This window comes from Roseovarius autotrophicus (genome assembly GCF_018069895.1).
GTDB classification, from domain to species: Bacteria; Pseudomonadota; Alphaproteobacteria; order Rhodobacterales; family Rhodobacteraceae; genus Roseovarius; species Roseovarius autotrophicus.
This window is the reverse complement of record NZ_JAGQDH010000008.1, coordinates 1-56,159: the sequence shown is the minus strand read 5'-3', so window position 1 is coordinate 56,159 and position 56,159 is coordinate 1. Positions and strand designations below refer to the sequence as shown.

The 56,159-nt window shown below is 64.1% G+C and carries 52 protein-coding genes and 2 pseudogenes (1 of these 54 running past the window's edge); 23 read left to right on the top strand and 31 right to left on the bottom strand.

The window, feature by feature from the left end; all coding sequences use genetic code 11:
- Window positions 1-156, top strand: the 3' end of a protein-coding gene (locus KAK09_RS10510; protein WP_210878890.1) for an ArsR/SmtB family transcription factor. Its footprint begins 159 nt before the window's first position; 156 of the gene's 315 nt are visible here — the last part of the coding sequence; the start codon falls outside the window, past its left edge; the stop codon is at window positions 154-156.
- A 39-nt stretch (window positions 157-195) separates the two neighbouring features.
- Complete coding sequence (locus KAK09_RS10505; RefSeq protein ID WP_210878889.1) at window positions 196-1,245, top strand: YeeE/YedE family protein; 1,050 nt, start codon at window positions 196-198, stop codon at window positions 1,243-1,245.
- Between the two features lie 15 nt (window positions 1,246-1,260).
- Here the strand turns inward: KAK09_RS10505 and KAK09_RS10500 are convergent, their stop codons facing one another.
- From KAK09_RS10500 to KAK09_RS10470, 7 genes are all read right to left on the bottom strand, one after another.
- Window positions 1,261-2,547, bottom strand: coding sequence for a branched-chain amino acid ABC transporter permease (locus KAK09_RS10500; RefSeq protein ID WP_210878987.1), 1,287 nt, complete (start codon window positions 2,545-2,547; stop codon window positions 1,261-1,263).
- Between the two features lie 20 nt (window positions 2,548-2,567).
- Window positions 2,568-3,584: a branched-chain amino acid ABC transporter permease gene (locus KAK09_RS10495; RefSeq protein WP_210878888.1), complete on the bottom strand. Its 1,017-nt coding sequence runs from the start codon at window positions 3,582-3,584 to the stop codon at window positions 2,568-2,570.
- Window positions 3,585-3,587: 3 nt separating this feature from the next.
- Window positions 3,588-4,298, bottom strand: a complete 711-nt coding sequence (locus tag KAK09_RS10490) for an ABC transporter ATP-binding protein (RefSeq protein ID WP_210878887.1) — start codon at window positions 4,296-4,298, stop codon at window positions 3,588-3,590.
- On the bottom strand, window positions 4,291-5,082 hold the full coding sequence (locus tag KAK09_RS10485; RefSeq protein ID WP_210878886.1) for an ABC transporter ATP-binding protein: 792 nt from the start codon (window positions 5,080-5,082) through the stop codon (window positions 4,291-4,293). Before KAK09_RS10485 ends, KAK09_RS10490 begins: the two co-directional genes overlap by 8 nt.
- A 128-nt stretch (window positions 5,083-5,210) precedes the next feature.
- Complete coding sequence (locus KAK09_RS10480) at window positions 5,211-6,392, bottom strand: ABC transporter substrate-binding protein (RefSeq protein WP_210878885.1); 1,182 nt, start codon at window positions 6,390-6,392, stop codon at window positions 5,211-5,213.
- A 232-nt stretch (window positions 6,393-6,624) separates the two neighbouring features.
- Window positions 6,625-7,872, bottom strand: coding sequence for a hypothetical protein (locus tag KAK09_RS10475; protein WP_210878884.1), 1,248 nt, complete (start codon window positions 7,870-7,872; stop codon window positions 6,625-6,627).
- 278 nt (window positions 7,873-8,150) lie between these two features.
- A complete protein-coding gene (locus KAK09_RS10470; protein ID WP_210878986.1) occupies window positions 8,151-10,829 on the bottom strand; it encodes a cation-transporting P-type ATPase in 2,679 nt (892 codons plus the stop codon).
- Between the two features lie 246 nt (window positions 10,830-11,075).
- Here KAK09_RS10470 and KAK09_RS10465 point away from each other — a divergent pair, with 246 nt between their 5' ends.
- Together KAK09_RS10465 and KAK09_RS10460 are read left to right on the top strand one after the other, a co-directional pair.
- Window positions 11,076-12,896 carry a PHA/PHB synthase family protein gene (locus KAK09_RS10465; RefSeq protein ID WP_210878883.1) on the top strand — a complete coding sequence of 607 codons (1,821 nt, stop codon included), beginning with the start codon at window positions 11,076-11,078 and terminating at the stop codon, window positions 12,894-12,896.
- Window positions 12,897-13,242: 346 nt separating this feature from the next.
- Window positions 13,243-14,328, top strand: a complete 1,086-nt coding sequence (locus tag KAK09_RS10460) for a Hint domain-containing protein (protein WP_210878882.1) — start codon at window positions 13,243-13,245, stop codon at window positions 14,326-14,328.
- Window positions 14,329-14,408: 80 nt separating this feature from the next.
- Here KAK09_RS10460 and KAK09_RS10455 read toward each other — a convergent pair whose 3' ends face one another.
- Window positions 14,409-14,615, bottom strand: coding sequence for a hypothetical protein (locus tag KAK09_RS10455; RefSeq protein WP_210878881.1), 207 nt, complete (start codon window positions 14,613-14,615; stop codon window positions 14,409-14,411).
- A gap of 101 nt (window positions 14,616-14,716) precedes the next feature.
- Between KAK09_RS10455 and KAK09_RS10450 the strand changes: the two genes are divergently transcribed.
- Both KAK09_RS10450 and KAK09_RS10445 read left to right on the top strand, forming a co-directional pair.
- Window positions 14,717-16,090, top strand: a complete 1,374-nt coding sequence (locus KAK09_RS10450) for an ethylbenzene dehydrogenase-related protein (protein WP_210878880.1) — start codon at window positions 14,717-14,719, stop codon at window positions 16,088-16,090.
- Window positions 16,091-16,092: 2 nt separating this feature from the next.
- Window positions 16,093-16,647, top strand: coding sequence for a DUF2231 domain-containing protein (locus KAK09_RS10445; RefSeq protein ID WP_210878879.1), 555 nt, complete (start codon window positions 16,093-16,095; stop codon window positions 16,645-16,647).
- 166 nt (window positions 16,648-16,813) lie between these two features.
- Here the strand turns inward: KAK09_RS10445 and KAK09_RS10440 are convergent.
- From KAK09_RS10440 to KAK09_RS10375, 14 genes and pseudogenes are all read right to left on the bottom strand, one after another.
- Window positions 16,814-17,017 (bottom strand): annotated as a pseudogene (locus tag KAK09_RS10440) (transposase); the annotation flags it as partial.
- A 51-nt stretch (window positions 17,018-17,068) separates the two neighbouring features.
- The gene (locus KAK09_RS10435; protein ID WP_247651169.1) at window positions 17,069-18,895 is read right to left on the bottom strand and encodes a TRAP transporter permease; all 1,827 of its coding nucleotides are present in this window, start codon (window positions 18,893-18,895) and stop codon (window positions 17,069-17,071) included.
- 144 nt (window positions 18,896-19,039) lie between these two features.
- Window positions 19,040-19,975 (bottom strand): TAXI family TRAP transporter solute-binding subunit, encoded by a 936-nt coding sequence (locus tag KAK09_RS10430; RefSeq protein WP_272491259.1) that lies wholly within the window; start codon window positions 19,973-19,975, stop codon window positions 19,040-19,042.
- Between the two features lie 360 nt (window positions 19,976-20,335).
- A complete protein-coding gene (ftsH, locus tag KAK09_RS10425) occupies window positions 20,336-22,138 on the bottom strand; it encodes an ATP-dependent zinc metalloprotease FtsH (protein WP_210878877.1) in 1,803 nt (600 codons plus the stop codon).
- Window positions 22,139-22,328: 190 nt separating this feature from the next.
- A pseudogene (locus KAK09_RS10420) lies at window positions 22,329-22,448 on the bottom strand (IS3 family transposase); the annotation flags it as partial.
- Window positions 22,449-22,757: 309 nt separating this feature from the next.
- Window positions 22,758-23,555 (bottom strand): carnitinyl-CoA dehydratase, encoded by a 798-nt coding sequence (locus KAK09_RS10415; RefSeq protein ID WP_210878876.1) that lies wholly within the window; start codon window positions 23,553-23,555, stop codon window positions 22,758-22,760.
- Window positions 23,552-25,552, bottom strand: coding sequence for an acetate--CoA ligase family protein (locus KAK09_RS10410; RefSeq protein WP_210878875.1), 2,001 nt, complete (start codon window positions 25,550-25,552; stop codon window positions 23,552-23,554). The genes KAK09_RS10415 and KAK09_RS10410 overlap by 4 nt, the downstream gene beginning before the upstream one ends.
- 265 nt (window positions 25,553-25,817) lie before the next feature.
- The gene (locus tag KAK09_RS10405) at window positions 25,818-26,981 is read right to left on the bottom strand and encodes an acyl-CoA dehydrogenase family protein (protein ID WP_210878874.1); all 1,164 of its coding nucleotides are present in this window, start codon (window positions 26,979-26,981) and stop codon (window positions 25,818-25,820) included.
- Window positions 26,981-28,441 carry a carnitine 3-dehydrogenase gene (locus KAK09_RS10400; protein ID WP_210878873.1) on the bottom strand — a complete coding sequence of 487 codons (1,461 nt, stop codon included), beginning with the start codon at window positions 28,439-28,441 and terminating at the stop codon, window positions 26,981-26,983. The genes KAK09_RS10405 and KAK09_RS10400 overlap by 1 nt, the downstream gene beginning before the upstream one ends.
- Window positions 28,438-29,346 carry a 3-dehydrocarnitine:acetyl-CoA trimethylamine transferase BcoG gene (gene bcoG / locus KAK09_RS10395; protein ID WP_210878872.1) on the bottom strand — a complete coding sequence of 303 codons (909 nt, stop codon included), beginning with the start codon at window positions 29,344-29,346 and terminating at the stop codon, window positions 28,438-28,440. Before bcoG ends, KAK09_RS10400 begins: the two co-directional genes overlap by 4 nt.
- An 87-nt stretch (window positions 29,347-29,433) precedes the next feature.
- Window positions 29,434-30,975: a 5-guanidino-2-oxopentanoate decarboxylase gene (locus KAK09_RS10390; RefSeq protein ID WP_210878871.1), complete on the bottom strand. Its 1,542-nt coding sequence runs from the start codon at window positions 30,973-30,975 to the stop codon at window positions 29,434-29,436.
- Window positions 30,972-32,150: a pyridoxal phosphate-dependent aminotransferase gene (locus KAK09_RS10385; RefSeq protein ID WP_210878870.1), complete on the bottom strand. Its 1,179-nt coding sequence runs from the start codon at window positions 32,148-32,150 to the stop codon at window positions 30,972-30,974. The genes KAK09_RS10390 and KAK09_RS10385 overlap by 4 nt, the downstream gene beginning before the upstream one ends.
- Before the next feature lie 3 nt (window positions 32,151-32,153).
- The gene (locus tag KAK09_RS10380) at window positions 32,154-32,783 is read right to left on the bottom strand and encodes a TetR/AcrR family transcriptional regulator (RefSeq protein ID WP_210878869.1); all 630 of its coding nucleotides are present in this window, start codon (window positions 32,781-32,783) and stop codon (window positions 32,154-32,156) included.
- Entirely contained in the window at window positions 32,783-33,688 is a 906-nt protein-coding gene (locus tag KAK09_RS10375; RefSeq protein ID WP_247651168.1) for a dimethylarginine dimethylaminohydrolase family protein, read from the bottom strand. The genes KAK09_RS10380 and KAK09_RS10375 overlap by 1 nt, the downstream gene beginning before the upstream one ends.
- Before the next feature lie 200 nt (window positions 33,689-33,888).
- Here KAK09_RS10375 and KAK09_RS10370 point away from each other — a divergent pair, with 200 nt between their 5' ends.
- The 3 genes from KAK09_RS10370 to KAK09_RS10360 all read left to right on the top strand — a co-directional run bounded on the left by KAK09_RS10370 (window position 33,889) and on the right by KAK09_RS10360 (window position 36,281).
- A complete protein-coding gene (locus KAK09_RS10370; protein ID WP_210878868.1) occupies window positions 33,889-34,665 on the top strand; it encodes a transporter substrate-binding domain-containing protein in 777 nt (258 codons plus the stop codon).
- A 15-nt stretch (window positions 34,666-34,680) separates the two neighbouring features.
- The gene (locus tag KAK09_RS10365; RefSeq protein ID WP_210878983.1) at window positions 34,681-35,436 is read left to right on the top strand and encodes an ABC transporter permease; all 756 of its coding nucleotides are present in this window, start codon (window positions 34,681-34,683) and stop codon (window positions 35,434-35,436) included.
- Between the two features lie 83 nt (window positions 35,437-35,519).
- Complete coding sequence (locus KAK09_RS10360; RefSeq protein ID WP_210878982.1) at window positions 35,520-36,281, top strand: ABC transporter permease; 762 nt, start codon at window positions 35,520-35,522, stop codon at window positions 36,279-36,281.
- A 192-nt stretch (window positions 36,282-36,473) separates the two neighbouring features.
- On the opposite strand, the gene KAK09_RS10355 is transcribed toward KAK09_RS10360, so the two are convergent.
- The 4 genes from KAK09_RS10355 to rsmI form a co-directional block, all read right to left on the bottom strand.
- On the bottom strand, window positions 36,474-36,872 hold the full coding sequence (locus KAK09_RS10355) for a transposase (protein WP_418895526.1): 399 nt from the start codon (window positions 36,870-36,872) through the stop codon (window positions 36,474-36,476).
- A 142-nt stretch (window positions 36,873-37,014) separates the two neighbouring features.
- A complete protein-coding gene (gene gshB, locus KAK09_RS10350; RefSeq protein ID WP_210878867.1) occupies window positions 37,015-37,950 on the bottom strand; it encodes a glutathione synthase in 936 nt (311 codons plus the stop codon).
- 58 nt (window positions 37,951-38,008) lie between these two features.
- A complete protein-coding gene (locus KAK09_RS10345; protein ID WP_210878866.1) occupies window positions 38,009-38,443 on the bottom strand; it encodes a YraN family protein in 435 nt (144 codons plus the stop codon).
- Window positions 38,444-38,457: 14 nt separating this feature from the next.
- On the bottom strand, window positions 38,458-39,321 hold the full coding sequence (gene rsmI / locus KAK09_RS10340) for a 16S rRNA (cytidine(1402)-2'-O)-methyltransferase (RefSeq protein WP_210878865.1): 864 nt from the start codon (window positions 39,319-39,321) through the stop codon (window positions 38,458-38,460).
- A gap of 80 nt (window positions 39,322-39,401) precedes the next feature.
- On the opposite strand from rsmI, the gene KAK09_RS10335 reads away from it, so the two are divergent.
- From KAK09_RS10335 to KAK09_RS10290, 10 genes are all read left to right on the top strand, one after another.
- Window positions 39,402-40,571, top strand: a complete 1,170-nt coding sequence (locus KAK09_RS10335; RefSeq protein ID WP_210878864.1) for a penicillin-binding protein activator — start codon at window positions 39,402-39,404, stop codon at window positions 40,569-40,571.
- Between the two features lie 16 nt (window positions 40,572-40,587).
- Complete coding sequence (locus tag KAK09_RS10330) at window positions 40,588-43,356, top strand: [protein-PII] uridylyltransferase (RefSeq protein WP_210878863.1); 2,769 nt, start codon at window positions 40,588-40,590, stop codon at window positions 43,354-43,356.
- 162 nt (window positions 43,357-43,518) lie between these two features.
- The gene (clpS, locus tag KAK09_RS10325) at window positions 43,519-43,836 is read left to right on the top strand and encodes an ATP-dependent Clp protease adapter ClpS (RefSeq protein WP_418895528.1); all 318 of its coding nucleotides are present in this window, start codon (window positions 43,519-43,521) and stop codon (window positions 43,834-43,836) included.
- Window position 43,837: 1 nt separating this feature from the next.
- Window positions 43,838-44,830: a class I SAM-dependent methyltransferase gene (locus KAK09_RS10320; RefSeq protein WP_210878861.1), complete on the top strand. Its 993-nt coding sequence runs from the start codon at window positions 43,838-43,840 to the stop codon at window positions 44,828-44,830.
- Window positions 44,831-44,875: 45 nt separating this feature from the next.
- Entirely contained in the window at window positions 44,876-45,676 is an 801-nt protein-coding gene (locus tag KAK09_RS10315; RefSeq protein ID WP_210878860.1) for an SDR family NAD(P)-dependent oxidoreductase, read from the top strand.
- A gap of 10 nt (window positions 45,677-45,686) precedes the next feature.
- On the top strand, window positions 45,687-46,577 hold the full coding sequence (gene hemF, locus KAK09_RS10310) for an oxygen-dependent coproporphyrinogen oxidase (RefSeq protein WP_210878859.1): 891 nt from the start codon (window positions 45,687-45,689) through the stop codon (window positions 46,575-46,577).
- A 226-nt stretch (window positions 46,578-46,803) separates the two neighbouring features.
- Window positions 46,804-48,510: a bifunctional sulfate adenylyltransferase/adenylylsulfate kinase gene (locus tag KAK09_RS10305; RefSeq protein ID WP_210878858.1), complete on the top strand. Its 1,707-nt coding sequence runs from the start codon at window positions 46,804-46,806 to the stop codon at window positions 48,508-48,510.
- 136 nt (window positions 48,511-48,646) lie between these two features.
- On the top strand, window positions 48,647-49,360 hold the full coding sequence (locus KAK09_RS10300) for a polyamine aminopropyltransferase (protein WP_247651167.1): 714 nt from the start codon (window positions 48,647-48,649) through the stop codon (window positions 49,358-49,360).
- A gap of 65 nt (window positions 49,361-49,425) precedes the next feature.
- Window positions 49,426-50,232 carry a CE1 family esterase gene (locus KAK09_RS10295; protein WP_210878857.1) on the top strand — a complete coding sequence of 269 codons (807 nt, stop codon included), beginning with the start codon at window positions 49,426-49,428 and terminating at the stop codon, window positions 50,230-50,232.
- 60 nt (window positions 50,233-50,292) lie between these two features.
- Window positions 50,293-51,144: a DMT family transporter gene (locus KAK09_RS10290; protein WP_210878856.1), complete on the top strand. Its 852-nt coding sequence runs from the start codon at window positions 50,293-50,295 to the stop codon at window positions 51,142-51,144.
- Here KAK09_RS10290 and KAK09_RS10285 read toward each other — a convergent pair.
- The 4 genes from KAK09_RS10285 to KAK09_RS10270 are packed head-to-tail and all read right to left on the bottom strand — an operon-like array spanning window position 51,128 to window position 53,401.
- Complete coding sequence (locus tag KAK09_RS10285; protein ID WP_210878855.1) at window positions 51,128-51,604, bottom strand: NUDIX domain-containing protein; 477 nt, start codon at window positions 51,602-51,604, stop codon at window positions 51,128-51,130. The two genes, KAK09_RS10290 and KAK09_RS10285, sit on opposite strands and share 17 nt — an antisense overlap.
- Window positions 51,573-52,649 carry a 5-(carboxyamino)imidazole ribonucleotide synthase gene (locus KAK09_RS10280; RefSeq protein WP_210878854.1) on the bottom strand — a complete coding sequence of 359 codons (1,077 nt, stop codon included), beginning with the start codon at window positions 52,647-52,649 and terminating at the stop codon, window positions 51,573-51,575. The genes KAK09_RS10285 and KAK09_RS10280 overlap by 32 nt, the downstream gene beginning before the upstream one ends.
- Complete coding sequence (gene purE / locus KAK09_RS10275) at window positions 52,642-53,130, bottom strand: 5-(carboxyamino)imidazole ribonucleotide mutase (RefSeq protein ID WP_210878853.1); 489 nt, start codon at window positions 53,128-53,130, stop codon at window positions 52,642-52,644. Before purE ends, KAK09_RS10280 begins: the two co-directional genes overlap by 8 nt.
- A gap of 46 nt (window positions 53,131-53,176) precedes the next feature.
- Window positions 53,177-53,401, bottom strand: coding sequence for a YdcH family protein (locus KAK09_RS10270; RefSeq protein ID WP_210878852.1), 225 nt, complete (start codon window positions 53,399-53,401; stop codon window positions 53,177-53,179).
- Between the two features lie 163 nt (window positions 53,402-53,564).
- Here KAK09_RS10270 and KAK09_RS10265 point away from each other — a divergent pair, with 163 nt between their 5' ends.
- Both KAK09_RS10265 and KAK09_RS10260 read left to right on the top strand, forming a co-directional pair.
- A complete protein-coding gene (locus KAK09_RS10265; RefSeq protein ID WP_210878851.1) occupies window positions 53,565-53,978 on the top strand; it encodes an Hsp20 family protein in 414 nt (137 codons plus the stop codon).
- 6 nt (window positions 53,979-53,984) lie between these two features.
- On the top strand, window positions 53,985-54,212 hold the full coding sequence (locus KAK09_RS10260; protein ID WP_210878850.1) for a DUF1150 family protein: 228 nt from the start codon (window positions 53,985-53,987) through the stop codon (window positions 54,210-54,212).
- Between the two features lie 22 nt (window positions 54,213-54,234).
- Here the strand turns inward: KAK09_RS10260 and KAK09_RS10255 are convergent, their stop codons facing one another.
- Window positions 54,235-55,050, bottom strand: coding sequence for a cyclase family protein (locus tag KAK09_RS10255; RefSeq protein WP_210878849.1), 816 nt, complete (start codon window positions 55,048-55,050; stop codon window positions 54,235-54,237).
- Window positions 55,051-55,139: 89 nt separating this feature from the next.
- Here KAK09_RS10255 and KAK09_RS10250 point away from each other — a divergent pair, with 89 nt between their 5' ends.
- Complete coding sequence (locus KAK09_RS10250; protein WP_210878848.1) at window positions 55,140-55,406, top strand: hypothetical protein; 267 nt, start codon at window positions 55,140-55,142, stop codon at window positions 55,404-55,406.
- A gap of 13 nt (window positions 55,407-55,419) precedes the next feature.
- Window positions 55,420-56,001 (top strand): DUF1523 family protein, encoded by a 582-nt coding sequence (locus tag KAK09_RS10245; protein ID WP_210878847.1) that lies wholly within the window; start codon window positions 55,420-55,422, stop codon window positions 55,999-56,001.
- Window positions 56,002-56,159: the final 158 nt, after the last annotated feature.

Genomic DNA, 56,159 nt, shown 5'->3' with positions numbered 1-56,159 from the left:
CGGCAAGCGGCGGTCTCGCAACAGCTCTCGCGGCTGCGGCTGGAGGGGCTTGTATCGCCAAGACGGGAAGGCAAGGCCATCTATTACAGTTTGACAGACGAGCGCGCGATGCGGATCCTGACCGTGGTCTACGACATGTTCTGCCGCAAAGCCTGAGAGGGCGCGTCAAGCACGTAGACCAGGGGAGGACGGCCTATGATATCGGAGATTCCCGAACCGCTTCTGATCACGCTCGCAGCCTTTGGCGGCGGGGTTCTTCTGGGGCTGGCCGCGCGCGTAGGGAGGTTCTGCACCCTGGGCGCGATCGAGGACGTGCTTTATCAGGGCAGCGACACGCGATTGCGCATGTGGGGGCTGGCCATCGGCTTTGCCGGGGTAGCGGGATTCGGCATGGCCGCGCTCGGCTTCTTCGAGATCGCAGAGAATGTCTATTGGCTCACGCCATGGTCGCCGCTGGCCAGCGTTCTGGGCGGTCTGCTCTTTGGATATGGCATGTCGATTGCCGGGAATTGCGGACATGGCGCACTGGCGCGGTTCGGCGGCGGCGACCTGCGCGCCTTCGTCATCGTGCTGGTGATGGGAATTTCGGCCTATGTGATGATGTCAGGGCCGCTGGCCGCCCTGCGCGTCACCGTGACCGATGCGACAAGCCTGAACTGGCAGACCCGCAGCTATGCCGAGGTGCTGGCCAGGCTGACCGGCCTGCCGATAATCGGGGCCGGGCTTGCCCTCTCGCTTGCGATCCTGGGGCTGGCACTCGGCTCGCGCCGCTTTCTGGCGGATCGGCGGGCGGTGTTCTGGGGCTGTGCCGTGGGGCTGGCCATCGCCTCGGGCTGGGCTGCCACGTCCTATGTGGCAACCCACGGCTTCATGGCGCAGCCGGTGATCTCGCACACTTTCTCGGCGCCCCTGGGCGATACGATCCTGTACCTGATGACCGCCAGCGGCGGCACCGCCTTCAGCTTTGGCGTGGCCTCGGTTCTTGGCGTTCTGGCCGGGGCCTTTGCGGGCAGCCTCTGGAAGCAGCATTTTCGCTGGGAAGCCTGCGAGGATCCACGCGAATTGCGCCGCCAGATCCTCGGCGGCATCTGCATGGGCTTTGGCGGGGTAATCGCCGTCGGCTGTTCGGTCGGTCAGGGCATGTCGGCCTTTTCGGTGCTGGCGCTGAGCGCGCCGGTCACCTTCGCCGCCATCTTTGCCGGGGCGGCGCTCGGGTTGCGTCAATTGATCACCGGATTTGCCTGAGACAGCCGGGGGCGCTCATTTTTCGGGGATCAGCCCGCGCGGGCTGAAGCGCAGCACCACAAGCAACAGCACCCCCATGGTCAGAAGCCGCATATGCGCGGCCGAATCCAGCAGATGCGCCTTCAGCCAGTGGCCATCCGCCATGCCGGCAGTCACCGCCTGCATCACCGCCAGCCCGAGTGGTTCGACCATCACCCAGAGCCACCAGATCAGCAGCCCGCCCAGAACCGAGCCCCAATTGTTCCCGGATCCGCCCACGACGACCATCACCCAGACCAGAAAGGTAAAGCGAAGCGGTTGATAGCTGCCCGGCGTCAACTGTCCGTCCAGCGTCGTCATCATCGCGCCCGCCACGCCCACGATGGCCGATCCCAGCACAAAGACCTGCAAATGCCGCGCCGTCACATCCTTGCCCATGGCTGCGGCGGCGACCTCGTTGTCGCGGATCGCGCGCATCATCCGCCCCCAGGGCGATTTCAGCGCCAGTTCCAACGCCACCACGATGACCAGGATCACCACCAGGAACAGCCCGGCATAGCCCAGCTTGACAATGATCGATGAGGCCGTTGCCGGATCGAACCCAAGGCCGCTCGCCCAGTCGCCAAAGCCCGGACGCTGCTGCAAGGCGACCTCGTAGGGCACGGGCCAGGGGCGCGGGATGCCGGTCACGTTTTTCACCCCGCGCGCCAGCCAGTCCTCGTTCTTGAGAACCGCGATGACGATCTCGGAAATCCCAAGTGTGGCGATCGCCAGATAATCCGATCGCAACCCGAGCGCCGTCTTGCCGATCAGCCAGGCGGCCCCGGCGGCCAGAACACCCCCGGCCGGCCAGGCCAGCAGCACCGGCAGCCCCATCCCGCCCAGATAGCCGGTTCCGGCCGGGTTCACCGCCTCGACCGCCGCCGTCGCCGGATCAAAGACGGCGCGAAACAGGAAGAACCCCGCCAGCAGCACCCCGGCGACCAAAACCCCGCGCGCGCGCCCTTTCGGCATCCTTGCCCAGATCATCATGGCCGCGATCACCGTCGCCGCCCCTATCAGCAGGCCAAGGATCACCCCCATACCGCCCGCCGCCCATGCCTCGGGCACCGGCGGCATCGAGACCACCACCGCCGCCAGCCCGCCAAGCGCCACAAAGCCCATCACCCCGATGTTGAACAGGCCGGCATAGCCCCATTGCATGTTGACCCCAAGCGCCATGATCGCGCCGATCAGGGCCATGTTCACAATGGCCAGCGTCAGGTTCCAGCCATAGATCATCGCCGTCGCGGCATAGAGAACCGCCACCCCGGCGAACAGCATCAGATTGCGATACGGAATGCTCACAGCGATTTTCCCCTGAAGATGCCGGTTGGCCGGAACAGAAGCACGATCACCAGAATGGCGAAACTGACAGCGAACTTGTAATCCGTCCCCAGAAGCTGCACGAGGCTGTCGGGCGCCCACCTCTCGGGTAGCCACCAGGTCAGCACTCGCTTCCAGGCATAGGTCACGGTTACCTCGGAAAAGGCGATGACAAAGCCACCCGCGATCGCGCCCAACGGATTGCCCAGCCCCCCTACCACCGCGCTGGCAAAGATCGGCAGCAAAAGCTGAAAATAGGTGAAGGCCTTGAAGCTCTTGTCCAGCCCGTAAAGCACCCCTGCCGTGGTCGCCAGCGCGGCGACGAGGATCCAGGTCACGGCCACGACGCGCTCGGGGTTGATGCCGGACAGAAGCGCCAGATCCTCGTTGTCGGAAAAGGCCCGCATGCTCTTGCCGGTCCGCGTGCGGTTGAGAAACCAGAACAGCAGCGCCACCGCTACCGCGGCCACCACCAGCGTGATCGCCTGTGTGGTGCGGATTGCCAGCCCCTCTTGCAGGCCGGTCATCTCGCGGAACTCGCGCACTCCGATGATGAACCGCCCGCCATCGGCGAAATTGATGTCATTGACCCCGATGCCCGGAAAAAACCGTGTCAGCGCGTTCATCACGAACATCACCCCCATCGAGACCATGACCAGCACCACCGGCGCCGCCTTTACCCTGCGATAGAAGCGATAGACCATCCGGTCCGTCGCCAGCACCAGCGCCGCCGTAATCGCGATTCCGGCCGGCAACGCGAGAAGCGCGGTCGGCAAGGAGCCAAAGCTGACCCCGAGGCCGGTCAGCCCCCAGGTCACCAGGATCGTTGCCGCCGTGCCGAAGGCCATGGTGTCGCCATGAGCGAAATTTGAGAACCGCAGGATCCCGTAAACCAGCGTCACCCCCAGGGCACCAAGCGCCAACTGCGCGCCATAAGCAGCGCCGGGGATGAAGACAAAGTTGAGAAAGGTCACCAGACCGTTGAGAAAATCCACCCCTCACCCCCCCAGAAAGCTGCGCCGGACCTCGGGATCCGCCAGCAGCGCCGCCCCGGTATCGGTAAAACGGTTGGCGCCCTGCACCAGCACATAGCCCTTGTCGGCGATCTCCAGCGCCTGGCGCGCGTTCTGTTCGACCATGAGGATGGAAATTCCGCTCCGGGCCACCTCGATGATCCGATCGAAAAGCTCGTCCATCACGATGGGCGAGACACCCGCCGTCGGCTCGTCCAGCATCAGCACCTTCGGTTGCGTCATCAACGCACGCCCCACCGCAACCTGCTGACGCTGCCCGCCCGACAGTTCCCCGGCGGGCTGGCTGCGCTTGTCCTTCAGGATCGGGAACAGCTCATAGACCTGCGCCATGGTGTCCTGGAAATCGTCACGCCGGATGAAGGCGCCCATCTCGAGATTCTCCTCGACCGTCATCGAGGTGAAGATGTTGGAGGTCTGCGGCACGAACCCCATACCCCTGAGCACCCGCGCCTGCGGCGTCAGCCCGGTGATGTCCTCGCCCGCCAGCCGCACCCGCCCCTTGCGCAACCGCAGCATCCCGAAGATGGCCTTCATGGCGGTGGACTTGCCAGCCCCGTTCGGCCCGACGATCACGGCAATCTCGCCCGGTTCGACGGCGATGGTGCAGCCATGCAGGATGTCCGCCCCGCCATAGCCCCCCGTCATCGCCTCGCCGATCAGGAATGGCTCAGCCATGGGTGGCCTCCTTCCTGATCCTGTTCTTCAATCCGGTGCCGAGATAAGCCTCGATCACGCGCTCGTCATTCCGGATCTCGTCCACCGTGCCCTGTGCCAGAACCTTGCCCTCGGCCATGCAGATCACCGGATCGCAAAGCCGGGCGATGAAATCCATGTCATGTTCGATCACGCAGAACGTATAGCCGCGCTCGCGGTTGAGCCGGATGATCGCATCCCCGATCGTATTGAGCAGCGTGCGGTTCACCCCCGCCCCCACCTCGTCGAGAAACACGATCCTGGCATCGACCATCATGGTGCGCCCCAGTTCCACCAGCTTCTTCTGCCCGCCGGAAATCTGGCCAGCCTTCTCATCGGCAATGTGGTTGATGGTGAGAAACTCCAGCACCTCGTCGGCCCGGTCACGCAAGGCCCGTTCCTCCTCGGCGATGCGACCGCGCCCGAACCAGGTGTTCCAGAGCCGCTCTCCGGACTGGCCTGAGGGCACCATCATCAGGTTCTCGCGCACCGTCATCGAGGGAAATTCGTGCGCGATCTGGAAGGTCCGCAGCAGCCCCTTGTGGAACAGCGCGTGCGGTGGCAACCCGGTGATGTCCTCGCCCGCCATCATCACCTTGCCGCTCGTTGGCGGCAAACGCCCCGCGATCACGTTGAACAGCGTGGTCTTTCCGGCGCCATTGGGCCCGATCAACCCGGTGATCGATCCGGCCGCAATCTCCAGCGATGCGCCATCCACAGCGTGAAACCCGCCAAAATGCTTGTGCAGGTCCTGCACAGATATCATCTCACTCTCCCTGTCGGGCCATCCGATCATCGCGACGAGGCCACGGCCGGTTGCTCCTGTCCTTTCAGCACGATGCGGCCCGGGACACACCCCGGGCCGCATCCTCAGCCTGCCGCTGCGGCAGGCAATCAGCGAAACCCGACCGTCTCGAAACTGCCGTTACGGATTTCATACTGGCGATAGCTGCCGGCGGATTCGCCCGGCCCGATCAGTTCCACCGCCGAGGCGCCGACATAGTCGATGTCCACCCCTTGCGCGATCAGTTCGAGCGCCTTGCCCAGCTCTCCGGGCAGAATCAGTTCGCCGGGAGCATTGGCAACCTCCATGACCTTGCCGGCCCAGTCGGTCGCCTTGCTTGTCCCCGCCGACGCCATTGCCAGCAGGATCAGCGCCGCCGCGTCATAGCTTTCGGGCGCAAAGGCCGAGGTGCCGTCAAAACCGGCTGCCGAGGCCAGTTCCTGGAACCGCGTCGCCCCGTCGGAATCCGTGCCCGGCACCGCCCCGAACGATCCGTCCAGTTCCGCGCCGATCGACTGGATCAGGCTGTCGCCATACATCCCGTCCACAAGATAGAAGGTCTCGAAGGCACCGCTGTCGATCGAGGCCTGGATGACCCCCTTGCCGCCCTGATCGACATAACCCGCGACCACCAGCATCTCGCCACCGGCCGAGGCGAGCGCGCCCACCTCCGCCGAATAGTCGGCCTTGCCGTCCTCGTGCGGGGCGTTGATCGTCACCTTGCCGCCCCTGGCCGCAAAGGCCGCCGCAAAACTGTCGGACAGTCCCTTGCCATAGTCGTTGTTGGTATAGGTCACGGCGACCGACCCGATGCCCTTTTCCGCCAGGATATCGGCCATCACCTCGCCCTGGCGCGCATCCGAGGGCGCGGTGCGGAAGAACAGCCCGTCATCCTCGGCGGTTGACAGCGCCGGCGAAGTGGCCGAGGGCGAGATCATCACGATCCCGTTCGGACGCGCCACGTTCTGAAGGATCGCCCCGGTCACGCCAGAGCAGTCGGCGCCCATGATCGCGTCCACCTTCTCGGAGGTGACGAGCCGTTCTGCCGCTGCCACGGCCGCCGCCGCATCGACGCAGGTCGAATCGCCCCGCACGGCCGTGACCGCCCCCAGGGCGAAGTTGCCCGAGGCGTTCACCTCGGCGATCGCCAGTTCCGCACCCGCCCCCATCGCGGGCGTGATTGATTCCAGCGGGCCGGTAAAGCCCAGGATGATTCCGATCTTGACATCCTGTGCCAAAGCCCCGCCTGCCAGAGCGAAAGTGGCAGTCGAGGCGAGCAAGAACTTCTTCATGTTTGTTTCCCCTGTTGAGGACCTGCCGTCATTGGAACCGCCAGGTCCGGTTTTGTTACCGATCAGGTCAGCCTGTCCTGATGGCACAGAATTGACAATCCTCGGGCGTCGCGCAAGATCAACTGGCACCCCGCGAGAAAACTCTCGACATCTTGAGGACGCCGCCACCGGACAAACCGGCACCCGGATCAGACCAGCCCCCTCGATCTCGTGCAAGATCGGGCAGTCAATATCAGACCCATGAGCGGGACCGAAACAACTTTACCCGGCGGACAATAACCGAAATAAAATAAATCGCCGCAAAAACGTAAATCATTCTTGTGCCAGCGCGCAGATTATACTGGAGCAAAATAAGAAGGGGAAAAACAAAGAAGCAGAAGCAGACAATTCGATCAATTAAATCATCCTTTGCCTTTAGATACGATCTTATCAACAGGAATACACTCGAAGTTATGAACACGATCAGAAGATAAATCGGCAGCCCAAGAGATAAAACCGCATAACCGAATCCCGGGTAGGGTATATTCTTTCTAAAGCGCATGAATGCATCATATTCAAATGTGCGATCATACAAGAAAGATGGCACCGGAACAACAGAGTAAAAGAACCAATCGCCTCCTGCCTCTACAGTGGAAAACATCTCTCCGATAAGAATAAAGGAAAGATTAAGAATGTAATTTAAACCCAGAATCAAGTTTTGCAATACATCGAAAAAATGCGTGTTGATATATGCGTCAAAAACGGAAACAAGCCCACCTTGATCGTTCACCCGTAAAATCATTGTGATCGCCAAAGAGTAAAGAGAGAAAATAATAATGAGCATGAACTTGAATGATCCAATTCTGCGCAGAAGAAAAAACCTTGCACTCGCGTAGATAACAAGAAGGATGACTGCTGACCTGCTGCCAAGTGCGGCAAAGGCGATAAATAGTGAAATCAATACGAGGCGCCTGAGTGTTGTCACCTTTATGAACGGCAGCAAAGCCGCAGACAAAAAGAACGAAAGTTCTTCAAATCGCATCCAACCGTGCTCTGCCGATTCCAAAATGAAGCCATCTCTGGACACAAGATCTGAAACATTGCCTGACAGAATGATGAAAAAAACGGGAAGCATGCAGAACATGACTCCAGGCAAACCAAGGGAAAAATTCATTGGCCTCCACCCACTCTCCTCCTCGAGTCGCACAGCTGCGTTGCTCAACGACTGCCTTGGCCTGTAGAAAACCATGAAGGCCAATCCGACGGCGATAAAATGTGCGCTGAAAGCTCCCATGGCATATGCGTAACTAGCGTGGTCGGATACGCGATAGTAAGTAAACGGAACAAATGATCCAAATGAAAAAATAAATACTGAAATTATGAAATACCCGCCAAACACTACCGGAACGAAAGTAATCGCCGCAGGTAAAAAATACCTCTTTACATAAAACCCCGCAAACAGGGCGACCACCAACAGGTAGAACAGAATCCCGAACGCCATTATCTGCCCCACCTTTGGGAGTGTCCCTGAATGCTCATTTGTGGCCGCCCTTTCCGCCCTGTCGATGGCACCGCGTCTGTTGTCCGGGATTCGCACCGCTCGGGGTTACGCCGTCCCTTCTGTCACGAGGCGCGATGTCGAGGCACGGGAATGACGCGGAATCTTTCCAGACAGCCGTATCCGCCCCTCTCTACCACAAAGCCGACGCATGCGAAAAGGGTTGAATCCACTCGGGGCACCACACGTCCTGCGGTCATCACCGGCGATGTTCGGCACCGTTAACCCCGCCGAAACGCAAGGCGCATCTGCTTTTCCGTTTCAATGAGGGCAAAGAACACGATACCCACGCCGATGATCAGCGCCCCATCGAACAACGCGACGTTCCGGGTGCCGAAGATGATCTGAAGCGGCGGGAGATAGGTGATCGCGACCTGCGCCACGACCACGACACAGATGCAGGCCCAGACCACCGGCGTGCCCCGCACCCCGACCCATGTCAGCGAGGTGCCGTGGATGTTGCGGATGAAGAAGAGATAGAAGATCTGCAGCACAACCAGCGTATTCATCGAGATGGTCTGGGCCAGCGAGACCGGATAGCCCTTGTCGATCGCGTAGAAATACATCCCGAAAACCGCCATCAGGATCAGCCCGGAGACGAGCGCGATCTGCCAGACCAGCGTGCCCGACAGCAGCGGCTCTCCGCGGGGGCGTGGGGGGCGGCGCATGGTGCCCGGCTCTGACGGCTCGAAGGCCAGCGCAAGGCCAAGCGTGATCGCGGTGATCAGGTTCACCCACAGGATCTGCACCGCCGTGATCGGCAGCGCCATGCCGGCGAAAAGTGCCACGATGATGGTCATTGCCTCACCGGCATTGGTGGGCAGGGTCCAGCTGATCACCTTCTTGATATTGTCGTAGACGGTGCGCCCCTCGCGCACCGCCGCCGCGATCGAGGCGAAATTGTCGTCGGCCAGCACCAGTTCGGCCGCCTCTTTCGCGGCTTCGCTGCCCTTGAGGCCCATCGCGATTCCGGCATCGGCGCGCTTGAGAGCCGGGGCATCGTTCACCCCGTCGCCGGTCATGGCCACGGTCAGTCCACGCGCCTGAAGCGCCGTGACCAGCCGCAGCTTGTCTGCGGGCGAGGTGCGGGCAAAGATGTCGGTTTCCACGGCCGCCTGGGTCAGGGCGGCATCGTCCATCGCCTCCAGATCGGCCCCGGTCAGCACCCGGTCACTGTTTTTCAGCCCGATCTTCCGGGCGATGGCACGCGCAGTGGCGGCGTGATCGCCGGTGATCATCTTCACGCGGATACCGGCAGCATGGCACTCGGCCACGGCGTCGATGGCTTCGTCGCGGGGCGGGTCGATCAGGCCGATCAGGCCGATCAGCGTAAGTGTTCCCTCAAGATCGCCGGGATCAAGGCTGCCTGCCGCCCCATCCATGTCCCTGACCGCGACCGCGATGACCCGTTGCCCTTCGGCGGCGAGCGTCTCGACCTGCGCATGCCAGTCCGCCGGTTCGAGCGGCCGGGTGCCGCCGTCCCGCGCGCGCTGGTCGCGGCAAAGCGCCAGAATGGCCTCGGGAGCGCCCTTGACATGGGCGATTGCAGCGCCGCCGGGATCGCGGTCGAGCGTTGCCATATACCTGTGCGCGGCGTCAAAGGGGATCGCGTCGATGCGTTGCCAGCCCTCGAACGGGATGTGGCCATTACCGGTGATCTTGCCGGCCAGCGCCTTCAGCGCGCCCTCCATCGGGTCGCCCTCTGCCTGCCAGACATCGTCACGGTCATGCAACACCGCATCGTTGCACAGGCCCGCCACGCGGGCGATCTCGGTCAGCACGGGGTGGTCGTCTGGTTCGCACGCGCTGTCGCTGTTGCACAGGCGCAGCGTCCCATGCGGGGCATAGCCTGAACCGCCTACGCCAAAGCTGTCTCCTGCCACCACCAGCGCGGCCGCCATCATCTCGTTGCGCGTCAGCGTGCCGGTCTTGTCCGAACAGATGACCGAGACAGAGCCGAGCGTTTCTATGGCAGGCAGGCGCCGGATGATCGCGTTGCGCCGCGCCATCGCCGTTACCCCGACGGCAAGGGTGATCGTCAGCACCGCAGGCAGGCCCTCGGGGATCGCCGCGACGGACAGCCCGACAACCGCCATGAACAGATCAGCGAAGGGCATGTGCCCGACAAAATGTCCGTAGGTCAGCACAAGGGCGGCCACGATGAGGATGAAAACGGTCAGCCAGCGCGCGAACCGGTCCATCTGCGCGACAAGCGGCGTCGTCAGTTGTTCGATCCCGCCCAGCATGGTGCTGATCCGCCCGATCTGCGTATCCGCGCCGGTGGTGGTGATCACGCCACGGCCCGTCCCGGTTGCGACCAGCGTGCCGGAAAACAGCATCGACCCCTGATCGCCAAGGCTTGCCTCTGTCGAGACCGGCGCGGTGTCCTTGTCAACGGGCACCGATTCGCCGGTCAGGATCGCCTCTTCAGCCTTGAGACCGCGCGCCTCGATCAGCCGCAGATCGGCAGGCACGCGGTCGCCCGCCTCGACCAGCACGATATCGCCCGGAACCAGATCGGCGGCGTCCAGACTGCGCCGCCGCCCGTCGCGCAACACGGCGACATGCAGCGCCAACATCCCGCGAAGCGCCGCCATCGCCTGTTCGGCCCGCCCTTCCTGCACAAAGCCGATGATGGCGTTGACAAGGACCACCGCAAGGATCACCCCGCTATCCGTCCAGTGGCCAAGGACTGCCGTGACCGCCGCCGCGCCAAGCAGAACGTAGATGAGAATGTTGTGAAAATGTCCGAGGAACCGCAGCACCGGATTGCGCGTCGGCGGCTCTGGCAGGCGATTGGGGCCATGTCTGGCCAGCCGCTGCGCCGCCTCGTCGGAGCTTAGCCCCGCTGCGGTCGCGCCCAGTTCCCGAAGAACGAGCTCGGTGGTCTTGTCATGCATGATCACGCTGGGGTTCCGTCTGACTGTACCCGACCATAGATAACAGTTTCAGGCGGGGATTTGATCCAAATCAGGGGCCGGACGCCGGAAAAAGGCGAGAGTGTCAGGCATATGCAGGCCGACACCCGCGCCGATCCGCCGCCCCCGCGCCTTGCGCAGCTCCGGTTGCACGTCAGCCCTGCCGGAAACCGGAACCGCTCAGGCCCATCACGCTTATCGCCCGAGACAAAGGGAGCCCGTCGCCCCATGACCCGCAAGACCCGCTCGAAAACGCAAGGCCCGCCCGCCCTGCCTGCGGTGGTGCCGCCGGTGCGCCCCCCTGCCCCGACAAAACCCACGGACGCGCCGAGATGCCATCCCCACGCGACCCTCGACCGCAGCGCGATGGCAAGCCTGGCGCGGTTGACCGCCGGCATTTCCCCTCATGCGATGTTGGAGGCATGGAGCGACTGGGCGCTGCATCTGGCGCGCGCGCCGGGGCGGCAGTTGGAATTGATCGAACGGGCACAGGTCAATGGCACGAAGCTGGCGCAATACACGATGGCGCGGCTGGCCGGGTTAGCTGCGGACAAGCCTTTTCGCCCCGGCCCCTACGACACACGCTGGTCGCACGAAGGCTGGGAAAAGGCGCCCTTCGCGCTCTGGCAGCAGGGTTTTCTGGCCACGCAGGACTGGTGGGTGACCGCGACCTCGGAACTGCGCGGGTTGCGCCGACAGAACGCCCAGCGCACCGGCTTCGTGATGCGGCAGCTTCTCGATACGGTGTCGCCTGCGAACTTCCCCGTGTGCAACCCGGAGATCATTGAAAAGACGCGCGCGACCCACGGCCGCAATCTGATCGAAGGGGCCGCGCATTATGCCGATGACGCCCGCCATGTTCTCGCGCAGGAGCACCGGCCCGTGCCCGAGTCCTTCGCGCTTGGCAAGGTGCTGGCCTGCACGCCCGGAACGGTGATCTATCGAAACGAACTCATGGAGTTGATCCAGTATGCCCCCACCACCCCAAAGGTAAAGGCCGAGCCGGTGCTGATCGTCCCGGCCTGGATCATGAAATACTATATCCTTGATCTCTCGCCCGAGAATTCCTTTATCCGCTGGCTGGTCGGTCAGGGCTATACGGTATTCTGCATCTCGTGGCGCAATCCGGGGGCCGAGCACGCGGGGCTGTCGCTCGAGGATTATCGCACCAAAGGCATCATGCAGGCGCTGGAGGTGATCAATACCGTGGTGCCGGGGCAACGGGTCCATGCCAACGGCTATTGCCTCGGCGGCACGCTTCTGGCGATAGCGACGGCGGCGATGGCGCGCGACGGCGATGCGCGGCTGGCCTCGGTCACGCTGATGGCGGCCCAGGTGGATTTCGCCGAGGCGGGGGAACTGCTGCTTTTCCTCGACGAAAGCCAGGTCGCCTTTCTGGAGGATCTGATGTGGTCGCAGGGCTATCTCGACCGCCCACAGATGTCGGGTGCCTTCGCGGCGATCCGGTCCGAGGATCTGATCTGGTCACGCGCGGTGCGCCGTTATTTCCTGGGAGAGCCGGACCTGCCCACCGATATCTCGGTCTGGGTCAACGACACGACCCGGATGCCCGCCCGGATGCATTCCGAATATCTGCGCGGCATCTTTCTGGAGAACCGCATCTCGGCGGGAAGGTTCGCCGTCGAGGGGAGGGTGATCGCGCTCAAGGATATAGACGGACCGATCTTCGTGGTGGGCACCGAAGCCGATCACATCGCGCCGTGGCGCTCGGTCTACAAGACCGCGCTTTTCACCGATTGCGACATGCATTTCCTGCTGACGAAAGGCGGACATAACGGCGGCATCCTGACGGAACCCGGGCACAAGGGGCGCCACTACCGCATCGGTCATCGCCCGAGCGGGGCGCATTACCGCGACCCCGATACATGGCTTGCCGCGCACGAGCCGCGTCAAGGCTCCTGGTGGCCGGAATGGGCCCGCTGGCTCGGTCGCCACAGCGGCGGGCCGGTGCCCGCGCGCGCGCCCGGAAACCATCCGTCATTTCCCGCCCTCGACGATGCGCCGGGGCGCTATATCCACCAGATGTGATGATGGGTGGCCGCTCCGGCACGCCCCGGATACGACCGGTGCCGGATGGACCGAAACGTTGCCGCAGGGTTGCAACACTCCGTGCGCGCAATCCAGGGATGCCGGATTCGTGGAGCCCTGTTGCCTGTGGTCGTGATCTCGAAGCGGCGACATCAAGAGCGAAACCATGTCGTGTGCCGCCCCTTATCCAGCCCATAAAGCTTGGGGGAACTCGGCCTGAGGACGCGGGCCGATCCCCGCAGATTGTCCTTTTTCTTGCCACAATCATCGGGATAAAATAAACAAGGTTTAAATAAAAACGAGACGGTCGAAGCGACCGCTCACGAGGCAAGTTGATCAGGTAAAAATGAGCAGTTACTACGTTCGAACAGATAGCAGCACGGCCAACAACCCGGCGATCAACCTCACCGGGGAACCATCTTTCGAGATCACGTTCGTTGCCGAAACTCAATCCGGCGATCAGGGTGATCTTTGGCTTGGCGGCGCGCCCGACCCGAATACGCAGGTCGCGATCAATGGCCAGACATACAGCTTCACGGTAAACTGGTCTGCGACCCTGCCTACGAATAACAGCAAAGGCGCCAATCAGGTTCCAGCCCAGTTCCGGGGCGAGGATGTCATGCGCATTACCGTGCACGATTACCCCGCTCCCGGCGAAACCACCTCTCTTGTCTTCATGCCCTTTCAACAGGCATCCGCGGCAGACATGGACAGTTTCAGCCTCGGGCGGATCGACGTTGAGAATCTGAACACGGCCCCCGATCCCGTGCCGGTCTGCTATGTGGACGGCACCCGACTTGAAACCGTCAACGGCCCTGTGGCCGTCGAGAACCTTCGGGTCGGAGACCTGTTGATGACCAGGGACGATGGTCCTCAGCCAATCCGGTGGATCGGGTGGACGCGTCACACCTGGCCTGGAACTGCGGAAAAACTGCGCCCGGTGCGTATCCCGGCCCGATCGCTTGACGGGACTCTGCCGCATCGCGACCTGATGGTTTCGCCTCAGCACCGCATGTTGCTTTGCCGCCAAAGCTTTGCGTTCGTGAATGACATCGAAGAATACTTCGCCCCCGCACTCAGCCTTGAGGGCTATTGTGGCATCGGTCGGGACACCTCGTGCCAAACGGTCAGATACTATCATGTGCTCATGGCACGCCATTCCATCCTGACGGCCGAAGGCGTCCAATCCGAGAGTTTCTTTCCCGGCCCAATGGCCATCCGCAACCTGAGTCTGGGACACCGTTTTCAGATAATGGCCTTGTTTCCGGAACTGGCTGCGGACCCGATCAACGGATATGGTCCGCTTTGTCGGCCAACCCTGACCAAACGGCAGGCCATCGAAAGGCTCTGCGCGAACACGGATATGACGGGCCATGTGGCTCTCAGGGTACCGCAAGCGGCAAGGCCCATGCTGATTGCCAACGCGAACTGACCCGCGCAACCTTGCCCCGGCTTGAAAGACTTTGGAGCGACCGGAACCCAAAAGCCTTTCAAGATCAGGACGTGTTGCGTTCAATCGGTCTCACATCCTGCGGCCTTGAAGAGATTGCGGCACTCTTTCTCGGTGAGGATATCGCAGACATGACCGGCACCGCACCAGAGGTCATTCCATGTCCGCGCAGCCGCGCGCCGGATAAGCGACTTGTGCCTTGCGAAGGCCATCTCGATTGATGTGTGGATGGTCCCTGCTCCGGCCGGCGTCGCGATGACGATCTCCATCACTGTTGATCCGGATCAAAGATAGATTAATCAAAGAGGAACATTATGGCTCGTGTTCGCGACGAACGGTTCACGGATCCCGTACAAGGAGGGTAAGAACAATGAACAAGTATCTTTTACCAGGAGCATCCGTGCTCTTTCTTGGTGGGTTTCTAATCAGTTGGGTCACGCATGGCACGGGCGTTGTAGTCAACGATCCAGAGCGCAACATCAGCATTCCCGAGACATTGACCGTGCCCTTGCAGGTGCAGGCCGCTTACAACAACGACACGATGTTCTTTCGGTATCGCTGGCCTTCGGACAGGGCCGGCATCTTTCATGATGTTCTGGTCTATCAGGACGGTGAATGGAAGCGCCGCGGCAACGCCGTGCCGGGTTCGAACCCCGACGGTCTGCATGAAGATCGTGTAGCGATGATGCTCGATGACGGGTCGGTGCCGGAATTCGGTCGCTACGGCGGCTATATCACGGTCGGCGCCGGTCTGGAGGGGCTGACCAATGAGGCCCCGGAGGAAGTCACCAAATACCTGCCCGCAACGCGCAACAGGCTGGGCGCATGGGACGATGTTGCGCCCGAGGATGTGCAGGCACGGTTGCGTGCGGCAGGGTATTTCCTCGATCTGTGGCACTGGCGCGGCGGGCGGTCGAATCCGCTAGGCTATTCCGATGACCAGAACGTCGGCATCGAGCGCGCCGGCGACGGCGGACGCTCCAGCTATGGAACCAACTGGAACAAGGACCTGTCGCAACCCAACGTGATGTTCAATCCCGAAGTGGTAGGCTTTGCCGCGCTGCGCTGGGATGACATCATGGCCGGAAATGTCACGCAGGATCAGGTCTATGCGCTGACCCCTGACGTCACGGTTCCGTTCGACCCCGATCATGCCTGGCAGAATGGCGATGTCATTCCGCGCCGGACCCTGCGCCAACCCGAGGGTTCGCGCGCTGACATTTCCGCGCCCGGAAAGGGGCGCTGGGCCGATGGCTACTGGGACGTGACCCTGGCGCGCGCGCTCGACACCGGGGCACCGGAGGATGACAAGATCCTGCGCGATCTGGGCATGTACGACGTGGGGTTTGCGATCCACCGCGATGCGACCGGCGGACGCTGGCACTATGTCTCGCTGCCGCAGAGCCTGGGTTTGGGCCGTGACGCCGACATCACAGCCGAACGCTTTACCGGCAACCGGCCGCAATGGGGGAATAACTGGAGCGAAGTCACGTTGTTCTACCCTGGGCAGGTCACATGGCCCTTGCTGAACTCCAAGGCCCACGCAGGCGCGGAAGGTATCGCCGAGGGGGTGCCCGTTCGCTACCGCCACAGCCCGGAACAGTTGACCAATTATGGCATCGAGATCGAATTCAATGATGAGATCCGGCGTCAATGGCTGCTGACGCTTCTGGCCGGTGTTGTCTTCATCGCAGGGTTCGGTGTCGCGCTGAACCGCTCTGCCACTTCAAACAAAGGAGCCTGAAAATGGCCGCCTATCACGTTGTTCTCGTTCACTTTCCCATCGCGTTGTGGCTGTCGTCGGCACTGTTGATCTTTCTGCGGGTCGTCAATGACGGTCCGTTGGGTCGCGGCGCGGATCGCGCCTTGCCGTTGTTTCTGTTACTTGGTGTTCTGTTCGGTATTATCGCTTATGTGGTCGGGCTGCTGGTCTGGGACTGGGAGGCGCTGTCCTCAAGCCCCATGGGACGCAACCACATGCTGACGGCAACATGGTCGCTGGCCTACTTTGCCCTGCTGGCGATCACCCGCCAGGTGCAGGGTGAAGCACTTTGGCACGGCACAACGCGTTTCGTGATGCTCATCCTGTCTGGCATCGGCGTCATACTCGTGGGTATCACGGGCACCCTCGGCGGGCACCTGGTCGGTATCTACACCGACGTCGGAAATGTGCTGCGCATGCTCGGGTGGGAAATCTATTCCACCTATTATGTTCCCAATCTCACCGTCGCCTTGCTGATCGTCCTGGCGGTTGTCATGGCAGGGCTTGGCCTGATGGCGGGACGCAAGCAATCGGCTTGATCCGGGCAACGGGGCCGCTTTGGAAGGTGGCCCCGTTATCATGACAAGGCTGAAGGCAATCTGGCACGGAAATCAGTTTGCCTTCAGTCCAGGCGCAAGCGGCCGCTGACCGCCGCGCTGGCAAAGTTCGACGCCTCTCTGTAAGGCGCTGATTTCGGCCGAACAGGCGCATATCATACGCGCCGTCAGCACTCGCCGATCCGATGTCCTGATCGGACGGGGTTTGGTCGAACAGCTCTGGCAGCATGGGCGCGTCACCGATGTTGCTGCTGGTGACCTCGACCGCGCGGACCTCCAATGTTTTCCCGTCGATACCAATGTGTATCTCGCGCCAAATGCGCTGCTACGAACCGCCATGTTTGCGGGCGTGCCCGGTCCTCCCTCGATTTGTGTGGCGATTTTGAAGTTGGTTAAAGATCGTTCAGAACACGAGAATAAGCGCCAAACCCGCTGGCAAGGCAGGCACTCGCAAGGCTTCGAGCAGAGGCTGGCGCGCGGCGCCGATCACCGCGAAGCTGATCAGCCACAAGCCCAGCGCAATCTGGGCCATGGTCATCAATGCCGCGATCGGATCTCCCGCCAGGTTCAGGATCTCGGGATTGGCCACAAAGCCCAGCGGGATGACGAACAGCCCAACCCCGAGGCGCATCGCATTGCCCGCAACCGGCAACCATGGCGTCTTCGCAATGGCCGCCGCAATGAATACGTTGCCGCAAACCGGCGGGGTAATCGTGCAAAGCAGGGCATACCAGAACACGAACAGATGCGCTTGCAGGTCAGGCAAACCCATTCCCATAAGCGCTGGCGCGGCGACGGCAGCGCAGATCACATAGGCCGCCGTCGTGGGCAGTTCCATGCCAAGCACAAGTGCGGCCAGGGCTGTCAGAAGCAAGGCAATCCACAACCGCCCGTCCGAGGCCGAGAGGATCAGCGAAGTCAGCTTGATCCCGAGCCCGGTCATGTTGAACACCCCCACGACGATCCCCGCACAAACGATGACCGCCGCGATGATCGCAACCTGTTGCGCCGCCGTGACCACTGCAAGCAATGTGCGACGATACCACCCCCGCAACGACAGTGACCCATTCGCCTCGAAGATCAGGGTGATCCAGGTCACGATGGTGGCAAACACCGCCGCATAGGCAAGGGTGTAGCTGGTGAACACAAGTGTCCCGACCAGGATCGAGAAGGGCAGCAGGAAGAACGGCATGGACCGTGCGACAACCGCCCAACCGGGCAGCGCATCCCTTGGCAAGGCGGTCAGATTGGTGCGCAGCGCATAGACATGGACGCCGAACCACGCCGCCATGAAGAACAGGATCGCGGGCAAGAGGGCTGCGACCATGATCTCGGTGTAGGGGACGCGCACCAGTTCTGCCATCACGAAGATGCCTGCCCCCATCACGGGCGGCAGGATTTGTCCTCCGGTCGAGGCCACGGCCTCGGTCGCGGCGGCCAGTTGCGGCGGATAGCCAAGGCGTTTCATGGTCGGGATTGTGATCATTCCGGTCGACGCCGTATTGGCCGCCGCCACACCGGAAATCGAGCCATAGAAGGCCGATGACAGGATCGCCACCTTGGCCGCCCCCGCGCGGGCGCGGCCCGCAATCTGGGTGGCGAAGGCCATGAACCCCGTTCCCGCCTGTCCCGCCGAAATGAACCCGCCCAAAATCACGAACATGGCGATGGTATCGACCGAAGTTCCGGTCAGCGTGCCCCATAGCCCGCCCTCGGTTATGGTGAGCGTGCCGAGCAAGTAGTCCGCCGGCATACCCGCATGGCCGAACTTTCCGGGAATAAATGCGCCGAAAAACGCATAGGCCAGCACGATTGACGCCACAGCGGGCAAAACGATCTTGATTGCCCGACGCGCCATTTCCAGAACCACCACAATCAGCGCGCTAGCCAGGACGATCTGGACCGGGCCACTGAGCGCCCCATATTGCTGAACAAGATCGCGCCGGTTGAGCATGATCAGGGCGCTGACCGTCAAGCCGACAGCAAGGAACGCCCAGCCCGACCAGTATGCGGCCCGCCCCTGCTGCGCTGCCGCGCCCAGAACGAATATCCAGGGCAATGCCAAGGCGAGATGTGCCGGCCGGGTGATCAGGTTTGGAATAAGTCCGGCAAAGGCGTTCCACATGTGAAACCCGACCAACAACACCGCCAACCCGATCGCAATGACACCGAAACGGTGGCCCTCCATCTCGACCGTTAGCCAAGTATCAAAAAACGACGGACGCTTCATCGAGTCTCCGATGTCGGGTATCGAGGCGGAAGCGACACAGCTCGACCTCGCGCATGCGCATTACAGGGAAAGGGCGCGCGCTGACGTCGTTTGGCGCGCGCCCGGATCGTGCATGTCACTCTGCTACAGCCATGGAGTACAGGCTCAGGGCATTTCCACGCCATGTTGGGCGTAAAACGCCACAATGCCTTCGTGCAGAGGTGCGCCCAGTTGCGGCACCAGATCGGGTGTTACGCCCGCCCACCATGGGTTCGTGTCAGCCATGTCCGCGCGCTGCGTCCAGAAGGCTGATACAATGCTCAGCGCAGTGTCATCGTCCATATTGGTTGCATAGGCTCCGACGGGGACAGCCATGGTCGCGATTTCATCGTCCACCCCCGCATAGGTATTGGCTGCAACAGTCACCGCGCCAGCCCCGGGGTTGGCCGCTATGATCGCCGCTCGCTCGTCTTCGGTGAAGGACAGGATACGCACGGGGAGCGTGGCGGCCAGTTCCTGCACCTGCGGCGTCGGATGAGCCGAACAGGTCGCGTAGCCGTCAACCTGGTTGTTGCGCAAGGCCGCGGGTGCGCCTGACAGTTCCATTTCGGGTGCAGTCACGCTGTCAGCAATGCCCAGCGTCTCGAAGATCGAGGCCACCTGGCGTTGACAAAACGTTCCCGTGCCGCCCGAGATAAAGCTGCGTCCGGACAGATCAGCGACGCTGTGAATATCGCTGTCACCGCGGACCACCAGATGAATGGTGATGAAAGGCATCGGGAAAAGCGTACGAATACTATCGAAATTCCCCTGCTCGAACGGGGCTTTCCCAGCTTGTGCATCGGCAATCAGGTTCGGAGGTGTGGTGAACAGAAACGCGCCAGGCCGCCGACCTGCTTCGGCGACGTTCTGGACAGAACCCTGGCTTTCCTCGACAGTTGGCTGGATTGCGCCATCGGATTGCGCGCTGAGCATTTCACCCAGTTGCACCATCATGACGTAATAAGAGCTGGTCGAAGAGGCTGATTTCAGCGTCACGCGTGTTTCAGCGCCTGCCACAGACGCCAGCGTCAGGCTCAGGCCCATTGTGGCCGCCGTCATATACATCGACTTCGCAAATCTTGTATTGATCACTTCGGTCTCCCCCCTTTGTCTTTTATGGTGCAAACGCTTCAATCAGAAGCGCAGAAGAACAGCTTGACCTGCATTTGACAAGTCCAGCCAATGCGCTTGCGTGCATTGTGGACGGCCCGGCTTCCAAGTTGGCCGCGCTACTGCCTGCATAATTGAGGATCCGCGCTGGTTTCGTGCTCTGGTATGATCAAGCGCGAAGGACTCGGGCACGGGCCGGTGCTCCTGCGCAAGAACATGGCAGGCAGTCGTGGCATCCCTCCGGGGCAGTTGGAGCGGTGTGACGGCGGGACGGTTGGCGCGTGGATTGTCGGGGCATGCGGCGGTCGCCTAGGCTGGTTTGAGGGGGGCGAAATCCGCTGGCGTGATCGTCTCGCGTTCCAGCAAAAGCCGCGCCCCGGATTCGAGATCATCGTGGTTGTCGCGCAAAAGGCCCACCGCCCGGTCATAGGCCGCGCCAATCAGATCACGCACCGCCAGATCGACCTCGCGCGCGGTGGCCTCGGAATGGTCGCGCGGCGAGAAACTGACCTTGTCCTCGCCCAGAAAGCCGCCGCGATCCTGTTCCAGCACCGCTTGCCCCAGCGTCTTGTGCATCCCGAAGCGGGTGACGATCTGGCGCGCGATATCGGTGGCGCGCACCAGATCATCCGCCGCGCCGGTGGACCATTCGTCAAAGCGGATCTCTTCCGCCGCGCGCCCCGCCAGAAGCATCACCATTCGGTTCTCAAGCTCTGACCGGGTGATCAGGAACCGGTCCTCGGTCGGGCGGGTCAGCGTATATCCCAAGGCCCCGATGGTGCGCGGGATGATCGACACCTTGTGCACCGGATCGGCCCCCGGCAGGCGCGCGGCGGCGAGCGCATGGCCCATCTCGTGCCAGGCCACGGTTTCGCGTTCATGCGCGTTGAGCAGATGCCCCTTGCGCTCCATCCCTGCCACGACGCGTTCCAGCGCCGAGGTAATATCCTCCATCGCCACCCGTTCGGCCCCGCGCCTTGTGGCGTGGATCGCGGCCTCGTTCACCAGATTGGCCAGTTCCGCCCCGGTGAACCCCGGCGTGAGACCGGCCGCGGCATCAATATCCAGGCTTGGGTCAACCTCAACCTTGCGCAGATGCACGCGCAGGATCGCGGCCCGCCCGGTCTTGTCGGGACGGTCCACCACCACCTGCCGGTCAAACCGCCCCGCCCGCATCAGGGCCGGGTCCAGAATCTCGGGCCGGTTGGTCGCGGCCAGAAGCACGACCCGCTCGCGCGGATCGAACCCGTCGAGTTCCGCCAGAAGCTGGTTGAGCGTCTGTTCCTTTTCGTCATGCCCGCCGCCAAAGCCGCCAATGCTGCGGCGGCGGCCCAGCGCGTCCAGCTCGTCGATGAAAATGATGCAGGGCGCGGCCTTGCGCGCCTGATCGAACAGATCGCGCACCCGCGCCGCGCCCACGCCCACGAACATCTCGACAAACTCGCTGCCCGAAATGGAAAAGAACGGCACACCGGCCTCGCCCGCGATGGCGCGGGCAAACAATGTCTTGCCGGTGCCGGGCGGGCCGGTCAGCAGGATGCCCTTGGGGATGCGCGCGCCAAGACGGCCATATTTTTCAGGCTCCTTCAGGAAATCGACGATTTCCTTGAGTTCCGCCTTGGCCTCGTCCACGCCCGCCACATCGTCGAAGGTGACGCCTGTGTTGCGCTCGACATAGACCTTGGCACGAGATTTGCCGACATTCATCATGCCGCCCATGCCCTGTTTCTCGATCATCCCGCGCAACAGAAAACTCCAGAGCGCAAAGATCAGCAGGATCGGCACGACCCACGACAAGATCGTATTGAGAAATGTATTCTGCACCGTGCCGTCAAATTCCGCGCCCGATTGCTCCAGCCGTTCGGTCAGGTCCGGGGGCACGATGTTGGTGACAAAATGGGTGTTGCCGTCAATCGCGTCGCGATAGCGCCCCTCGACCTGCTCGGCGCGCACGGTGACCGAAGCGATGCGATTCGACTCGAGATATTCCAGAAAGGTGCTGTAGGGGATGCGTTCGGTGACCGAGGCTTGCGACACCCACGATTGCACCATCAACAACACCATGAAGGCGGCGGCGAAATACCAGAAGTGGATCTGCTGCTTCTTGTCCACGATGTCTCCATCCAATCTTTGCGTGTTCCGCGGCAGGGACTGAACAGCCTGCTTGGGCGACGTTATGACACCGGCGACCGCGATTTGCGCCTTGGCGGCGCTGGCCACTTGCGATCTTGCTCAATTCTGCCGCGCGGCCCCTGATTTCAATCGTGCTCTCCCCCTTTTTAACGGGGTGCGTGCGTAGAACTTACGCGACCATTCTCGGTTTCATGGCGGGGGTGACGCCGCCGATACCCATGTTGGGGCGGTCGTTGTTGTAAGTCCAGCGCCATTGCGTGGCTGGGTCCTGAGTCTTCTCGATACCCTCAGATCACATTCGGTGGCCGCAGCGTAAGGCAACCGATCCGGGGGAACGATTGTGACGATGGCGGCACAGCCAGCGCATCGGGTTTGTCGCGCTCCAGCCGCTTTCGGAGGTTGATCCGCAAGTTCGGCTTCAGCGCGCAACGCCTCCGAAAGAACAGCGGAGGCACCATGGCGCAGGATCGAAGCACTCCTCGACCGCTTTGCCCCGCAGGAATGCGCAAACTATCTTGTCAACGCAGGATACGCTTCAATCTGATCTCATCATGCTCTAGTGACGGCGTTTTGATAACAGGCATGTGCGATGGTCGCGTCAGCGTCCTTTCCAGACCGGATCACGCTTTTCAGCGAAGGCGCGCGCGCCCTCAAGCAGGTCTTCGCTGGAATACAGCCTGTCCACGGTCTCGAACTGGCGCTTGGTGATGCGGTTCAGCGCATCCTGAAAGCGCATGTCCTCGGCCTCGCGCACCACCTCCTTGATCGCGGCATGGACAAGCGGCGGGCCGCTGGCCAGAAGGCGCGCCAGATCCCAGGTTCTGGGCAGCAGGTCCTCTGATGTGGTCACTTCCTTCAACAGGCCCCATTGCAGCGCCTCGGCGGTATCGAACCAGCGCCCGGTCAACAGCAGGTCCATTGCCACATGATAGGGAATGCGCTTTGGCAGCTTCAGGGTAGCGGCATCGGCCACCGTGCCGGAACGGATTTCCGGCAGCGCAAAACTGGCATTGTCCGAGGCAAGGATCAGATCGCAGCTCAGCGCCAGTTCCAGCCCGCCGCCACAGCAGATGCCGTTGACAGCCGCAATAACGGGTTTGTTCAGATGCGGCAGTTCCTGCAGCCCGCCAAAACCACCAACCCCGTAATCGCCGTCAACGGCGTCGCCTTCGGCCGCAGCCTTCAGGTCCCAGCCAGGGCAGAAGAACTTTCCCCCCTCAGCGCGCAGGATCGCCACACGCAGGCTGTCGTCATCGCGGAAATCGCGGAAGACATCGCCCATGATCCGGCTGGTGGCCAGATCGATGGCATTGGCCTTTGGCCGGTCTAGCGTGACTTCCAGAATGGCACCCTCGGCCCGCGTCCGCACCGGCCCGTCGCTGCGCATTTGCATCATGTGTTTTCCCTCCAAATCACCGCATCCACGGCAATGGCGCCGCTGTCCCGCACCATCAGCGGGTTGATCTCTATCTCTTCCAGCCGCGAATCAGCCTCCAGCAGGGCCTGCAAGGCCAGTGCCACGGCCACGACAGCCGCGGTGTCGGCCCGCCTGCGCCCGCGGTAGCCGTCCAGCAGTGGCCACAACCGCAAGCCGCGCAGCGCCTGCGTGACATCCGCTGCCGTCACCGGCAAGACCAGTGTTGCCGTATCACCAAGCAACTCTGCCGCTACGCCACCGAAGCCCAGTATAAGCGTGGCACCATAGATCGGGTCGCGCCGCGCGCCGATCAGCATTTCGCTCAAGGCGTCGGTCACCATCTCCTCGGCCAGATAGCCGGTCGCACCTCGCATCCCGGCCTGCCCGTCGAGCGAGGACAGGTTCAGACGCACCGCCCCAGCCTCGGTCTTGTGAGCAAAGCCCAGCCCCTTCAGCGCCAGGGGGGGCGTCAGCCCTGCAGCATGTGCGCGCAATTCGGCCAAACTGTCAGCGCGCACCCCGCGGGGCACAGCGACGCCTGCCTCGGCCAGCATGGCCTTGGCAACCGCCTCGTCCAGCAGCGACAACCGGCCATGGCGCGTAACGGGTGCCCAGTTTTTCCAGCCCTCGCGCCGGGGCGGAAGCTGCGCCGCCCGGATCGCGGCCAACGCGGTCTCCACCCCCATAAGGGGCGCAATCCCCTGATCCATCAGAGTGATCGCGCGGCCCTCGTCAAAATTCTCGGGCAGCGAGGCGACGGGAAAAGCGGGCTTGCCCGTGGCCTGCGCGGCAGTGGCGATGGCCTGCAGCGCAGGCTCGAAGCTTGACGGGTCACAACGGTCCGGGCGCGGCGGGTCGATCAGAAAGATGCCGGCATCATGGTCGGCCAGCATGGTGGTAAAGACCTCTGCCATGCGCGGCCCGTCACCCCAGATGAAGGTGTGATAATCCAGCGGGTTCGAGATGGTGACCAGCGGGCCCAAGCTGGCCGCAAGCTGCACACGGCGTGGCTCGGAAAGGGGCGGAAACTGCAGCCCTGCCGCATCCCCCAGATCCGCCACAAGCCCGGCCTCGCCGCCCGAGCAGGACAGTGAACACAGCCGCCGGCCCAGCCCCTGCCCGTGAAGATGCAGGATCTTCAGCGTCTCGATCAGCTCGGCGGGCGTGCTCACCTCGGCTACACCGATCCGGTGCAAAAAGGCCGAGGAGGTAACCGCCGGCCCGGTCATGGCGGCAGTGTGCGAGGCGGCAGCCGTGCGCGCTGCTTCGGTCTTGCCGGACTTGATCGCCACGATGCCTTTGCCGGCCGCCTGCGCCGCCTGCGCGACGGCAGCAAAGGCCGCAGCATTGCCCAAACCCTCCAGATAAAGGCCCAGAGCGGTCACGCGCTCATCCGCCAGTACCGCTCCGGCCAGTTCCGCCAGGCCGATCTGCGCGGCATTGCCCAGACAGGCGACATAGGCGATCGGCAGGCCGCGCGCCTGCATGGTCAGGTTGATCGCGATGTTCGAGGACTGGCTGATCAGCGCCACCCCGTGCGTGACGCGCCGTCCGCCGTGCTGATCCGGCCAGAGCAGCGCCCCGTCCAGGTAGTTGATCAGACCATAGCAGTTCGGCCCCAGCAAAGGCATGGCCCCGGCCGCACTCAGGAGTCGGTCCTGAAGATGCCCCTCCCCCGCCTCGCGCCAGCCTGAGGCAAAACACACCGCGCCACCCGCGCCCATCTCGGCAAGCTGCGTGACAATCTCCAGCGTTGCATGGCGATTGACACCGATGAAGGTTGCGTCCGGTGCACCGGGCAGGTCGGCAAGGCTGCGATGGCAGGGAACGCCGGCAATCTGGCGCCGCACCGGGTGAACAGGCCAGACTGGCCCATCGAACCCCATGCTTCGCGATTGCGCGACGACATTCTCGGCCCAGCCAGAACCAAGAACAGCGATGCTGCGCGGACGAAGAAGGCGGGACAGATCGTTCATTCGCCGCCCCGTCGGGCAAAGAAGGGGGGCGTTGCCCCCCTCTGCTTCGCATTCACCCCCCAGGATACTTGAGGACAGAAAATGGGAACACCCGATTCCGGAAGGAACCGGGTGCCATTTCCTGCCACGGTCATCGGCGTCCCCGCCTGTACCGTGAGTTCAGAGTGACAAGACAGGGTTGAGAGTCCGTTAACGTGCCGCATTTTCTGTCCTCAAGTATCCTGGGGGGCTCCAGCGGGGCAGACGCCCCCCTGTCGCCTTCTTTTCAGCCTCCAAGCGGTCTCAGCAATTCACGACTGATGATGTGGCGCTGAATCTCGCTGGTGCCTTCCCATATCCTTTCCAGCCGCGCATCGCGCCAGATCCGTTCAAGTGGCAGTTCTTCCATCAGTCCCATACCGCCGTGGATCTGGATCGCTTCATCCGCTACCATGGCGAGAACCTCGCTGGCCTTTAGTTTGGCCATCGCCATGTCGGCATCCGTCACACTGCCCTGATCGACTTTCCAGCCCGCTTCCCATGTCAGCAACTCTGCGGCTTTCAGTTCCAGCGCCATATCGGCCAACTTGAAACTGACGCCCTGGAACTTGCCGATCTGCTGGCCGAACTGTCGGCGGTCGACCGCATGGCCAAGGGCGAGACGCAGCGCCCGGTTTGCACGGCCCAGGCAGGTCGCGGCCACCTGCAGCCGGGTGGCACCCAGCCATTTATTGGCCACGTCGAAGCCCTTGTGAAGCTCGCCAAGAATGTTCTCCACCGGCACGCGGCAGTCGTCGAATTCAAGGATCGCGTTGGTATAGCCACGATGGCTGACGTTGCGATAGCCCTCTCTGACGCTAAAGCCTTTCGTGCCCTTGTCGACAAAGAAGGCGGTGATCCGTTTCTTTGGTCCGCGCGGCGTGTCCTCGGTGCCGGTGGCCATGAAGGCGATGGTGAAGCCCGCGATATCGGCGTGGCTGATGAAATGCTTGGTACCGTTCAGCACCCAGTCACTACCGTCCGGGCGGGCGGTTGCCTGCATCCCGCGCAAGTCCGATCCGGCGCCGGGTTCGGTCATGGCAAGGCAGTCCCAGGTCTCGCCACGTATGCAGGGGTAGAGGTATTTCTCGCGCTGCGACGCGGTGCCGGCCAGCAGGATGTTCGAGGGCCGCGCCACGCAAGTCCAGTGCAGCGCATAGTTCGCACGCCCCAGCTCGCGCTCATAGAGCAGCCAACTCAGCGTATCGAGGCCCGCGCCGCCGACATCCTCGGGCATGTTCGCGGCGTAGAGCCCGGCCTTGATCGCCTTGGCCTGGACCTCGCGGATGATCTCCATTGGCAGGTGGCCGGTTCGTTCGACCAATGCTTCATGCGGGTAGAGTTCTGCTTCAACGAAGGCGCGCGTGGTATCAGAAATCATGCGCTGTTCGTCGGTGAGGGCAAAATGCATCAGTTTTTCCTTTGTCCGACATGGCGGCCTGCCTGGGCCGGGCGCGGCAGCGCGGCATGGGCATCGCGGATCGGCAGCAGCCGGTCCAGCACCGCAGGCGCGGCCGGGCAGGTCTGGCCCGCTGTCATGTCCACATGCAGCAGCATCTGTTCGACCATGGCGACGGGCGTATCCTGGCGCGCGATGGTGATGACGATATGCATGTGTTTTTCATCTGCGCCCAACACCTGCACCGTCCCGGTCAGGTGATCGCCAAGCTTTGCTGCGCCCAGATGCGTGATATGGCTTTCGGCGGTGTAATAGCTGTGCCCGCCGGCGACATAGTCCATATCGGCCCCGATGAGCCGCAGCAGCGCGTCCGAGGTTTCGGACGCCGCGAACAGATAGCGGCTTTCGGTCATGTGCCCATTGTGATCGATCCACCCCGGCAGGACCTGCATCTGCGTCAGCACCAATGGCGCCGCGGCGTCGGGTATCAGGGCGGGGGCGGGAATCGCGGTTCTGCGTCTCGCGTCATGGTCGCGCAAGACCTTTCCGGCGCCCCAATCACGATCTTTCAGGACGCGCAGGAAGCCGATCAAGTTGCCGTCGCGAATGCGTTCCAGATCGGCTATCGTGTGATGGCCCGATTGCACGTCGGACTGACTTGCGATCAGATCGACCAGTTCGTCGTTGAATTCGGGCACATCCATCAGTTTCGTCCAGGGCGAGGTCAGGCAGGGGCCGAACTGGGCCATGAAGTGCTTCATCCCCGCCTCGCCTCCGGCGATGCGGTAGGTTTCGAACAGGCCCATCTGCGCCCAGCGCAGGCCAAAGCCCATTCGGATCGCCTCGTCGATTTCGCCGGTCGTGGCGATGCCGTCTCTGACCAGCCACAGCGCCTCTCGCCAGACGGCTTCCAGGAACCGGTCGGCGATATGCGCATCAATCTCGCGGCGCAGATGCAGCGGGAACATGCCCAGGTCGCGCAGCAGGTTCTTGACACGCGTGATCAGCGCCTTGTCATGGGTCGGGCCGGGCACGATTTCGACCAGTGGCAGCAGGTAGACCGGGTTGAACGGATGCGCGACGAAGATCGCCGATGGGTGGCGCGCGCCCTTCTGCAGTTCGGAAGGCTTGAAGCCCGATGTGGACGAGCCCAGCGGCACATCCGGGGTCGCGCGCTGGATCTCGGCATAGACACGGTGTTTCATTTCCAGCCGTTCGGGCACGGATTCCTGGATGTAATCGGCCCCCGTGACCGCCTCGGCCAATGTGTCGGCGAAGCGCAGCCGCCCCTCGGTCGGCATGGGCAGGTCGGACAGCGCGGGCAGGCTGGCGCGGGCGTTCTGCAGGATCGCGTCCAGCTTGCGCGGGGCCTCCGGGTCAGGATCGAATACCGCGACATCCCAGCCGTTGAGCAGGAACCGCGCCGCCCAGCCGCCCCCGATGACACCGCCGCCGATGATGGCCGCCTTCATAGCGGTGCCCTTTTCTCCAGTTTCAGCCGCTCGCGCAATGCGTCCGGGCCGATCACCCGCGCGCCCATCGCCTCGACGATGGTTACCGCGCGCTCGACCAGTTGCGCGTTGGTAGCCAGAACGCCCTTTTCAAGATACAGGTTGTCCTCCAGCCCCACGCGCACATTGCCGCCGGCCAGAACCGAGGCCGCGACATAGGGCATCTCGTTGCGCCCCAGCGCAAAGGCCGACCAGTGCCAGCCCGCCGGCACGTTGTTGACCATCGCCATGAAGGTATTCAGGTCATCCGGCGCGCCCCAGGGCACCCCCATGCACAGTTGCACCAGCACCGGGTCGGCGATGATCCCTTCGGCCACCAGTTGTTTCGCGAACCACAGATGCCCGGTATCAAAGGCTTCGATCTCGATGCGCGTGCCGCTTGCCGCCATCCGCTGCGCCATATCGCGCAGCATGCCCGGCGTATTGACCATGATATAATCAGCCTCGGCAAAGTTCATCGTGCCGCAATCGAGGGTGCACAGCTCTGGCCGACAGTCTACCACATGTTGCACGCGCTCGGCGGCACCGATCATGTCTGTGCCGGCAATCGGGGGCAGCGGACTGTCGGTGCCGCCCAGCGTCAGATCGCCGCCCATGCCTGCGGTCAGGTTCAGCACCACATCGACCTCGGCATCGCGGATGCGCTCTGTCACCTCGCGGTAAAGCGCGGGGTCGCGCGCCGGCGCCCCGGTTTCGGGGTCGCGCACATGGCAATGCACCACCGCCGCGCCCGCCTTTGCCGCGTCGATGGCCGAGGCGGCAATCTGCTCCGGCGAGCGCGGCACATGGGGCGATTTGTGCTGCGTACCGCCCGAACCGGTCACGGCACAGGTGATGAACACCTCGCGGTTCATGCTCAATGGCATCCTTTTCTCCCCTCTTTCAGGCGATCGGTCGATTCCTGACCGCCGTTTGGTCTCGTGGCGCTGGCCTATACGGGCCGGTTGCACTGTTTACTGCACAGGGGGCAGCGTCACTTCAATCAGACGCGGCCCCGACCCGGTGATCTGCAGGGCCTGCGGGGTCACCCGTTCAAAAGGCAGGTCGCAGGCGCTGGCAAGATCAGCGAAATCGGGAGGGCGCGGCGTGCAGCCCAGCACCTGCGCGCCTGCCGAACGCATCGCCGTGGCGATCTCGCCAAAGCCCGCATTGTTGAACACGATGAAGGTGATATCCAGCCCTTCCTCGGCGGCGGTCAGCAACTCTCCGGGCGAGAACATCAGCCCGCCATCACCGATCAGGCACAGGATGCGCGCTTCGGGCGCCGCCAGTGCTGCCCCCACGGCGGCGCCGGGTGCATAGCCCAGCGCGCCGTATCCGGTGGCGGCGTTGAACCAGCCGCCGGGGCGGTCGTGATCGTAGAACAGGTTGCCGGCATAGATGACCTGCGTGGAATCGCCCACCATGATGGCGCCGGGACAGCCTTCGCGCAGCCGCTCCAGCAGGACAACTTCAGCTTCATACCCAGCGGGTAGTGCGGCCCTTGCCGCGTCGCGCGTATGCGCGGCGCGGGCGGGGCCATCCGCTGCGGGCATGGCACGAGTCAGCCGGGGCAGGATGGTTGCGACATCAGCCTGCACTGTCAGCGCGGCGGGGTGCCGGGCCAGTTGGTCGGGGTCTATATCGACGCGGATCATGCCGTCGGTCGCGGGAAACTTGCCATCCTCGACCATATCGCAGTCGGTGCGGCCCAGTTCCGAGCCCAGCACCAGCAACCGGTCGGCGTTGCGGATCAGATCCCGCACCGCGCCGAGGCTGGGCGAGGCCGGCACGCCAAGCGGGTGTCCGTGCATCAGGCCGCGTGCATTTGTGGTCAGGATGACCGGCGCGCCCAGCCGCTCGGCCAATGCCTTCAGCGCGCTGCCCGCACCGCGACACCCGCCACCGGCAAGGATGACGGGTGTCTGTGCCTGTGCCAGCAGGCGGTTGGCCTGAGTCAGGTCTGGCGACGGGGCGGTGGCGGCGACGAAGGGCGCGAGCTGACCGGGCAACGGGGCCGCCATCAGATCAAGCGGGATCTGCAGATGCACCGGCCCCGGGCGCCCCGTGGTCAGCGCCTGTGCGATCTGCGCCAGCGTGGCAGGCAGGTCTTCGGCCTGGTCCAGGTGGAAAGAGGGGCACAGCTTGGCGACCAGCGCCTGCTGATCGGGGAGTTCGTGCAAATGCCCGCACCCCTTGCCCAGCGCATCGCGCTGGTTGACGCCCGAGATGACCAGCATAGGCACGGAATCGGCGCGCGCCTGTGCCATCGGCGTCAGGATGTTGGTCAGCCCCGGTCCGGTGATCACCAGTGCCACGCCAAAACGGCCAGAAGCGCGCGCATAGCCATCGGCCATGAAGCCTGCGCCGGCTTCGTGGCGCGGGGTGACATGGCGAATCCCGGCACCGGGCAGCGCGCGATACAGCTCGATCGTGTGCACGCCGGGGATGCCGAAGATCACCTCGGTTCCCATCAATGTCAGCCAGTCCACCAGACCCTGCGCAACCGTGCTCATGGCCGGCATCCTTCGGCAAAGCGGGCGAGGCGGGCGCAGGCCTCGCGGGTTGTGTCATCGCTGGCGGTCAGCGCCAACCGCAACCATCCTTCCAGCGCCGTGCCGAAGGACGCGCCGGGCATGACCGCGACCCCGGTGGCGTGCAGGAGGTCCAGTGCAAAAGCCTGCGAATCGCGGCTCAGCGCGCGAATGTTGACAAGTGCGAACATCCCCGCTTGAGGCCGGTGCACACGCAGCCCTGCCACGCCGTCCAGCGCCTCGTGAACAATGCGCGCGCGCCGCGCCATACGAGCGGCCATGGCCTGCGCAGACGTGGGCGGGCTGGCCAGTGCTTCGGCCATCATGTCGGCAATGAAGGGCTGCGAGCCGAACAGCATGGTCTCGGACAGGGGCAAGGAGCGCGCGCAGAACTCGGCCGATCCGCACAGCCAGCCCGCGCGGAAGCCCGTGGCCGCATGTGATTTCGAGATCGAGGAGGCGACGACCACCCGCGCCTCGTGCGCCGGGTCGGCCAGCGCCGAGGTGAAAACCGCGCCATCATGGGTCAGGTTGCCATAGACCTCGTCCGAGATCACCCACAGGTCATGCCTGGCGGCAGTGGCGAGCAGGGCATCCAGATCTGCCAGGCTCAGGATCGCGCCGGTGGGGTTGTGCGGAGTGTTGAGCAGGATTGCGCGCGTGGCAGGCGTGATCCGCGCCGCGACATCAACCGCCTGCAGGCGAAATCCGTGTTCGGGACGCAGCGCCACCGGCACCGGCCGCGCACCGGCAGCGCGGATCAGCCCCTCGTAGGTTGCATACATCGGATCGCCAAGGATCACCTCGCAACCTGGGTCGCACAGCGCCATCAACGCCACATAAAGTGCCGTCTGTGTTCCCGGCAGACACAGGAACCGGTCGGCGCCGATCTGGCGCCCGGTTGCTTCGGAATAGCGCGCGCTCAGCGCCGCCAGGGCCTCCGGCTCGCCACGCCCGTTGGAATAGCCGGTCCGCCCCGCCTGCATCGCGCTGGTAGCAGCCCGGATCAGATGGTCAGGGGTGGCGGTGTCAGGCTCGCCGATAGTCAGGTCGATGACCGGCTGCCCGGCCCGCTTGCGCGCTGTCGCCGCCACAAAGAGCGTCCATTTATCCGACCCCAGACCGGCCAGACGCTCGGTGACTTCCGCATAGCGCATCGCTTACTCTTTCAGTTCAAGGCCAAGGAGGGATTCAAAGGCGTCGATCGCAATCGCGCGGGCTTCTTCCGGTGGCAACTGTTCCGGCAGGGCCGAGGCTTCCAGCCATAGCCCGTCCAGCAAAGCATTACCGGCAATCGCCAGCCGCCGGGTGGTGGCCGGATCGGCTGGCCTGCCGGTGGTTTGCAAGGCATCGGCGATCAGCGCCTCCAGCTGGTCGCGAAAGGCACGATAGGTGCGCTCATGCACCTCGCGCATCGCCGGGTCGCGGGCAACCAGCTGCATCGATGCTGCCCATAGTGCCATGGCGCGCGGATCAACCACCGGGGGCGAAACCGCATTGGCCACGAAGCCCTCGAGCCGCGCCCGCGGATCGGCCGGAAGCGCACCCAGAGACGCCGCGCTCGCCTCGGTCAGGCCGGTCATCAGATGGTCATGAGCGGCGGCTATCAGATCTTCCTTGGTGGCGAAATAATGCCGGATCAGCCCCTGCGTGACACCAGCACGCAGCGCGATGGCGCGCACGGTGGCAGCCTGCGGCCCCCCCTCGGCGATGCAGGCCAGCGCCGCCTCGATCAGCGCCGCGCGCCGTGTCTCTTCGCCCTTGCGGCGGAAGGGACGCCGGGCGTTCATCACGCGCACGCCGCGCGCAGCAGGGGGCGGGTAAGGCAGGTCGGCCCACCTTCGCAGGCGATGCACAGCGCGTCGCCTTCAAAGACCTGCACCCGGCATCCGGCCTTTTCGAGTGCGGCGCGCGTTTGGGGAAAGCCGTCGATCATCACAACATCAAAGGGCTTCAGCATCAGCACATTCAGGCTCAGGCCCTGTGAGGCATGAAACTCTGCCTCTGGCGCGTGAATCAGCGTCCAGCCTGCATCGCGCAGATCCTGCCACAGGGCAAAGGGCATCAGCGGCGCATGGATCAGCGCCGCGTTCGGCGCGACGGGTGAGACCAGAGACATCAGGTGCAGGCAGGCTTCAGGCCCGCTCCACCAGGGCAGGTCATAGGCGCGCACCGTGATGCCATGCGGGCGCAGGATGTCGTCCAGCGCCGCAATTCCGGCCTGATTTGTGCGTGCGCCGCGCCCGACGGCCAGCGTCTGCGGGTCGATCCAGAAAGCGTCTCCCGCCTCGGCGCGCGCATCGCCGGTCAACCGTCCGATCACCGGCACGCCTAGGCGCTGGTAGGTAGTCTCGTGCAGCGTGGGTTCGGCTCGGCGCAGCGATTTTCCCATGTTCAGGATCACGGCGCCGGCGTGGGTTACAAAAGACGGGTCCTGCACGAAGACGGCGTCGGACAAGCTGTCATCGGCGCTGTCCAGCCAGATCACCTCGCAGCCCGAGGCCGCAACGATATCGGCCAGCGCCGCGTGCTGCGCCTGCGCGCGCGCCGGGTCGAAGCCCGGACCGTAATGCCATTGCGCGGGGTCGGCCGCAGCCATTGCCGGGCCGGGTGCCCGCATGATCACGCGTGCAAGCGGGTGCGCCCGGTCCTCGCTGCCGAATGCCGCTGTCTTGCGCATGGGTTCCTGGCTCATGGGTTTTCCGATTGCCGAAATTATACACTTGCATAATTACGCGGGCTGGGGCCTAATGCAATAGCAATTCGACAGGGCGGCACGGTCAGCCGCCCTTGCCGTGGCCCGCACGGGCCTCACCATGCCGGGCGCATCTGACCCGGCGTGACGCAGACAAGAAGCGCGCCACAAAAGGGCGTGCGACAACAGAGGAGAGACCCATGAACAGAATTGTTTCTCTGGCAGGTGCCGCGGCGCTTGCGGCGATGGCCACCACCGCCATGGCCGATCAGGTACGCATCGGCATCGCGGCCGAGCCCTATCCGCCCTTCGCCTCGCCCGATGCGGCCGGCAACTGGGCCGGCTGGGAGATCGAGATCATCGACGCGATCTGCACGGCCGCCGAGCTTGACTGCGTGCTGACCCCCACGGCCTGGGACGGGATCATCCCGGCGCTGCTGTCGGGGCGGATTGATGCGATCATGGCGTCCATGTCGATTACCGAAGAGCGGATGCAGACGATCGACTTCACCAACCCTTATTACCAGACCCCGGCGGTGATTGTCGGTGGTCAGGGTGTTGATGTCGAACCGACGCCAGAGGGGCTGGCCGGGCTGGCGCTGGGCGTGCAGGTGGCGACCACGCACCAGGCCTATGCGCAGGCATATTTCGAGGGCGCGACCGAACTGCGGCTGTACCAGACCCAGGACGAGGCCAACCAGGACCTCGCCGCCGGGCGCATCGACGCAATGCAGGCCGACAGCGTGGCAATGGATGCCTTCCTGGCGTCCGATCTCGGCAACTGCTGCACCCTGCTGGGGTCGGTCGCAATGGACGAGAGCATCCTGGGCCGCGGCGTCGGTGCCGGGGTCCGGCCGGGAGAGGATGCGCTGCGCGAATCGCTCAACGCCGGTATCGCCACCATCATCGCCGATGGCACACATGCCGAGATCACCGCGCGCTACTTCGACTCGCCCATCTACACCTACAACCAGTAAGCCGCGCCGCGCGTGCTGGACTGGCTTTACACGCTCGTACCGGGGCTTGAAACCACGGCGGGGCTTCTGTCCCTCCACCCGCCGGGTTGGGGGGGCAACCTGTTGCGGGGTGCCTTGGCATCGCTGCAAATCGCGGCGGGGGCCTTCGGCATGGGGCTGGTGCTTGGCACCTTCGGCGCGCTGGGCAAGCTAAACGGCGGGCCGGTCACGCGCGATCTGTTGTCGGTCTACACGACCGTTGTGCGCGCGGTGCCGGAACTGATCCTGATCCTGATCATCTATTACGCGGGCACCGACCTGCTGAACCAGGCACTGCGCGCGATGGGGCAGCGCCCGGTCGAGGTTTCCGGCGTGGCGGCGGGCATCTTCGTGCTGGGCACCGTGCAGGGCGCCTATGCGACCGAGGTGCTGCGCGGTGCCATCCAGGCCGTGGACAAGGGCCAGATCGAAGCGGGGCGCGCCTATGGCATGGGACCGATCACGCTGTTTCGCCGTGTCACGTTCCCTTCCATGCTGCCACTGGCGTTGCCGGGGCTGTCCAACCTGTGGCTGATCGCCACCAAGGACACCGCACTGCTGGCCATTGTCGGATTTTCCGAACTGACGCTGGAAACAAGACAGGCGGCGGGATCGACACGGGCCTTCTTTACCTTCTTTCTGGCGGCTGGGGCGATCTACCTGACGATGACACTGGTTTCGGGCCGGGTGTTCGGCTGGATCGAGGCGCGCTACCGCCGGGGCGAGGCCGGGCCGACACGAGGGCACCCGTGAGCGCCCCGACAAATATTCCGCCCAATGCACCGGTGCCCGCCGCCCTTCCCGGCAACGCGTTGCGCAGCCTCTGGCGCGAGGTGATGCAGCCGCACCGTCTGGTGCTGATCGCGCTGGCACTGGGGATCGCGGTTTATGCCGGGATGACGATGCGCTGGCACTGGATCCCACGCTATGCCGATCTGGCGCTACAGGGGTTCTGGCGCACGCTGTGGTTGCTGGCGCTTTCCTGCCTGCTGGGCTTCATGCTGGCGGTGCCGCTGGGGCTGGCGCAGGCGGCGGGGCCGCGTTTTCTGGCGGCGCCGGCGCGTGCGTTCTGCACGGTCATCCGCGGCACACCGCTGCTGCTGCAGCTTTGGCTGATTTATTTCGGACTCGGCTCGCTGTTCCCGCAGTTCCCCTGGATACGCGAATCCGAGCTTTGGCCCTATCTACGGCAGGCATGGCCCTATGCGTTGCTGGCGCTCACACTCAGCTATGCGGGATACGAGGGCGAGGTGATGCGCGGCGCGTTCCGCTCGGTCCCGCATGGACAACTGGAGGCTGGGCGCGCCTTCGGTCTGTCACGCTTCGCCATCCTGCGCCGTATCTGGCTGCCGCAGGCCCTGCAACGCGCCCTGCCCACGCTTGGCGGCGAGACGGTTCTGCAGATGAAGGCGACGCCGCTGGTGGCTACGATCACGGTCATCGACATCTATGCCGTGGCCAGCCGGGTGCGGCAGGACACCTTCATCATCTACGAACCGCTGCTGATGCTGGCCGTGGTCTATCTGATGATCGCCGGGCTGATAACGCTGGTCTTTCGCCTGCTGGAACGGCGGTATACCCGTGGCATGACCGCATGACGCGGCGTGCTGTCCACCGTATGGGGGGGCGTCCGTACAGCCGCTTGCACGATCCATTTCGATGAGCTCTCGCAGGTTTTCGATACCGAACGGAGTGAATGCGATAACGCTTTCGTCGCCGGGGCCGTAGACCCAGATCACACCATCTTCGGTTTCCATATCAATGGCGAGATCGAAGAGAGGTGGCTCGGTTTATCTGAACAGGTTCTGGGCGTTTTGTAAGTGGTTTTCCATCCGCGAGATCCTCGGCTGCGAGCACAGCGCCGCCCCGGTCTCGGGATCACGGTCGAGGGCGAGCTTGAACGCCGGGTCATCGCGCAGATCTCCCGCATCGTTGCCATCCTCATACCCCGCGGCAATCATCATGATCCGGAACCGGATGATATCTTCCAGGCTGTGCCGCACCTTGACCGGGTCACGCGGATCGGTGAGGCACGAGGCCAACAGACCCGCCAGATCGGCCCGCCGTTCAACTTCCCGCAAGAGCGTCAGACCGGCATCGGAACTCATCTCAGCCCCGTCGAAATTGAGAAGGATGGGTTTGCCGTTCAAGAGTGACAAAGCGGGTGCGGCGGAGGTAGACTGCATCATGGTGAGGGGGCCTGCCTTGGAAACTGGATTTTCTGGCTTCAACAACCAAAAAATACAAAATTTCAAAAGCTTACGCCACTATCACCGCACCCGCATGAATAATCCGGGTTAAGATGCAAGTTCAGAAGCGCGCGCTGCCAGCTCACCCCCGCCGCGCCTCGATCGCATCCCAGATCAGCCCTGCGCCATTGGTGCCGTCAAAGCGTTCCAGTTCCTGAAGCCCCGTGGGCGAGGTCACGTTGATCTCGGTCAGATAATCGCCGATCACGTCGATACCCACGAAAACCTGTCCCTTCTCCCGCAAAAGCGGCCCGATCCGCGCGCAGATCTCGCGGTCGCGCTCGGTCAGGCCCACCTTCTCGGGCCGCCCGCCCACATGCATGTTCGAGCGCGTCTCGCCCTGCGCGGGCACCCGGTTGATCGCGCCGATTGGCCCGCCGTCCACCAATATCACCCGCTTGTCGCCCAGGGCCACGTCGGGCAGGTATTTCTGAACGATGAGCGGCTCGCGCGAGAAACCCGTGAACAGTTCATGCAGGCTGGCAAGATTTCGGTCGCTCTCGGGCAGATGAAACACCCCTGCCCCGCCATTGCCGTAAAGCGGCTTGAGAATCACGTCGCCATGGCGCGCGCGAAACGCCCGGATCGTGCCCAGATCGCGTGCGATCGTGGTGGGGGGCGTCAGATCGGGAAAGTTCAGGATCAGCAGCTTCTCGGGGAAATTCCGCACCCAGAACGGATCATTGACCACAAGCGTTCCGGGGCTCAACCGCTCGAGGAGATGCGTCGTGGTGATGTAATGCATATCGAAAGGTGGATCCTGCCGGAGCCAGACGACATCGAAATCCGCCAGATCGACTGTCCGGTTTTCGCCCAGCCGGTAGTGATCCCCCGCCACGCGCTGCACTTCGAGCGGCCAGCCCCGCGCGGTGATCCGCCCCTCTTCATAGGCCAGCGCATCAGGCGTGTAGTAATAGAGCTCATGGCCCCGTTCCTGCGCCTCGATCATCAGGCGGAAAGTGCTGTCGGCAGTGATGTCGATCGGCCCGATCGGGTCCATCTGAAAGGCGATTTTCATGTGCGGCCTCATGTGTCACATCGCCCCTTTCATGGGCCATGGCGCGCGCGCGCGCAATTCAGAAAAGCCCGAACGCCGCCTCGAGGATGTCCACGGCCCCGATAGCATCGACCGTCGCCACATCGAATCGCACCGGCGCAAGCTGCCCCTCGGGCGTCAGCCCGACATATTCCGAGGCCGCATGATAGATCCGCTGCAACTGCCCCTGACGCAGGCGCTGAAGCGCCAGATCATGGGTTGCCGCGCGCTTCACCTCGCAAAACACGTAGGTGTCGGGTGCGCGCAAGACGAGGTCGATCTCGCCGCTGATCCCGCGCCAGCGCCGTGCCAGGACCGTTACGCCGCGCCCCTCATAAAGCTGCGCGACCATATCTTCGGCGGCCTGTCCACTGAGAAAGGCCCGCCGCCCGCGGTCACTCCGCCAGCGTGGCACCCGATCGGGTGTGATCGCGCTCGGAGGCGGCGCGCCGAAATCAAACACTAGCTGCCGCATCTCGCACCTTTCCCTCATCCGTTCCGGGCCGCAAGCTGCAAGGCCCGCTGATAGACCTGACGCCGTGGCAACCCCAGGGCCGCCGCCACCTGATCCGCCGCATCACGCACACTTGCGCCCTTCAATGCCTCATCCAGAGTCCGGTCTATATCATCTTCTTTAATATCCGGTGAATCCCCGCGCCCGATCACGACAACAATTTCCCCTTTCAGCGCCTCTCCGGCGCAGCTTTCTGCGAGGTTTTCCAGCGTATCGCGGCGGGTTTCCTCGAATTTCTTGGTGATTTCCCGGCAGAGCGCTGCCGGTCTCTCGCCGCCCAGCACCTCTGCCGCATCTGCCAGCATCGCCGAAACGCGCTTGGGCGATTCGTAGAACACCAGCGTTGCGGGCACCGCGCCAAGTTCCTTCAAAACCGTCTTGCGCCGTGCCGAGGTGCTCGGCAGGAAGCCCGCGAACAGGAACCTGTCGGTAGGCAGGCCCGACAGGGTAAGCGCCGCGATCACGGCCGAGGGTCCCGGCGCCGAAATCAGCCGATATCCCTCCGCCACCGCCGCGCGGCCAAGATCGAAGCCCGGATCGGCCACCATCGGGGTGCCCGCCTCGGAGGCGTAGAGCACCGATCTGCCCTCGGCCAGAGCCGCCAGAATGCGCGGGCGCATCCTGGCCCCGTTGTGATCATGATAGGCCCAGAGTGGCCGCTCGCCCAGCGCCACGCCATGGATTTCCATCAACCGCCGCAGGCTGCGCGTATCTTCGGCCACCAGCACATCCGCCGCCGCAAGAAGATCGAGCGCCCGCAACGTGATGTCGCGCGCGGCCCCGATCGGCGTCGCGATCAGGTAAAGCCCGGCGGCCAGTTTCTGCGGATCGGAATTCATCGCTGGACCCTTTCCAGATGACGGCTATGATCACGCGGGCGTATAACCCGAAGCCGCGTGCCCATGACAGGGAGTAAGCCATGTTTGCCGTTCCGACCGCCCTCCGCAAGCCCTTAGCCCGCCTCGCTGCGCTTGCGGGGCTGGTCGGGCTGGCCGCCTGCCAGCCGGTGCCGCAGGCCACGCCGGGCGCGGCCACGGTGTCGCGCGGCGCGGTACCGGTGGCGCTTCTGGTGCCGCATGGCACGGCGAACGCGCAGGAAGCGCAACTGGCCCGCGACCTCGAGAACGCCGCGCGGCTTGCTGTCTCGGACCTTGTCGGTGTCACGATCGATCTGCGCGTCTACGGCACCGCCGGCCAGCCCGCGCAGGCCCGGCAGGCGGCACTCAATGCCGTTGCCGACGGGGCGCAGATCATCATCGGTCCCCTGCATGCCGAATCGGCCAATGCCGTCGCCGTCGCCGTGGCGCCGCGCAACATCAACGTGCTCGCCTTCTCCAACAACTCGACCATCGCCGGCGGTAATCTCTTCATTCTCGGGCAGACCTTCCGCAACACCGCCGACCGGCTGGCCGGTTTTGCCGCAAGCCAGGGCAAGTCGCGCATGATGGCGGTCTATTCCGAGAATCTCGCCGGGCGGCTCGGGCTCGAGGCGATCACCGGTGCCGTTCAGGCGCAGGGCGGAACGCTTGCCGGCAGCGTCGGCTATGAGTTCTCGCAGGACGGTGTGGTGAACGCGGTCCCGCTGATCCGCCAGACCGCCGAGACCAACGCCGCCGACGCACTGTTCCTGACCGCCAACACCGCCGGCGCGCTGCCGCTGTTCTCGCAGATGCTTCCCGAGGCCGGGCTTGGCCCCGACCGTGTGCAGTATATCGGCCTTGCCCGCTGGGATACGCCGCCGCAGACGCTCGACCTGCCCGGCGTTCAGGGCAGCTGGTTTGCCCTGCCCGATCCCGCCCGTTCGGCCCGCTTCACCGAGCGATTCAGGGCCGCCAACGGCAATGCGCCACACCCGATCGCGGGGCTGGCCTATGACGGCATCGCCGCAGTCGGGGCGCTTGCCAAGGCCGGGCGAGGGCTGGCGCGTGGCGATCTCACGCAATCGGCTGGGTTTCAGGGGGTGACCGGCGTGTTCCGTCTCAATCCCGACGGCACCAACGAGCGCGGTCTTGCCGTCGCCACCATTACCGACAAGCGGGTGCAGATCCTGTCACCGGCACCGCAAGGCTTTGGCGGTGCCGGGTTCTGAGGCCTGCGGGGGCCTGATGCCCCTGCCCCAGCCGCCCGCGCCGCCCGCCGACCTGATCCTTGCACCCGACGATATCTTCGCGGCGGGCAAGGTGGCGATGGCGCTTGACGAAGCCGCAACCGGGGCCGCCGATCCCGCCGCGCTGCGCCGTGCTGCCGTCGCGATCCTCGGAGCAGAGATCGCGCACGGCCGCACGGCCATCGCCGGGGCCTTTGCCGGACGGCCCTTCGACGCGCGCCCCGCCACCCGCGCCTGGTGCTGGCTCACGGATTGCGTGGTGCTGGCAACGCTCGATCTGGCCACGCGCCATATGCACCCGCTCGCCACCCCCACCGAGGCCGAGCGCATCGCCGTCTGCGCCGTCGGCGGCTACGGGCGCGGCGAGATGGCGCCGTTTTCCGATGTCGATCTGCTGTTTCTCACGCCCTACAAGATCACCCCCTGGGCTGAGAGCGTGATCGAATCGATGCTCTACATCCTGTGGGACCTGCGCCTGAAGGTTGGCCATGCAAGCCGCACCATCCGCGATTGCCTGCGTCTGGGGGCCGAGGATTTCACCATCCGCACCGCCCTTCTGGAACATCGCTATCTTGGCGGTGACGCGGCCCTTGCGCAGCGCCTCGACACGCAGTTGCGCGAGAAACTCTTTACCGGCACGGAACGCGAGTTCACCGAGGCGAAACTGGCCGAGCGCGACGCCCGCCACGAGAAACAGGGCGAGCGATACATGGTCGAGCCCAATGTCAAGGAGGGCAAGGGCGGATTGCGCGACCTGCAATCGCTGTTCTGGATCGCCAAGTATGTGCACCATGTGCGCGATGTGGGCGATCTGGTGGCACTTGGCACCTTCACACAGGAGGAATTCGGCACATTCCAGCGCGCCGAGAGCTTTCTCTGGGCCGTGCGGAGCCATCTGCACCTCATCGCCGGACGCGCCAATGATCAACTCACCTTCGACGTTCAGGTGCAGGTGGCCGAACGGATGGGCTATGCGGATCGCGGCGGGCGGCGGGGCGTGGAAATCTTCATGCAGGATTACTTTCGCCACGCCACTGCCGTGGGGGATCTGACACGCATCTTCCTGACCAAACTGGAGGCGGCACAGCACAAGGCCGAGCCGCTGCTGCAACGTCTGCTCAAGCGGCGCAAGCGGCTGCGCGCGGGCTATGTCGAGATCACCGGGCGGCTGGCCATCGCCGATGAAGCCGCCTTTTTGGCCGACCCGTTCAACCTCTTGCGGCTTTTCGAGGAGGCATTGCGCACCGGGCTTCTGATCCATCCCGATGCGATGCTCATGGTCACCAACAACCTGTCGCTCATCGACGAGGGATTCCGCAACGACCTGGCAGCGCAGAAGCTTTTTCTCGGCCTGCTGCTGAAACACGGCAACCCCGAACGCGCGCTGCGGCGCATGAACGAACTTGGCGTTCTTTCGGCCTTTCTGCCGGAATTCGAACCGATCCGCGCGATGATGCAATTCAACATGTATCACCATTACACGGTGGACGAACACATCATCCAATGTATCTCGCACCTCGCGCAGATCGAGCGGCGCGAGTTGATCGAGGAATTGCCGGTCTCGTCCTCGATCCTCAAGGAAGGGGTGAACCGCCGCGTGCTCTATGTGGCGCTGCTCCTGCACGACATCGGCAAGGGCCGGCCCGAGGATCATTCGATCCTGGGCGCGCAGATCGCGCGCAAGGTGGCGCCCCGGCTGGGCCTGCCGAAACGCGAGGCCGAGACGGTGGAATGGCTGGTGCGCAACCACCTGCTGATGTCCGACACGGCACAGAAACGCGACATCGCCGATCCGCGCACGGTGCGCGATTTCGCCAAGGCAGTGCAGACGCGCGAGCGGCTTGACCTGCTCCTGCTGCTCACGGTCTGCGACATTCGCGGCGTCGGCCCTGGCACATGGAACAACTGGAAAGCGTCGCTGTTCCGTGCGCTCTATCGCCAGACCCGGCGCGCGATGGAGGGCGGGCTTGAGGCGCTCAACCGCGAACAGCGCGGGGTGGATGCCAAGCGTGCCCTGCGCGAGGCCCTGCCCGATTGGGACGCGAAAGACCTCAAGCACGAGACCTCGCGTCACTATCCGCCCTATTGGCAGGGGCTGCATGTCACCGCCCATGTGATCTTTGCCCGGCTCTTGCGCGATCTAAAGGATGACGAAATCGCCATCGACCTCGCCATCGACACCGACCGTGACGCCACTCGCGCCTGTTTCGCGCTCGCGGATCATCCGGGGATCTTCTCGCGCCTGGCGGGCGCGCTGGCGCTGGCGGGAGCGAACGTGGTCGATGCGCGCACCTATACCTCCAAGGACGGGTTCGCTACCGCCGTGTTCTGGATTCAGGATGATGACGGCAGCCCGTTCGAGGAAAGCCGCCTGCCGCGCCTGCGCCAGACCATCGCGCGCACCCTCAAGGGCGAAATCCTCCCACGCGAGGCGATCAAGTCGCGCGACAAGCTCAAAAAGCGCGAACGCGCCTTTCGCGTGCCCACGCATATCACCTTCGACAATGACGGCTCCGAAATCTACACCATCATCGAGGTTGACACCCGCGACCGCCCCGGCCTGCTTTACGATCTCACCCGCACGCTCGCGGCCAACAACGTCTATATCGCCTCGGCGGTGATCGCGACATTCGGCGAACAGGTGGTCGATACCTTCTACGTCAAGGACATGTTCGGCCTGAAGTTCCACTCTGAAAGCAAACGCGCCACGCTCGAGAAGAAACTCCGTACCGCCATCTCCGAGGGCGTCGAGCGCGCGACGGCGTGAGGGACAGCAGGACCGCGCGCGGCAGGAAACCTCCCCGCGACCTTGCCACAAACCGCCCCTTTTCTCGCGGGCGGCATAAGTTATATAGAGGGGCCGAGAGACACCGCATTTTCCCAAACCCGGATCCGCCCGCCCGCCATGCCACAGACCCCGCGCCCCACCATGACCGGACCGGAGAACGGCGACGACGAGACCTCGATCGCGCTCAAGACGCGGGCGAGAACGCAACGCCCGCCATTCTACAAGGTGCTTTTGCTCAACGACGATTACACGCCGATGGAATTCGTGGTGGCGGTGCTTGAGCGGTTTTTCGGCATGTCGCATGCGCAGGCGTTCGAGATCATGCTGACCGTCCACAAGAAGGGCGTGGCCGTGGTCGGCGTGTTCAGCCACGAGGTCGCCGAGACCAAGGTCGGGCAGGTGATGGATTTCGCCCGGCGTCATCAGCACCCGCTGCAATGCACGATGGAAAAGGAATAGCGTGGGCCTTGCCGACCGCCTGACGCTCGCGCTCGACAGCGGGCATGTGGTGTTGCCCGAAACCGGGCGCATCGCCGTGTTCGCGCCGCGTGCGGGCGTGGATCTCTCGGCGTTGCCGCGCGCCGGCGTGCAGGTGATCACCGGCTTTGCCCCGGACTTTCGGCATTTCTCTGCAGAGGGGTATGATTGCGCCATTGCCCCCTCGGGCCGCTATGCTGCGGCCCTTGTCTGCCTGCCGCGCGCCAAGGCGCTGGCCCATGCGCTCATTGCACAGGCGGCGGGTGTCAGCGACGGGCCGGTCATCGTGGACGGGGACAAGACCGACGGTATCGAATCGGTGCTGCGCGCACTCCGGGCGCGGGCGGAAACCGGGCTGCCGCTGTCCAAGGCCCATGGCAAGATCTGCACCTTCGGGCCGGGGGCGGACCTGAGCGACTGGCAAAGCCCCGGCCCGAGAGAGATCGAGGGCGGCTTTGTCACCGCGCCGGGGGTGTTTTCCGCCGACGGGATCGACCCCGGCTCGCGCCTGCTCGGTGACACGCTGCCTGCAAGCCTTGGCGCGCATGTGATCGACCTCGGCGGCGGCTGGGGCTATCTTTCGGCCCGCGCGCTGGAACGCGACAGCATCACCCGGCTCGATCTGGTCGAGGCCGATCACGCGGCGCTTGACTGTGCGCGCCGCAACCTGCCCGATCCGCGCGCCCATCTGCACTGGGCCGACGCGACCGGCTGGCGGCCGGAGACGCGCGCCGACAGCGTGATCATGAACCCGCCCTTCCATACCGGGCGCACCGCCGATACCGACCTTGGCCGCGCCTTCATCGCCGCTGCCGCCGACATGCTCAAACCCGCAGGCGCGCTCTGGCTGGTGTCCAACCGGCACCTGCCCTACGAGTCCACGCTCGCAGAGCGGTTCAAGCGCGTGACCGAGGCGGCGGGCGATGTGCGCTTCAAGATCCTCCATGCCAGCCATCCCTCTCGCCAGCGGCCCTGAATTGGCCTAGATTGGGCGACGGATCAGCCAGAAAGGCCCCTTTCCATGTCCTTTTCCATCGCGGGCAAGACCGCCATCGTCACCGGCGGCGCCAACGGGATCGGCCTCGCCATCGGGCGGCATTTCGCCGACAAGGGCGCGAACGTGATGTTCGCCGACAAGGATGAAAAGCGCCTCAAGGACGAACTCGGCAAGCTCGCCAAGAGCGACAATATCCGCTATTTCTCGGGTGACATGCGACAGAAGCTGGCGCAGGCTAATCTGCTTTCGGCCACGCTCGACGCCTTCGATCAGGTGGATATCCTGATCAATGCCTGCCGTCAGGTCGTGCCCTCTGACCCGCTCAACCCCGACGATGACGGGGTCGAGATGCTGTTGCAGCAGAATCTTCTGACCGCGCTGCGCATGAGCCAGCTTGTCGCGCGGCGGATGATCAAGCAATCCGAAGGCAATGGCGAGGCGTCGGCAGGCACGATCGTCAACCTCTCGTCCATTGCCGCGCGCCGCACACATCCCGACCTTCTGGCCTATTCCATCTCCTCCGCCGCGCTCGATCAGATGACGCGAAGCCTTGCCGTGGCGCTTGCCCCGCACCGGATCCGCGTCAATGCGGTGGCCTTCGGCTCGGTGATGAGCGCCTCGCTCAAGGACACGCTGCGCGAACACAGCGACTACCGCGAAGATATCGAGTGCCACACGCCGCTGGGGCGGATCGCCTCGGCCACCGAACTCGCCGAGGCGGTGCAATATCTCGCCTGCGACGGCTCGGCCTTCATGACCGGGCAGATCATGACCATGGATGGCGGGCGCACGCTGCTCGACCCCTGTGCCGCCCCCGCCCATTGAAGGATTGCCCATGTCCGAGGATTTCACCGCCCGCAAGACCCGCGCGAGCACCTGGTTCCGCAGCCTGCGCGACGAGATCGTCGCCGCCTTCGAGGCGCTGGAGCAAAGCCACACCACCGGCCCCTTCGCGGACGAGCCCCCCGGTCGCTTCGAGGTAAGCGAGACCGCCCGCACCAGCGAGGACGGCTCGGATGCCGGCGGTGGCCTCATGAGCGTGATGCGCGGGGGGCGCGTCTTCGAGAAGGTGGGCGTCAACGTCTCCGAGGTCTATGGCCAACTGGGCGAAGCGGCACAGCGCGCGATGGCCGCGCGCGGCGTGCCCGGCATGGCGGACGACCCGCGTTTCTGGGCCTCTGGCATCAGCCTTGTGGCGCATATGCAGAATCCGCATTGCCCCGCGGTGCACATGAATACACGGATGTTCTGGACCCCGCATGCCTGGTGGTTCGGCGGCGGCTCGGACCTCAACCCGTGTATCGAATACGCCGAGGACACGGCCCATTTCCACGCGACGCAAAAGGCCCATCTCGACCCGCACGGTGCCGATCTCTATCCGCGTCTCAAGGACTGGGCGGACGAATATTTCTACATCCCCCATCGCGGGCGCGCGCGCGGAGTCGGCGGCATCTTCATGGACGATCGCAATACCGGTGACTGGGGGGCGGATTTCGCGCTGACGCAGGATATCGGCCGCGCCTTCCTCCCGGCCTTCGTGCCGCTTGTCGAAAAGCGACGTGAACAGCCCTTCACCGTGGCCGACAAGGACAGGCAGCTTGTCCATCGCGGACTTTATGCCGAATACAACCTCGTTTATGACCGCGGCACCAAGTTCGGGCTTGCCACCGGCCATGACGCCAATGCCGTGCTGATGAGCCTGCCACCCTTGGCGAAATGGGTCTGAGCGCGGAACGCCCGTTTTCCCGAAGGTAACAGGCGCGGAACCGTCACTGCGATGCAGCATCGCCCGCGCGATATTGTCCCATATACCGCCGAAACCGCGCCAAATCCGCCTCATTTTCCAGAAAAGCCCCGGAGGTGCTTGAATTGCGCCGCCTTCCGGGTCTAAGCCGCGCGCAAACGGCGCAAGGCTCCTTGCGCCGCTGTATCCAGAGACGACGAAGGTTATCATGCAATCCCCCAATCTCGCCCCCGTCCCCGAACTCTATGTCTCCTACGAAAGCGCGCAAAAGCTCAAGGTCGAGGCCGGAAATCTCATAAGTTGGGATCTCACCCCGCGCCAGATCTGTGATCTGGAACTCTTGATGAACGGCGGCTTCAACCCGCTCAAGGGGTTTCTGAGCGAGGCCGATTACGACAGCGTGGTTGAAAACATGCGCCTTGCCGACGGCACGCTCTGGCCGATGCCGATCACCCTCGATGTAAGCGAGAAATTCGCCGAAGGCATCGAAATCGGGCAGGACATCGCGCTGCGCGATCAGGAGGGCGTGATCCTTGCCACAATGACCGTCACCGACCGCTGGACGCCCAACAAGGCGCGCGAGGCGGCGCATGTGTTCGGCGCCGATGACAGCGCGCATCCGGCGGTGAATTACCTGCACAACACGGCAGGCAAGGTCTATCTTGGCGGCCCCGTCACCGGCATTCAGCAGCCGGTGCATTACGATTTCCGCGGTCGCCGCGACACGCCGAACGAATTGCGCGCGCTTTTCCGCAAGCTGGGCTGGCGCCGCGTCGTGGCCTTTCAGACCCGCAACCCGCTGCACCGCGCGCATCAGGAACTGACCTTCCGCGCCGCGCGCGAGGCGCAGGCCAACCTGCTCATCCATCCCGTCGTGGGCATGACCAAGCCGGGCGATGTCGATCACTTCACCCGCGTGCGCTGCTATGAGGCGGTGCTGGACAAATATCCTGGTGCCACCACCACGATGAGCCTGCTCAATCTGGCGATGCGTATGGCCGGCCCGCGCGAGGCGGTGTGGCACGGCCTCATCCGCAAGAACCACGGCTGCACCCATTTCATCGTCGGGCGCGATCACGCTGGCCCCGGCAAGAATTCCGCCGGTCAGGATTTTTACGGCCCCTACGAGGCGCAGGAACTGTTCAAGCAGTATCAAGACGAGATCGGGCTTGAGATGGTCGATTTCAAGCACATGGTCTATGTGCAGGAAAAGGCACAGTATTACCCGATTTCCGAGGTGCCAGAAGGTGCGACCGTGCTGGATATTTCCGGCACCGAACTGCGCCGCCGTCTAGCCGAGGGGCTGGAAATCCCCGAATGGTTCTCCTTCCCCGAAGTGGTGGCGGAGCTGCGCCGCACCCGCCCGCCGCGCTCGCAGCAGGGCTTTACCGTGTTCTTCACCGGCTTTTCCGGCTCGGGCAAATCCACCATCGCCAATGCGCTCATGGTCAAGCTGATGGAGATGGGCGGACGCCCGGTGACGCTTCTGGATGGCGATATCGTGCGCAAGAACCTCAGCTCGGAGCTTGGTTTTTCCAAGGAGCACCGTGATCTCAACATCCGCCGCATCGGCTATGTGGCCAGTGAAATCACCAAGAATGGCGGCATCGCCATTTGCGCGCCGATCGCGCCCTATGCCACCACCCGCCGCGCGGTGCGCGAGGATGTCGAGCAATACGGCGCCTTCGTCGAGGTCCATGTCGCCACCTCCATCGAGGAATGCGAACGCCGCGACCGCAAGGGACTTTACAAGCTGGCGCGTGAGGGAAAGATCAAGGAATTCACCGGAATTTCAGACCCCTACGACGTGCCGGAAAACCCTGAACTGAGCGTCGAGACAGAGAACGTCGATGTCGACAACTGCGCGCATCAGGTAATCCTCAAGCTTGAACAGATGGGCCTTATCGCGGGCTGATCCCCGCACGGCAGGCCGCAAGGTCTGACACACCTCATCGGGTCGCCCCTATCGGGGCGGCCCTTTTTCATGGCCACGGCCATCGACAGGCATGGCCCCACCGCGTAGGCTGCTACGGCAACGACCCGGAGCGCCCATGTCCGCCATGTTCGAGGAACTCGACTATCAGCCCACCGAGATCGGTGCGATTTCCCTGCGCCGCCGCCGCGATCTTCGGCTCGGGCAGGACGTTCTGGAAATCAAGCTGGGCGAGGAATTCCTGATGACCAGCGCCTTCACCGCCTCCGAGGTGGCGCTGGCGCGGCTCGGGGTGGCGGCCTGCGGCGGCGATGCGCTCGATGTGGTCGTGGGCGGGCTTGGGCTTGGCTATACGGCGCAGGCGGTGCTGGCGTCGGACCGGGTGCGGCGTCTCGATGTGGTGGAATATCTGAAACCGGTGATCGAATGGCATGAAAACGGGCTGTTGCCGCTTGGGCCGGTGCTGACGGGCGATCCGCGCTGCCGCCTGATCCGGGGTGATTTCTTTGCCCTCACCGCCTCGCCCGAGGGCTATGACCCCACCACGCCGCACCGCCGGTATGACGCGATCCTTGTCGATATCGACCATTCCCCCGAGGCGCTTCTGGATGCGCGCAGCACGTCTTTCTATCACCCCGAGGGGCTGCGCGGGGTGCGCCGCCACCTCAAGCCGGGCGGGATTTTCGGCCTCTGGTCGAACGAGCCGCCAGATGCGGAGTTTACCGCACGCCTTGCCGGGGTCTTTGCCGAAGCCTGGGCCGAAACAGTGGTATTCGACAACCCATTGCAGGGCAAACCCTTTACCCAGGCGGTCTATCTCGCCCGTGTCTGACAGGCTTGTGACATGACATTTCAGGCGTGCCAGTTAGCGTGGGCATGTCGTTGCCCGAGGTTGCCATGCGCCTGTTTCTTCTGCTGCTTGCCGTTCTCCTGCCCTCGCAGACCCTCGCCACCGGCCCCGATCCCGCGCCGTGCCGCGATGCCGTGCCCTGCCCGCTCGGAGAGCGCGCCTATCACGTAAGGGAGCCGGATGATTGGGACGGGGTGACGCCGCTGCCAGTGCTGCTGCATTTCCACGGCTGGATGCGTCAGGGTCCACTGATCGTCAATCACGGCCGCATCTCGGGTGCGACGCGGCGGCGCGGCGTGCTGCTGCTCGCACCCAACGGCGCGGGCAAGACCTGGGATTTCTGGACGCGCCGAACCGATGACGTGGATTTCGCCGCCGCCGTGATCGAGGACGCAGCCAAACGCTATCCCATCGACCGCAACCGCGTCTTTGTTTCCGGCTATTCCTACGGCGCGGCCATGGCCTGGCGCTATGCCTGCGAAAACGGCAATGGCGTGGCGGCGGTTCTGGCGGTCTCTGGCACGCTCGATCAGGATGAGGACTGCGCAGAGGCCCCGGCCGAATTTCGCCATGTCCACGGCACGCGCGACACGGTGCTGCGCTTTCCCTTCGGCCCGGAGGGAGAGACCACCTGGCCGGTCAAACTCTGGCGCGACCGGATGGGCTGTGACGGGCCGGGGCAGGAGGCGGAGGACTGGTCGATCACCGAGCACGACACCTTCGCGCGCACGACTTGGGAGTGCGCCAGGGGACGGGTGCTGCTCGATGTCCATGCGCGGGGCCATTTCATCCCGCGCGGCTGGATTGCGCGGCAACTGGATGAACTGCTTGACCTGCCGCCGTCCTATCCCTGAGTGGCCCTGCCCGAGAGACTGCGACTATACGCGCGTGCCGTGCCGCGTTAAGCCATCGCCATGCGCCTCTTTCTCCTGACCGCCCTCACCATGATCGCCTTTGCCGCCAATTCGGTGCTGAACCGGATGGCGCTCGCGGGCGGCAGCATCGACGCGACGAGTTTCGGCACGATCCGGCTGATCGCCGGGGCGGCGATGCTGGCGGCGCTCTGCATCGGCCTGCGGGGCGGGGTGCGGCTTGGCGGGCCGGGGCGGGTCGCGGGCGTGGCGGCGCTTTTGCTTTATATCTACGGGTTTTCCGGGGCCTATACCGTGCTCGATGCGGGCCTCGGCGCGCTTATCCTGTTCGGCGTGGTGCAGATCACCATGTTCGCGGGAAGCCTGATCGCGCGCGAGACCGTGCCGCTGCGCCGTGCGCTCGGGGCGGCGCTGGCGTTTTCCGGGCTTGTCTGGCTGCTCTGGCCCGGCGCGGGGCCGCAGGTCAGCGTGCTGCACGGGCTGATGATGGCGGCGGCGGGCTTGGGCTGGGGCATCTATTCGCTTGCGGGTCGCAAAAGCACCGACGCGCTGCAAGGGACAGCCGCGAATTTCCTTATTGCCGCGCCCCTGGGCCTTGTGCTTGGCCTCCTGATCCCGGCCTCCGGCGGTGTGCGTCTTGGCGCGGAGGGGATCGCGCTGGCGGTGCTGTCGGGGGCGGTCACCTCGGGCCTTGGCTATGCGTTGTGGTATCGGGTCTTGCCGGGACTGCCCGGCTCGGTCGCGGCGGTGGCGCAACTCACCGTGCCGGTGATCGCCATGGCAGGCGGCGTGCTCTTTCTGGACGAGACGCTTGGCCTGCCGCTCATGATCGCGGGCGTCGTGGTTCTGGGTGGCGTCGCGCTCTCGGTGGTTCCGCTCAGGGGCCGACGATAGGCTCCAGCGGGTCGTAACCCATGCCGCGCCGGAACGCGACCGCGCCAAGGCTTGCAGGCTTCACGCGCAAGCCGTCAAGCTCTGCCTCGCTCACCCAGCGGCGGCGCGTCACCACGCCTTCGGGATCGCGCCAGCCCTCCGACAGCGCCCCCTCGACCAGACGGCAGCGAAAGAACACCTCCACCTGATGAAACCCGCCGCCGGGCGCGTGAAACTCGTTCACCAGACAGGGCGGGCCGACCCGGATACGCAGTCCGGTCTCCTCATGCACCTCGCGGATGAGATTCTCGGGCAAGGAGGCGTGGGCCACCACCCCGCCCCCCGGCGCGCACCAGAGCGTGCTTGCGGCATCGGCATAGGCGTTGACCAGCAAGAGCCGCCCGCCCTCGACGATCACCGCGCGCACGGCCAGACGGGGCGACACGGCCTCAGCTGCCCGAAGAGATGACGCGGTTGACATGGCCCATCTTGCGCCCCGGCTTGACCTCTGCCTTGCCATAGAGATGCAGCGCGGCGCGCGGATCGCGCATGAGGTCCGGCAGACGGTCCATATCCGCGCCGATCAGGTTCTCCATCACCACATCGGCGTGCCGCGCACCATCGCCCAAGGGCCAGCCCACCACCGCGCGGATATGCTGCTCGAACTGGTCGATGGCACAGCCCGCCTGCGTCCAGTGGCCGGAATTGTGCACGCGCGGCGCGATCTCGTTGACGACAAGGCCCTTGGGCGTGACGAACAACTCCACCCCCATCACGCCCACATAATCAAGCGCGTTGAGGATCTTCCCCGCCAGCAACACCGCATCGGCGCGCTGCATCGCCGAGAGCCGCGCGGGCACGGTGGTGGTGCGCAGGATACCGCCCTCATGCACGTTCTCGCCCGGATCGAAACACGCCACCTCGCCCGAAAGGCCGCGCGCGGCGATGACCGAGACCTCGTGGGAAAATTCCACGAACCCCTCGTAGATCGCCGATTGTCCGTTCATGGCAGCAAGCGCCGCCTCGGCCTCGCCGGGCGCATTGATCCGCGCCTGTCCCTTGCCGTCATAGCCGAAACGGCGGGTCTTGAGGATGCCGGGCGCGCCGATTCCGGCCAACGCCTCGGCCAGGTCCTGTGCATCGTCAACAGCCGCAAAAGGCGCGGTGGCAAGGCCGATATCCGACAGGAACGCCTTTTCCACCAACCGGTCCTGACTGGCCTTGAGCGCACGGCGGTTCGGGCGCACGGGGCGCTGCGCCTCAAGCAGGTCAAGCGCGCTTGTGGGGATGTTCTCGAACTCGTAGGTGATCACATCGACGCTTTCGGCAAAGCGCGCGAGCGCGGCTTCGTCGTCATACCCGGCCTTGACATGGCAGTTGCTTACATGGCTCGCGGGGCAATCGCCGGCAGGCTCGAAGACGCAGGACTTGAAGCCAAGGCGCGCGGCCGCGACCGAGAGCATCCGGCCAAGCTGACCGCCGCCGAGAATGCCGATGGTGGCACCGGGGGCCAGCGGCTCAGTCATCCTGCGGCTCCTCGGGGATCGAGGCCGATAGCGCAGCGCGCCAGTCATCAAGCCGCTGCGCGAGACCCGCGTCGCCATTGGCGAGGATCGCCGCTGCCATCAACCCCGCATTGGCCGCGCCCGCAGCCCCGATCGCCATGGTGGCCACCGGAAAGCCGCGCGGCATCTGCACGATGGAATAGAGGCTGTCCACGCCCGACAGCGCGCGCGTCTGCACCGGCACGCCAATCACCGGGACGCGCGTCTTGGACGCCATCATGCCCGGCAGATGCGCAGCCCCTCCCGCCCCCGCGATGATCACCTGCAAGCCGCGTGCAACCGCCGTCCTGCCATAATCCCAGAGCCGGTCCGGCGTGCGATGCGCCGAGACGATCCGCGTCTCATAAGCCACGCCCAATTCATCCAGAACCGCTGCGGCCTCACGCATGGTCGGCCAGTCGGACTGGCTACCCATGATGATGCCCACTTTCACGCCCGTCATGCCGCGCCCCTCTCTTTGGAGCGCGCACTATAGCCATCAAGCCGGGTTACGCAATGATGTCCGGATAGAGCCGGTCTTCGATCCGGGCGATGGTGTCGCGCAGCCAGAGCTTCTTTTTCTTGAGCCGTTGCAGGGTCAGTTGGTCGGCGGTGCCGCGATCCTGCAACGCGCGGATCGCCTCGTCGAGATCGCGATGCTCGCGGCGAAACTCTTCCAGTTCCACGCGCAGCACCTCTTCGGTCTTCATGGACAGATCGCCAAAGGCATTCATGGTCAGCGATTCCCCTGAAAAGACTGTGAGCACAGAGAATACCGGATTTGCCGGTCTTGGCAAAGCACTTGCACGGAATGGGGACGCGCCCCATATTCGTGCGGTGGGGCCGCCTTGCAAGGGGTCCACACCAAGGACGGTCGCTTACGCTCAAGGACGTGTCATGACAAAGCTTACTCTGGGGTCGCATCCCTATCTGTTGGGCTTCGAGCAACTTGAACGCATGCTCGAGCGCAGCGCCAAATCCGGTAACGAGGGCTATCCGCCCTTCAACATCGAGCAGACCTCGCCGAATTCGTACCGCATCACGCTGGCGGTGGCGGGCTTTGCCGAGGACGACCTCGCGATCACGGTCGAGGACCGGCAACTGGTCATTCGCGGACGTCAGTCCGAGAACGACGAGGCGCGCGTGTTCCTCCATCGCGGGATCGCGGCACGACAGTTCCAGCGATCCTTCGTTCTGGCCGATGGTGTCGAGGTGGGCGAGGCGGTGATGGAGAACGGCCTGCTGCATGTCGATCTGCGGCGGATCGAGCCGGAGCCGGTGGTGCAACGGATCAGGATCAACAAGGGGTAAGCGATCATGGATGTGAAATACGATTTTGGAACGCAGAACGGGCGGCCCATCGTCTATGTGCGCCCGGTGAAGGTTGACGACCTGCCCGAGGAGGTGCGCGCGCAGCTTGAGGGTGTGCAGACGCTCTATGCGGTGCATTCCAACGAGGGTGAGCGGCTTGCGCTGGTGCGCGACCGCAAGCTTGCGTTCTTTCTCGCGCGGCAAAACGACATGGAGCCGGTCACGGTTCACTGACCGGCCCCCCCCCCTGCCCGCGTCAAATCAGCGCGAAGATACGCGCAGGCCCGCCGGTGCCGCCGCGATGCTTGGGCGCGCCGATGACGATGGTGGCCCCGCTCGCGGGCACCTTGTCGAGATTGGCGAGGTTCTCGATCCCGAAGCGCCCGGTGGGCAGCCAGGCGTAATGGGTGGCGAAATCAGGCGATATCCCGTGATCGAGCGACAGCGTATCACTGGCGATGGACCGCGCGCCGGTCTCTTCGATCAGCATCTGCGCAGCCTCGATATGAAAGCCCGGATAATGCTGTTTCTCGCCGTCGAAGCCACGGAACGCATCGCTGCCCACCTTATCCCCCCAGCCGGAATAAAGCGCGACGCAGGCCCCGTCCGGGATCGGGCCATGCTGCGCGATCCAGGCGCGCAGGTCGTCGGGCGTCACCTGCGTATCGGCATCGCCAGCCGCGCGCGCGGCGATATCGACCACGCAGAGCGGCGCCACCAGATCGCCCACGGGGATCTCATCGACCGAGGTGCCATCGGCCGAGAAATGCAACGGCGCGTCGATATGGGTGCCGGTATGCTCGTTCACCGTCAGCGTCATCAGGTTGAAGCTGTGTTCGGCAAAGTTGAAATTCTGCTCCACCGAAATGCCGGGTGCGCCGAAATAGGTCGGAAACTCGGCGTCATAGGTGTGGGTCAGATCCGCCACCGCGCCATGGCCCCGGGCCAGCGCGGCGGGTGCGCCAAGAGGGGCAAGCGCCGTGGCCGCCCCCACCGAGGCGGCAGCGGTGAAAAAGCCGCGCCGCGACAGCATCCGGTCCTTGACCGCCTTGATGATACAGACATCACACATGGGCTCTCCTTTCGGGTTTCGAGGGTCATCGGGAGAGCCTAGCATGATTCTGCGCTTTGCAAGGATTCGCCGTCACAAGGGAGAGCCCCATGGTCGCCCTCATACGCCTGCTGATCTTCGGGCTGATCGCGCTCACGGCGCTGTATCTGGGCCTGTTGTGGTATTTCCGGGCGCGGCGGCGCGAGACGATGGCGCGGGACTGGGAAGAGGCCGGTCGCCCCGGCGACCGCGCCGCCTATATCGCCGAGGGGATGGCGCAATACGAACGATCCTTGCGGCGCAGGCTTTTGTGGCTGGTCTATATCGTGCCGGTGACGGCGATCGGGTTGCTCATCTGGCTGACGAATTTCAACTGAGGAGGTCCCGGGAATGATCTATGTGAAATGGGGGGTGCGGATCGTCTTCTGGACGGTAGTGGTGGCCTTTCTGCATTACACCCTGCCGCAGCACGATATCGTGCGTATCACCGACACCTATGAAAAGCGCGTCAATCCGGGCGAAAACGCGCTGTTCTGGTCGAACGCCAGTACCGGCGAGAATGTCGCAGCCACCGAGCGCGACGTGTTCTTCATCCAGACCTTCCGCGCCAACGGTCGGCCGATGGTCTATCGCAACGAGGATACCGGTTGGGGCTGGCCGCCCTATTTCAAGTTCAACACCTCGAATTTGCAGGCCCGCGCCTCGGACTTCACATCGCGGCGCACCGACGAGACCGCGCAATGGGTGGCGGTGCGCCATTACGGTTGGCGCAACGAGTTCCTGTCGATCTATCCCAATGCGGTCGGGCTGCGCGAGGTCGCGGGGCCGGATGTACGGATCATCCCGTGGTTCAATATCGTGGTGCTGGTGGCGCTGGCCGCAGTTTACTGGGCGATCCGGGTGCGGTGGATCAGGTTCTGGGCCAGGCGGCGTGCGCCCGAGGGTGGTGAATGGAGCGAAGGCCGGAGCTGAGCGGCGACCGGCGGCAGAGGTGGGGGTTTCACCCCATAGGCGCTAACTTAAGCCCTGAGCCATTTGCGGTATTCTCTGTCTGGTTGGTTGACTGAGGCGATATGCGACGGATTGGAGACCTGTCCTGCAGACATGCATTTTGAGCGGACCGATGATCG

Bases quoted from the DNA above. Each gene is read 5' to 3' on its own strand.
- KAK09_RS10360 (WP_210878982.1), top strand. From the start codon at position 35,520: ATGCAGCCGCACCGTCTGGTGCTGATCGCGCTGGCACTGGGGATCGCG.
- clpS (WP_418895528.1), top strand. From the start codon at position 43,519: ATGACCGGACCGGAGAACGGCGACGACGAGACCTCGATCGCGCTCAAG.
- KAK09_RS10490 (WP_210878887.1), bottom strand. From the start codon at position 4,298: ATGGCTGAGCCATTCCTGATCGGCGAGGCGATGACGGGGGGCTATGGC.
- KAK09_RS10390 (WP_210878871.1), bottom strand. From the start codon at position 30,975: ATGAGCACGGTTGCGCAGGGTCTGGTGGACTGGCTGACATTGATGGGA.
- KAK09_RS10505 (WP_210878889.1), top strand. From the start codon at position 196: ATGATATCGGAGATTCCCGAACCGCTTCTGATCACGCTCGCAGCCTTT.
- gshB (WP_210878867.1), bottom strand. From the start codon at position 37,950: ATGAAAATCGCCTTTCAGATGGACCCGATCGGGCCGATCGACATCACT.
- KAK09_RS10250 (WP_210878848.1), top strand. From the start codon at position 55,140: ATGGTCGCCCTCATACGCCTGCTGATCTTCGGGCTGATCGCGCTCACG.
- purE (WP_210878853.1), bottom strand. From the start codon at position 53,130: ATGACGGGCGTGAAAGTGGGCATCATCATGGGTAGCCAGTCCGACTGG.
- KAK09_RS10450 (WP_210878880.1), top strand. From the start codon at position 14,717: ATGAACAAGTATCTTTTACCAGGAGCATCCGTGCTCTTTCTTGGTGGG.
- KAK09_RS10380 (WP_210878869.1), bottom strand. From the start codon at position 32,783: ATGAACGCCCGGCGTCCCTTCCGCCGCAAGGGCGAAGAGACACGGCGC.
- KAK09_RS10410 (WP_210878875.1), bottom strand. From the start codon at position 25,552: ATGAACGATCTGTCCCGCCTTCTTCGTCCGCGCAGCATCGCTGTTCTT.
- KAK09_RS10480 (WP_210878885.1), bottom strand. From the start codon at position 6,392: ATGAAGAAGTTCTTGCTCGCCTCGACTGCCACTTTCGCTCTGGCAGGC.
- KAK09_RS10485 (WP_210878886.1), bottom strand. From the start codon at position 5,082: ATGATATCTGTGCAGGACCTGCACAAGCATTTTGGCGGGTTTCACGCT.
- KAK09_RS10270 (WP_210878852.1), bottom strand. From the start codon at position 53,401: ATGAATGCCTTTGGCGATCTGTCCATGAAGACCGAAGAGGTGCTGCGC.
- KAK09_RS10260 (WP_210878850.1), top strand. From the start codon at position 53,985: ATGGATGTGAAATACGATTTTGGAACGCAGAACGGGCGGCCCATCGTC.
- bcoG (WP_210878872.1), bottom strand. From the start codon at position 29,346: ATGCCATTGAGCATGAACCGCGAGGTGTTCATCACCTGTGCCGTGACC.
- KAK09_RS10475 (WP_210878884.1), bottom strand. From the start codon at position 7,872: ATGGCGTTCGGGATTCTGTTCTACCTGTTGGTGGTCGCCCTGTTTGCG.
- KAK09_RS10430 (WP_272491259.1), bottom strand. From the start codon at position 19,975: ATGACGGCGGCCACAATGGGCCTGAGCCTGACGCTGGCGTCTGTGGCA.
- KAK09_RS10460 (WP_210878882.1), top strand. From the start codon at position 13,243: ATGAGCAGTTACTACGTTCGAACAGATAGCAGCACGGCCAACAACCCG.
- KAK09_RS10295 (WP_210878857.1), top strand. From the start codon at position 49,426: ATGCGCCTGTTTCTTCTGCTGCTTGCCGTTCTCCTGCCCTCGCAGACC.
- KAK09_RS10345 (WP_210878866.1), bottom strand. From the start codon at position 38,443: ATGCGGCAGCTAGTGTTTGATTTCGGCGCGCCGCCTCCGAGCGCGATC.
- KAK09_RS10255 (WP_210878849.1), bottom strand. From the start codon at position 55,050: ATGTGTGATGTCTGTATCATCAAGGCGGTCAAGGACCGGATGCTGTCG.
- KAK09_RS10415 (WP_210878876.1), bottom strand. From the start codon at position 23,555: ATGATGCAAATGCGCAGCGACGGGCCGGTGCGGACGCGGGCCGAGGGT.
- KAK09_RS10300 (WP_247651167.1), top strand. From the start codon at position 48,647: ATGTCCGCCATGTTCGAGGAACTCGACTATCAGCCCACCGAGATCGGT.
- KAK09_RS10285 (WP_210878855.1), bottom strand. From the start codon at position 51,604: ATGTCAACCGCGTCATCTCTTCGGGCAGCTGAGGCCGTGTCGCCCCGT.
- rsmI (WP_210878865.1), bottom strand. From the start codon at position 39,321: ATGAATTCCGATCCGCAGAAACTGGCCGCCGGGCTTTACCTGATCGCG.
- KAK09_RS10305 (WP_210878858.1), top strand. From the start codon at position 46,804: ATGCAATCCCCCAATCTCGCCCCCGTCCCCGAACTCTATGTCTCCTAC.
- KAK09_RS10470 (WP_210878986.1), bottom strand. From the start codon at position 10,829: ATGCATGACAAGACCACCGAGCTCGTTCTTCGGGAACTGGGCGCGACC.
- KAK09_RS10280 (WP_210878854.1), bottom strand. From the start codon at position 52,649: ATGACTGAGCCGCTGGCCCCCGGTGCCACCATCGGCATTCTCGGCGGC.
- KAK09_RS10290 (WP_210878856.1), top strand. From the start codon at position 50,293: ATGCGCCTCTTTCTCCTGACCGCCCTCACCATGATCGCCTTTGCCGCC.
- KAK09_RS10435 (WP_247651169.1), bottom strand. From the start codon at position 18,895: ATGAAGCGTCCGTCGTTTTTTGATACTTGGCTAACGGTCGAGATGGAG.
- KAK09_RS10465 (WP_210878883.1), top strand. From the start codon at position 11,076: ATGACCCGCAAGACCCGCTCGAAAACGCAAGGCCCGCCCGCCCTGCCT.
- hemF (WP_210878859.1), top strand. From the start codon at position 45,687: ATGTCCGAGGATTTCACCGCCCGCAAGACCCGCGCGAGCACCTGGTTC.
- KAK09_RS10500 (WP_210878987.1), bottom strand. From the start codon at position 2,547: ATGCTGTTCGCCGGGGTGGCGGTTCTCTATGCCGCGACGGCGATGATC.
- KAK09_RS10385 (WP_210878870.1), bottom strand. From the start codon at position 32,150: ATGCGCTATGCGGAAGTCACCGAGCGTCTGGCCGGTCTGGGGTCGGAT.
- KAK09_RS10335 (WP_210878864.1), top strand. From the start codon at position 39,402: ATGTTTGCCGTTCCGACCGCCCTCCGCAAGCCCTTAGCCCGCCTCGCT.
- KAK09_RS10455 (WP_210878881.1), bottom strand. From the start codon at position 14,615: ATGGAGATCGTCATCGCGACGCCGGCCGGAGCAGGGACCATCCACACA.
- KAK09_RS10445 (WP_210878879.1), top strand. From the start codon at position 16,093: ATGGCCGCCTATCACGTTGTTCTCGTTCACTTTCCCATCGCGTTGTGG.
- KAK09_RS10315 (WP_210878860.1), top strand. From the start codon at position 44,876: ATGTCCTTTTCCATCGCGGGCAAGACCGCCATCGTCACCGGCGGCGCC.
- KAK09_RS10265 (WP_210878851.1), top strand. From the start codon at position 53,565: ATGACAAAGCTTACTCTGGGGTCGCATCCCTATCTGTTGGGCTTCGAG.
- KAK09_RS10245 (WP_210878847.1), top strand. From the start codon at position 55,420: ATGATCTATGTGAAATGGGGGGTGCGGATCGTCTTCTGGACGGTAGTG.
- KAK09_RS10400 (WP_210878873.1), bottom strand. From the start codon at position 28,441: ATGAAGGCGGCCATCATCGGCGGCGGTGTCATCGGGGGCGGCTGGGCG.
- KAK09_RS10370 (WP_210878868.1), top strand. From the start codon at position 33,889: ATGAACAGAATTGTTTCTCTGGCAGGTGCCGCGGCGCTTGCGGCGATG.
- KAK09_RS10375 (WP_247651168.1), bottom strand. From the start codon at position 33,688: ATGAGCCAGGAACCCATGCGCAAGACAGCGGCATTCGGCAGCGAGGAC.
- KAK09_RS10405 (WP_210878874.1), bottom strand. From the start codon at position 26,981: ATGCATTTTGCCCTCACCGACGAACAGCGCATGATTTCTGATACCACG.
- KAK09_RS10330 (WP_210878863.1), top strand. From the start codon at position 40,588: ATGCCCCTGCCCCAGCCGCCCGCGCCGCCCGCCGACCTGATCCTTGCA.
- KAK09_RS10355 (WP_418895526.1), bottom strand. From the start codon at position 36,872: ATGATGCAGTCTACCTCCGCCGCACCCGCTTTGTCACTCTTGAACGGC.